We start from the raw sequence: 57671 nt of genomic DNA on the forward strand, positions 1-57671 counted from the left end.
CAGGCGGCCCCGCTCGGTTCCATCCCCATCGCCTGCTTGGGCCGGTACCAAGAGCCCTCCCCCGCGATGGAGACAGGTTCCATTGTGCGGGCGGTTTGAGGACTGGCGCGTTCGTGACGCTGCTTTTTCTTCAGGGCGTTGAAAGGGTTGGAGTTCGTAGCGCCGGCGACGGGGATTGGGCGGCGTCCATCCCCATAGCCGCCGTCATTCCCGCCCTGAAATGACGGGGGGGGGTACACCGCTACCGACGCGCCGGAAGCGGACCTGCCGATCGTTTAACCGGGGCGGATGTCGGACGCTGGCGCACAAGCCCCTGCTACCCGAGCGCCCGTTCGACATGGCCGCTAGGCGGTGATCACCCCGAACGCAACACTCCAAGCACCGCATCGCCGATACGCTTGGTGCGATAGTCGGCAATTCGGCGCCCCACCGCCGCCGTGGCGGTGCTTGTGGGGAAGCCGCCGATGCCGCTGGGATTGAGGGTGCGATCACTCGCCTCCCCGGCCTTGAGGAATGGCAAGGAAGGAGATTGCGGCAGGTTGGCGTATCCGTCACGGACCAGGTCGGGCCGATAGTGCAGCATAAGGCTGGTTTCCCAACCGTCGGCATGTGTCGTGAAGGCCGGTTCGGAGCCACCCAATAGGCCCTTCAGCATCGCGAAGTTGAGCCCATCGACGATCGGCAGGATGTTCGGGCCGAGCGTAAGATCCAGCCTCGTCAGTCGCTCGCTGTCAATGAGCGCATAGGCGTCAAGATCGCCGATCTCCCGGGTAGCCTGGACCGCCGCCTTGCCCATGGCGGTCAGATGCCTGCCGCCAAGGTGGCCGCTGTAGAGGAAGACACGCCTGAAGCCGTTCACGTTCAACGAGCGCAGCAGATCGACATAAAGGGCGATGAAGGTCGCTGAGCTGACGGTCAGGCTGCCTGGGTAGATGTAGGTGCCGTCGCGTTGCTCATCGGAGGCTTCGTTCGTGATGCCGATGTTGAGGGGAGGTCCGATGATGCTCCGAAAGCCGCCGCCTTGGAGGTAGGCCTGGACGTCGCCTAGCTGGTCCACGGCGCCAAGCGCGTCCGCCCCGAGCGGCAGATGGGGTCCGTGGGCCTCAATGGCGCCCACAGGCACCAGACAAACGTCGGTTTTCGCCATCGCCGCTTCGAATTCGGGGAACGTCATGTCCAACATCGTGCGGACGGGCGTCTTGCGGGCCGTGGGCGAACGCGCCGATGCGGCGCCGCCGAGCAAGGTTCCGATCGCCGGCGCGCCGGCCAGGAGCCCCATTGCTGTTCTGCGCCGCATCGCTGCACTCCGCGTGAATGAGGTTGGGAGACTAGCATGGCGGGCAGGAAGCAGGCTTGCGAATGCCCTGGGGCGAAATCCGTCCCGGGCGCAAGGCCAGAAAAAGCCTTCAGATCGCTACCGCCAGGCATTCTCGGTCCAGGTGAACTCCCGCCCGCGGCGGCGGACCACGCCTTGAAGCCTTGAAGCCTTGATGGCGAGCCTGGCGCCGGGGCTCGCCCGCTGCCTGACACCCGGGAAGCCCCCTCAGTCGCTCCGCGACAGCTCCCCCAAAGGGGGAGCATCTGGCGCGGACGAGATCCTCCCCCTTTGGGGGAGGTGGCCCAGAGGGCCGGAGGGGGCCTCGCCGCGGTGACGCTGGAAGCGGGTCAGGCCTTGGCGACCTCCACCGCATAGACGTGGTTGGCGCCGTGCATGTTGGACGTGAAGACGATCCACTTCTGGTCGGGCGTGAAGGTCAGGTTCGGCTCGAGGCGATAGTCGTGGGCCGACATGTCGACCAGCTTCTCGCTGGCCATCTTGTCCACGGTGATCAGGTCGTCGGTATAGTATTGCGTCGCCGCGTCGCGGATCTGCTCGGGACGGAAGGCGTAGAGCCATTTGCCGTCCTTGGCGTGGGCGACCATGTCCTCGTCGCCGCCGTCGCCGGCGAACAGCTTGCCGTCCGGCGCGACGTTGTAGTGCACCGACCACTCGTTCTGCTCGACCCGGTGATACCGCTTCCTGCCGGTGGCGATCTCGTGGCCGGCGATCCAGAACACCTGGCCGCGCGGGGTCTGCAGGTCGTACCAGATCCACTTGCCGTCGGCCGAGAAGAACTCGTGGCCGGCGATCTCGAAGTTCATGGTCCGGGTGTGGATCTTGGTCAGGCCCGTGCCGTCGGCGCGGATGGTCCAGATGCGGTCGACCCGGTGCCAGGGCCCCTCGTGGCAGAACATCACCAGGGCGGGATCGGTCGGCGAGAACTGGGCGTGGCCCAGCCAGCGGACGGACTTGTGGATCACCGTGCGGGCGCCGGTCTTCAGGTCGATGGTGAAGATCTCGGCCGGGACGTCGGTCTCGAAGCGTTCGGTCATCCGCACGCCCTTGGCCTTGGCGAAGGACAGCGGCTTGCCGTCCGGCCCCAGGGCCGCGTACTCGGCCTGGCCGAAGCGCTTGCGGTCGTCCTCGGTCTTGGGCTGCAGCGGCTTGGCGCCATAGGCCACCGAGCCCAGCAGCAGGGTCCCGTCGGCGTTGATCGAATTGATCGCCCCGGCCGGGATCTGGGCGATCTCGCGGATCTTCTTCGTATCGACGTCGATGGCGTAGATGGTCTTGGGCCGGTCCGTGGCCAGGCCCTCGCTTCCGTCCGCCATCCTGGGCGCGGTGACCGAATAGAGCACGTCGCGCGAGTGGCGGGTGGTGAACAGCAGGTCGGCGTCGGGCCCCTTGACCAGCAGCGTCAGCTTGAAGGTCTTCAGGTCGCACAGCCAGATGCCGCCGGCGCTCTTGAGCACCAGCTTGTCGCCCTGCGGCGTGTAGCCGTTCTGGTGGAAGTAGAGGTTCTGCGTGCCCGGCGCGTTGGACAGCCGCACGATGCGATGGCCGGTCCTGGGGTCGATCCAGTCGCGGGGCGGCTCGGCGCCGGAGGGCGCGGCCGGGGCGGCCTGGCTCAGCGCCTGCCCCGGCGCGGCCAGGGCGCCCGCCAGGGCCAGGGCGCCGCCGCCCAGGAACTGGCGGCGATGGGCCGAGATCGTCGCGTTCGACATGAAGCTGCTCCCGAATGACTTGGCCGAATGAAAAGGACCTGGAGCGGAGGACAATCCGCTCCAGGCCAAAGCGAGGAAGTGGGGGGGGAAGAACTTCCTCAGTAGGTCCAGCGGACGCCGAGCAGGATCTCGCGTCCGGTGTGGCGATAGTCGCTGACCCGATCGGCCACATCGACATAGGCGTCGGTGTATTCGTCGGACAGGTTGATGCCTTCCAGCGTGACCGTGAGGTTGTCGCGGACCTTATAGCTGGTCGAGAAATCGTAGAACGTGCTGCCGTGGGTGCCGTGCTCGCTGTTGCCGTTCGAGCCCGGATAGCCGGTCAGGAAGCCTGAACGCTTGGCGGCCGAGACGCGGGCGCTGAACTTGTCGCGCTCGTAGTACAGCGTGGCGTTCGAGGTGGTCTTCGATTGGCCGGTCAGCTTGTTGAAGTTGGGCGCGGCCTCGGTGCCATAGTTCACGTTGGAGTCGACATAGGTGAAGTTGCCGATGAAGCCGAAGCCCTTGAACATCTCCGGCAGGAAGGTGAAGGGCTGCTGATACTGCAGCTCGACACCCTTGAGGGTGCCGCCGGTGCCGTTGTAGGGGCTGGTGACGGTGAAGATGTCATTGACCGACACACCGGCGCTGGTGAGCAGGCTGGCCGGCAGGTTCAACGAACTGTAGACGGCCTCCGTGGTCTTGCTGGCGATGAAGCTGTCGATCTTCTTGTAGAAGAACGCCACCGAGATCAGCGACTCCGGTGCGAAGTACCATTCGGCGGCGAGATCGTAGTTGGTGGCGCGGAACGGCTCCAGGTCGGGATTGCCGAAATTGACCGTTTGGGTGGGGGCGCTGACCGAACCGCCCGGGGTCAGGCTGCCCAGGGTGGGACGGGCCATGACCTTGGCGACGCCCAGGCGCAGCATCACGCCGTCCACCGGCTCCAGCGACAGGTTCATCGACGGCAGCACGTCGGTGTAGTCGTTCTTGGCGGTGAGGTACTCGGTGTTGACGAAGCCCTTGGACACGACCTTGGTGTTGGCGACACGGGCCCCGAAGTCGGCGCGCAGGGGCATACCGCCCATGACGGTGGCGTTGACGATCGCTTGGCCAAAGCCGCTGATGTCGTCCTCGGCCACGTCGCGCGTGTCGCCCGGCTGGACGATTAGCGGATAGCTGAGCAGGTTGGTGTAGGCCACCGCCTTGTCGATGTCGGCCACCACGTAGGAGCGGTCGCCGCCGGGGAACGGGAAGTCGCGGCCGAACTTGACGACCTTGGAGAAGGCGCCGACGCCGACGATCTGGCGCCCGCCAGTCAGGATCTGGTTGCGGCTCTTGTCGCGATACTTGACCACATACTGCTGGGCGTTGAGGCCGGCGCGCAGGGTCAGGTATTCATCGACGTCGTACTCGACGTCGCCGGTCGCGGTGCGCACGATGTTCAATGCCGTGCTCTCGCGCGAACGCATCTCGGTCAGGGTGAACAGGGCAGGATTGGTGACGTCGAAGCCATAGTTGATGATCGGCGTGCGGTCGTTGGCCCGGGCGTCATAGGTGTAGCCGTCGACGTCGTTGCGATCGAGCTGGAACGAGATCTGCTCGGGCATCGAATAGGCCGAGTTGGCGACGCCGATCTTCCCCTTGACCCGCAGACGGTCGGTGAAGTCGTGCTTGCCCGCCAGGGTCACCTGAGTGAACTTGGTGTGGTCGCGCTGGGTGCCGTTCTCCGAGCGCACGTCGACATTGTCGAACACGCCGTAGGTGAAGGTGTTGCGGTCGTTGATCGCATAGTCGCGGACGATGGTGCTGCCGATGCCGGCCGCGTTGGGGCGGCTGAACGAGATGGCCTCGAGGTTGGGGCTCTCGGTGAACTGGTCGAGGTCCGAATACAGGACGTCCAGGTCAAAGCGGGTCTTGTCGGAGGGCTGCCATTGCGTCGAGAACGTGATGCCCAAACGCTCGGAGTCGATCTTCGAGGCGGTATAGCGCGGGATCCGCGGATAGAAAGCCTTCTGCACTTGCGCGAGTTGTTCCGGCGTGGTGCAGGCCGAGCAACTAGCGAAGTCGTCGGCGGCGGGCCTTCCATTCACCCCCACGTCCCCGCCGGCCCACCGGGTGGTGTTGAAACCCTCGGCCACCGGCTGGCGCTTGGAATAGGCCACCGAGGCCAGCACGCCGAAGGTCTGGTCTTCGTTGGCCCAGCTCAGCAGACCCGCCGCGCGCGGCAGGATGCGGTCGGTGATGCTGTTGAGACTGCCCTCGGCCGAGGCTGCGGCCTTGAAGCCCTTGTAGTCGAATGGCCGGCCCGTCTGCAGGTCGACCGTCGCGCCCAGCGAGCCTTCCGGCGTGTCGGCCGACTGGGTCTTGCGCACGGTGATGCTGTTGAACAGCTCCGAGGCGAAGACGTTGAAGTCGAAGCCGCGGCTGCGGTTGCCGCCGCCCGTGGCGATCGCGTCGACGCCGTTGATGCGCACGCGGGTGAAGTCGGCGTTCAGGCCGCGCACCGTGATCTGCCGACCCTCGCCGCCGACGCGGTCGATGGTCACGCCGGGCAGGCGCTGGATGGCTTCGGCCAGGTTCTGGTCGGGGAAGGCCGCGATGTCCTCGGCCAGGATGGCGTCCACCGCGCCGATGCTGTCACGCTTGACGTCCAGCGCCTTGCTGAGGCTGCTGCGGAAGCCGGTCACCACCAGTTCCTCGACCTGGGACGCCTCCTCGGCGGTCGGCGCGCCCTGGGGCGCGGTCTGGGCGACGGCGGCGCCGGCCAGGGACACGGCCAGGGCGAAAGCGGAGGCGCCGGAGGCCAGCAGACGCGTTTTCAGGGTGGTCGAGATCATGCGGTTTCTCCCCGTACAAACCGGCTTGACACCGGTGTCTTGATTGGAACCACAAGTCTCAAAATGTGGAACCACTTTCCATACCTTGCAACATCCGACGAAAGTCTGCAACTCTGGTATTACCAATTTGACGCAGGTTGTAGCGTCCGGACAACTAGGTGAGAGCAAGGCTGCAATCATGCGACAAATGAAAGCCATTGTATTTTCTGGACTTATTTTGAGTTTCGCGGCCTCGACGGCGTCCGCGGGCGCCGCATCCGACTTGACCGCTTTTCCGGGCGCGGAAGGCTTTGGCCGATTTTCAAAGGGCGGTCGCGGTGGTCGCGTAATCAAGGTGACCAATCTGAACGACGCCGGCCCCGGCTCGCTGCGGGCCGCGGTCGAGGCCGAGGGGCCGCGCATCGTGGTGTTCGACGTGGGCGGCGTGATCCGCCTGAAGAGCGACCTGAAGATCGCCAACGACCACATCACCATCGCCGGCCAGACCGCCCCCGGCTACGGGATCACCCTGCGCGACGGCCAGTTCCTGATCCACGCCAACCACGTGATCGTCCGCTACCTGCGCTCGCGGGTCGGCGACGAGGCCGGCAAGGAATATGATTCGATCTCGATCGGCGGCGGCTCGGACATCATCCTCGACCACATCTCGTCGGGCTGGTCGATCGACGAGAGCCTGTCGGTGACCCAGAAGGTCACCCCCGAGGTCAAGCCCCTGACCAACGTCACCGTGCAGTGGTCGCTGATCTCGGAAAGCCTGAACCACTCGATCCACGAGAAGGGCGAGCACGGCTACGGCAGCCTGATCCAGGGCTCCTACGGCGCCAAGTACAGCTTCCACCACAATCTGTGGGCCCACCACGAGGCCCGCATGCCGCGCATCGGCAACTACGCCGGCGCCAAGGACGACGCCGAGGGCGTCGTCCTCGATTTCCGCGACAACGTCTTCTACAACTGGGGCCAGGGGGCCACGACGGACTTCTACAACTGGGAGCCGGGCGTCAGCCGCGGCTACGCCATGGACCCGTTCTACGGCCGCCCCGACAACGCCTCGCGGTTCGCGGCCGGCGAGGACCTGAACACCAACGCCAACACCCGCTCCAACTTCGTCAACAATTACTACATCCAGGGGGCCAACACCGGCGGCCCGCTGGCCCTCTACATCCGCAACAAGAGCGGCAAGACCCATGTCTCGGGCAACTGGATGGACGGCAAGCCGGTCGCCGACCAGTCGAGCCTGGTCCTGGCCTCCACCGCCGCGCCGGGCGAGCACGTCGTCGCCGAGCCCTTCCCGTTCGGCCCGGTCGCGACCCAGCCCGCCGACGTGGCCTATCGCCTGGTGCTGGACAAGGCCGGCGCCTCCAAGGCCCGCGACCCGATCGACGCCCGGGTCGTCAAGAGCGTGCGCGACCGCACCGGCAAGATCATCAACAGCCAGAAGGAGGTCGGCGGCTGGTTCACCGCGTCCTCGACCGCCGCGCCCCGGGACAGCGACGGCGACGGCATGCCCGACGCCTGGGAGACCGCCCGCAAGCTGAACCCCAGGGATCCGTCCGACGCGTCCGGGGATCGCGACGGCGACGGCTACACCAACGTCGAGGAGTACGTGAACGGGCTGGTGAAATAGGACCTCAAGGCGCGGGGTGGGCCTTCGCCCATCCCGCATGGGCGTCGATCGCCTTTTGCGGATCCGTACTGAACCAAGCGTAGCCGTTGCGGCGTTCCAGCGACAGTTCGTTGGCGTCGTCGTGCAGGGTCTTGTCGCGCTCGCCGAAGACCGGCCTCTGGTCGGCGACGCCGTAGTAGCGCGACCAGATCGGCGGGGCGCCGGGCTGGTCGACCAGGCGGCGCCCCCGTGGGTCGCCCTTGCCGCCGACCCACGCCTTGTCGCGCAGCGCCACCCCCTTCAGCCAGGCCACGCCGGCATGGACGGCGGCGACCTCGGCCGGCGTCGGTTTGGGCAGGCTCATCAGATAAAGCAGCAGGTCCGCGCTCTCGCCGCTCGCCAGGGCCGGCGGTTCGTAATTGCGGCCCGCGACCGGATCGAGGGTGAAGGGGTCAGCCTGCTGTCCCCAGGCGGTCAGCTTGCCGTCGACGCGGATCTGGGCGGCCAGGATGCAGGCGCGGGCCCGCGCGGCCGCGCGGCCCGCTTCGGCGCGCACTGCGGTCGGCAGGAAGGCGAAGTCGCCGCCGGCTCCGGAGACCTCCGTCAGAAGGGCGGCGGCCCCGGAGACGGCGTTGTCGTTGAACGTCACCGCATCATGATAACCGCCCTGCAGGGGCCAGACCTGCGGCCAGCCGCCGTTGGGCATCTGGGCGTTCAGCAGATAGCGCACGCCCCTTTCGATGGCCCGTCGATAGGGCTTGCCCGCGGCGTTCGGCGCCTGGGCGACCACCTTGCCCAGGAAGCGCAGTTCGGTGATCGTCGCGCCATTGTCCAGCGTGCCGACATAGCCCCAGTCCGGATCGCTGGCCTCGTCGAAATCGTCCTCGCTGAGGCGCCGGGAATTGTTGTCGGAGGCGTAGGGCTGGCCCGGCAGGCGCAAGGCGCCGGCGCGGTTCTGGTTCTTGCTCCAGCCGCCGGCCGGGGTCTGGAAGCTGACGATGACGTCGGCCACGTGGCGCGCCGCGTCCGAGCCGTACCAGGCGGCGTCGCGGTCCAGCGGCATGCCGTCGCCCTGTCCGCCATGCCTCCCCGCGGGCTTGGGCGGCGCGGGCTGGCCGGGCTTCAGCTCCGCGGCCAGGGCGGCGCGGTCGTCGCTCTCCTGGACCTGCGATTTCCCATAGTAGGTCGCCCATGCGCGCCGCTCGCTGGTGGGCAGGGCGACGATCCGCGTGGCCGTGATCGAGTCGGCCGACCTGTTCAGGCCGATCACCCCCGCCGACGCCGGTGCGGCCACCGCGCCGGCGGCCGCCAGCAGGACCGCCAGGGGAAGGCGCAGGCTCATTCCGTGTTCCTCCAACTGGCGAACAAGGTCGGGCGACCGAGCGCCTGACGCACCCCATTTTTCACTGGATCAGGGCAGCGGCCTGAACCCCTCGGCCCGCACCCTCCACTTGCCATCCTTGGGAAAGCCCGGCGCCGATCCCGTCGAGCCGTCCCAGCCGCCCGCCATCATCGCCACGGCCGCCAGCAGCGCGCCGTTGGAGGGGAAATAGGTTTCCGCCGCCCGCGAATAGCCCGGTCCGTCCTGCCCAACCGGCGCCCCCGCCGGTGCGCCCGCCCCGGCCGAGGTCGGCACGAAGGCCTGGGCGTGGGCGTCCAGGTGGACCCGCGGGGTCATGCCGCTGACGCCGAACCTGTTGTTCTTCGCCTCGAAGAACAGCCAGTCGACCGCCTTGTCCGGCTCGCCCAGGCGCGCGGCGGTCATGGCCATCATCGGATAGTCCCAGCCCCAGGTCTGGCGCAGGTCCCAGTCGCGCTCGACGGCGCGCAGGGTGCGCCGCATGGTTTCCTTGTCGACGCCCTTCCCCGGCAGCAGGCCATAGGCCATCAGGAACGAGGGATGGTCGCGGTTCAGGCACTTGTCCTCGACCGCGTGGCGCGAGCAGTCGGCGCTGGCGGCCACGTCCCAGAAGTCGGGCCTCGACTCGACGGGCAGATAGAGGCCGTCCTTGACGGCCAGGGGCGCCAGGCCCTTGATCACCGCGTCCCATTCCGGCTTGCGCGTCAGGCCTTGGCGCAGCCGCCACTGCTGGGCCGTCTCCAGCCCCCAGCGGTAGTATTCCAGCTCGAAGGCGGGGTTGAAGGTGGTCAGGGGGTCGTAGTTCTCCTGCGCCGGGATGAGCGGCGGGCCCAGCACGAAGCGGCCCTTGTCGTCGCGGTGCGGGAAGCTGGCCAGCAGGTCGGCGGTCTGCTCGACCAGCTCGCCGTACCGGGCCAGGGTGGCCGGGGTCGGCTTGTCGCGCCAAACCAGCTCGGACATCCAGATCGGATGCGGCTGCTGCCACATGATGAACGGCGAGACCTTGCTGGGGCTGTCGACGCCGTCGGGTCCGACCATCTTGGGCCACCAGGCGCCCTTCAGGCCGTGGCTGGCCGCGCGGGCCCGGGCGTCCTTCAGGTGGCCCAGATACCAGGGCAGGCCGCGCTCCAGATATTCGGGCCTGTTCCACAGGGCGAAATGCGCGGCGTGCCAGGGGTGCATTTCGAGGTGGAACTTGCCGTTCCAGCTGTTGGAGAACAGCCCTTCCTCCTGGGGCGGAACCTCGCCGGCGGCGTTCAGGGCCATCAGGTATTGCGACAGCACCACCCGGCGCTCCAGCTCGGCCGCGCGGGGGTCGCTGCTGCCGCTGAAGTCGACGGCGGCGCCCTTCGTCCAATAGGTTTTCCAATGGTCGCGCACCGCCTGGTCGGCCGTCGCCAGCGTCGGCAGGGCCGGCAAGGCGGCGCGGGAGAAGGCGACCTCCAGGCCCAGGGTCCGCCCCCTGGCCTTGGGCGCCACCTTGAAGCCGTGCGGCCCGTCGGGCGCGAAGCTGACCGCCTGGTCGGCCTGCAGCGCCGCGAAATAGCGGGTCTGGTCGATCTGGCGGGCCAGGTTCAGGGTCTTGGCCCCCTCCCCGGTCACCCTGGTCAGGTGGCCGCCGGGGTTGGACCAGTCGGACGGATCGGGATTGAGCGCCTTGGACACGCCCGGGAACTTCACCGACAGGCCCAGGCGGCCCTGGGCCACCAGGGCCGAATCGACGTCGACGATGATCATGTCCAGCGTCGGATGCACGCGGGTGCGCACCGTCACCACCTCGCCGTCATAGACGAACCGGCTGGTCAGGACGCCGGTCCACAGGTCCAGGTCCTGCCGGGTCTGGGTGATCTCGGCGAACTTCGCCGGCTGGCCCGTCTTCGAGCGCAGGTCCAGGGCCACGCGGCCCAGGGAGAAGCGGTGGGGGTTCTCGCGCAGCCAGGCCAGGGCCGGCCGCGTCGCGGCCTCGTTCCAGTCCTTCATGTAGGCGTAGGGCTGCTGGGTCCCGCGCACGTCGATCGGCGTGGTCCCGTCGGCATAGGTGTAGCCGTTGGGATTGGGAAAGCTGTGCCAGGCCCATTGGGCCTCGGTCAGCAGCGGCGCGATCTTGGAATAGGCCTCGGGAAAGGTCTGCAGGCCGGTGATGTCGGCCGTGAAGCCGATCTGGCCGTTGCCGACCATCAGCGGCGCGGAGGGATCGACCCTGGTCAGCCGGATGTCGTGGCGGCTGACCAGGGCGTGGCGGTCGATCGGCTGGGCCAGGGCCGGGCCGCCCAGGGCGATGACGGCCAGGCCGGCCAGTAGCGCGCGTCGCATCGTTTTTCTCCCAAACTTCAAGCGGAGACCGTCGGCGCCGACGCGAATGCAGCCCGGCGCAGTGGCCGGGGCGCGTTCGGTTCGCGCTCGATTGACGCTCATGGTTCCATTCTGTAGGAATGTTTCTCATATTGTGAAAGTCCACCGCAAGCCTTCTTGCGCCTGGGCAAGATGTTCAGCGTCGGGGGAAGTCGTGTTCATGGCCGGATCGAACGTCGCGTGAGCGCCTACGCCAATCCCTATCCTGGCCGCTTCTCCGGCCGCGCGGCGGTGATCACCGGCGGGGCCTCGGGCCTGGGCAAGGCCGTGGCCGCGCGGATCGTCGCCGAGGGCGGCCAGGTCTGCCTGTGGGACCTGGACGCCGAGGGCCTGAAGGCCGCCGCCGCCGAGGTCGGGGCCGCCCACGTCGTGGCCCTGGACGTCTCCGACCAGGCCGCCGTGGCCGCCGCCGCCCAGGCCTCGAACGCCGCCCTGGGCGGGCGCATCGACATCCTGGTGGCCTCGGCCGGCATCACCGGCGCCACCGCCCCGGTCCACGCCTACCCGCTCGACAGCTGGCGGCGGGTGATCGACATCAACCTCAACGGCCTGTTCTACTGCTGCCGCGAGGTGGCCCCGTTCATGATCGCCGGCGGCTATGGCCGCATCGTCAACGTCGCCTCGGTGGCCGGCAAGGAAGGCAATCCCAACGCCAGCGCCTATTCGGCCAGCAAGGCCGGGGTCATCGGCCTGACCAAGTCCCTGGCCAAGGAACTGGCCACCCAGGGCGTGATCGCCAACAGCCTGACCCCCGCCACCTTCGAAAGCCCGATCCTGGAGCAGCTGCCCCAGAGCCAGGTCGACTACATGCGCTCCAAGATCCCCATGGGCCGCCTGGGCGAGGTCCACGAGAGCGCCGCCATGGTCTGCTTCATGGCCTCCGAGGAATGCAGCTTCACCACCGGCGCGACCTTCGACACCTCCGGCGGACGCACCACGTTCTGACCGGTCGCGACCTGGAAGACCAGGCGATCCAAATGGGAGACGACATCATGGGCGATCAGCCGATCCGCCGGCCGCGAACCGCGAAGGGACCCCGCGCATGACCCCCAATCCCCTGCTCGGCGTCCTTTTCCACTGGCTGGGCGGCCTGTCGTCGGCCAGCTTCTACGTGCCCTATCGCGGCGTGCGCCGCTGGTCGTGGGAGATCTTCTGGCTGACCGGCGGCCTGTTCTCCTGGTTGCTGGCGCCCTGGCTGTTCGCCGCCGTCCAGACGGAGGACCTGATGGGCGTGATGGCCCAGGTCCCGCCCAAGGTCGCCGGGCTGTGCGTGCTGTTCGGCGTGCTCTGGGGCTTTGGCGGCCTGACCTACGGCCTGACCATGCGCTATCTGGGCCTGTCCCTGGGCATGGCCGTGGTGCTGGGCCTGTGCACCGTGTTCGGCACCCTGATCCCGCCGCTGGTCCAGGGCGACTTCGCCGACAAGCTGTTGGCCACCGCCTCGGGCCGGATCATCCTGCTGGGCCTGGTCGTCACCCTGGCCGGCATCGTCGTCGTCGCCTGGGCCGGGGCCAAGAAGGACGGCGACCTGTCGCCCGAGCAGAAGAAGAAGGCCGTCGCCGAGTTCGACTTCAGGAAGGGCGTCGCCGTGGCGGTGTTCTCCGGGATCATGTCGGCCTGCTTCGCCTTCGGCCTGTCGGCCGGCGAGCCGGTCAAGGCCCTGTCGGCCGCGACCGGCACCGGCCCGCTGTGGACCGGCCTGCCGACCCTGTGCCTGGTGATGTTCGGCGGCCTGATCACCAACGGCCTGTGGTGCGCCTGGCTGATCTTCAAGAACCGCAGCGCCGGCCAGTGGCTGGGCGCGGTCGCCCCCAGCGAAGCGACCGACAAGCCGCAGACCGCAGCCCTGAAGCGCTCGCCCCTGCTGGCCAATTACCTGCTGTGCGCCGTGGCCGGCACCGCCTGGTACTTCCAGTTCTTCTTCTACACGATGGGCGAAAGCCAGATGGGCCGGTTCGGCTTCTCCAGCTGGACCCTGCACATGGCCTCGATCATCATCTTCGGCACCCTGTGGGGCTTCGCCTTCCGCGAATGGAAGGACGCCCGGCCGGGGGTCAAGGCCATGGTCTGGACCGGGGTGGGCCTGCTGGTGGGGGCGACGGTGATCATCGGCTACGGCAACCAACTGGCCGCCTGAGCCCGCTCGAGCCTGCCCGGCGAGACAAACGGCCGACCCGCTCCCGTGAGCCGGTCGGCCGTTTTTCGTTTCTAGTTGTCGTTGATGTGCCGGATCAGGTTGTCGCGCACCTGCGAAACGGTCTTCTGCACCCGCGCGAACTCTTCCGGCTCCAGGCCGGTGGCCTTGACCAGCGTCTTCTGGCCGCCCTTCTCGCGCAGCGCCCGGCCGGCCGGCGTCAGGCTGACGATCACCTGGCGTTCGTCAGCCGCGTCGCGCCGCCGTTGCAGATAGCCCTCGCTCTCCAGCTTCTTGAGGATCGGGGTCAGGGTGTTGGATTCGAGGAACAGCTTCTCGCCCAGGCTCTTGACGCTCTGGCCGTCGGCCTCCCACAGCGCCACGATGATGATCCACTGGGTGTAGGTCAGGCCCAGTTCGTCCAGGATCGGCTTGTAGGCCCGGCCATAGGCCAGGTTGGCCGAATAGACCGCGAAGCACAGGAAATCGGCCAGTTTCGGGGTCTTGGCGGGGGTGTCGGGCGGCGTCATGGCGGCCTTTCGAACAGGTGATGGAAGCGACTGGTCGATATATAACTCGGATCCGATGAAATCGGAAGGTTGACAGGTTCGGAAAGTTCGACGAATTACATCGATATCGATTAAATCGGATCCGATTATCATCGGTCAATCCCCCGGAGCCCCCCGCCATGCCCTCCCAACCGACCGACCTGGGTCGCCGCCGCCTCTTCCTGGCCACCGCCGTGCTCGGCTCGGCCGGCGCCCTGGCCGCCGTCGCCCCAACCGCTCGCGCCGCCGGCCTCGCCGCACCGGGCTGGACGCTCCGCCAGGTCGAGGCCGGCGACCTGGTCGTCGGCTATGCCGAGATGGGTCCCGCCGACGGCGCGCCAGCGATCCTGCTGCACGGCTGGCCCTATGACATCCACGCCTTCGCCGAGGTGGCCGCGATCCTGGCCGCCGCCGGCAAGCGGGTGATCGTCCCCCACCTGCGCGGCTATGGAACCACGCGCTTCCGCTCGGACGCGGCGGTTCGCAACGGCCAGCAGGCCGCTCTGGCCGCCGACGTCGTCGCGCTGATGGACGCCCTGGACATCCGACGGGCCGTGATCGGCGGCTTCGACTGGGGCGCGCGCACGGCCAATATCGTCGCCGCCCTGCATCCCGAGCGTTGCCAGGCCATGGTCTCGGTCAGCGGCTACCTGATCGGCAGCCAGCAGGCCAACCAGGCGCCGCTGGCGCCCGAGGCCGAGCTGTCGTGGTGGTACCAGTTCTACTTCGCCACCGAGCGCGGCGCCCGAGGCTACGCCCAGAACCGCGACGCCTTCGCCAGGCTGATCTGGAAGACCGCCTCCCCGGAATGGGCGTTCGACGACGCCACCTTCGCCCGCTCGGCCGCCTCGCTGGCCAACCCGGACCATGTGGCGATCACGATCCACAACTACCGCTGGCGGCTGGGCCTGGCGGACGGCGAGGCCCGCTTCGACGCCGACGAGGCGCGGCTGGCCCAGCGGCCGGACATCCTCGTACCGACCATCACCCTTGAAGGCGACGCCAACGGCGCGCCCCATCCGGCCCCCGCCACCTATGCCGGCAAGTTCAAGGGCGGCTACGAACATCGCCTGATCACCGGGGGCGTCGGCCACAACCTGCCGCAGGAAGCGCCCAAGGCCTTCGCCCAGGCCATGCTCGACGTCGCGCGCCGGACGTGACGCCGAGCGTGGCCTGGGAGCATGGCCGGGGAGCGCCTTGTCAGTCGACGATCGCGCTGGCTTCACGCACCGCGGGCGCTTCGACGCCGCGCGCCAGCAGGCTGGTGCGGCGGCTGTAGGCCAGATAGACGACCAGCCCGACCAGGTTCCAGGCCACGAACCGGATCAGGGTGGCCGACGGCAGGCTGATCATGAAATAGAGGCAGCCGATCACCGCCAGCGGGCCGACGATCCAGGCCGCCGGGCAGCGGAACAGCCGCGGCAGGTCCGGCCGGCGCACGCGCAGCACCATCAGGCACACCGCCACGCAGATGAAGGCCAGCAGGGTGCCGGCGTTGGACAGCTCGGCGATCTGGTCCAGCGGCAGGAAGCCGCCCACCAGAGCCACGACCGCGCCGGTGATCAGGGTCAGGGTGACCGGCGCGCCGCTCTTGGGATGCAGTCGGCCCATGCCGCGCGGCAGCAGGCCGTCGCGAGCCATGACGAAGAACACCCGGGTCTGGCCGAACATCATCACCAGGATGACGCTGGGCAGGGCGATGATGGCCGCGGCGGCGATGCCGAAGGCGGCGGCCGGATGGCCCAGGCCGCGCAGGATGAAGGCCAGCGGCTCGCTCGAACGGGCGAACTCGGCATAGGGCCAGGCCCCGACCGCGCAGGCGGCGACCAGCATGTAGATCGCCGTGCAGATCACCATCGAGCCGATGATGCCGATCGTCAGGTCGCGCTTGGGGTTCTTGACCTCCTCGGCCGAGGTCGAGACCGCGTCAAAGCCGAAGAAGGCGAAGAACACGATGGCCGCGGCGGCCATCACGCCGCGCGGATGGCCCGCCTCGGTATGGGCGGCGAAGCCGTAGGGCATGAACGGCGTGAAGTTGTGCCCCTTGATGACCGTGACGGTCAGGCCGATGAAGACGGCCAGGGCCACGATCTTGATGATCACCAGGCCGATGTTGAGCGTCGCGCTCTCGCGCGCCCCCTTGGCCAGCAGCGCCGTGACGGCCACGGTGATCAGCACGGCCGGCAGGTTGATGATCCCGCCGGCGTGCGGTCCGGCCAGGATCTGGGGCGGCAGGTGGATCCCAAGGCTCTGCAGCAGGCCGACCATGTAGCCCGACCAGCCGACGGCCACGGCGGCGCAGGTGACGGCGTATTCCAGCACCAGGCTCCAGCCGACGACCCAGGCCAGGCCCTCGCCCAGCACCGCATAGGCGTAGGTATAGGCGCTGCCGGCGGCCGGGATCAGGGTCGCCACCTCGGCATAGGCCAGGGCGGCGAACACGCACAGCACCCCGCAGGCGGCGAAGGCCAGGATCACCGCCGGTCCGGCGCGCTCGGCGCCGATGCCGGTCAGGGTGTAGATGCCGGTGCCGATGATGGCGCCGATGCCCAGGGCCAGCAGGTGCGGCCAGGACAGGGTCGGCTTCAGCCGGCGGTCGGCCTCCACCGAGACGATCGCGTCGAGCGCCTTGCGGCGGGTCCAGAAGTTCATGCGCTTACCCCAGGGTGGTCTTTGGACGGGCCGGACACGGCCGGGACGATGGGAAAACAGGCGGGCGGAGATCCACGAACCTCACGACGGACCGAACGGCGCGTCGATTGACGGTGAAGGCTCGGTGAACCAGGCCGCGCCGTCCTCGGTGACGTGGAAATGGTCCTCCAGCCGCACGCCGAAGCGGTCGGGGATGACGATCATCGGCTCGTTGGAAAAGCACATGCCCGGCGCCAGGGGCGTGCTGTCGCCGCGCACCAGGTAGGGGCCCTCGTGGATCGACAGGCCGATGCCGTGGCCGGTGCGATGCGGCAGGCCCGGCAGGGCGTAGTCGGGGCCCAGGCCGTGGCGTTGCAGCACCTGGCGCGCGGTCTCGTCGATGACTTCGCAGGGCACGCCCGGCCGCACGGCGGCGAAGGCGGCGGCCTGGGCCTCGTGCTCGATGTCCCAGACCCGCCGGTGCTCGTCGCCCGGTTCGCCGAACACATAGGTGCGGGTGATGTCGGCGTTGTAGCCCTCGACCTGGCAGCCGGTGTCGATCAGCACCAGCTCGCCCTCCTCCAGCGCCTGGTCGCCCGGCAGGCCGTGCGGATAGGCGGTGGCGCGGCCGAACTGCACGGCGCAGAAGGTCGAGCCGCCGTCGGCGCCGGCGGCGCGGTGGGCGGCGTCGATGAACCGCTTGACGGCGCTGGCGGCGATCCCCGGCGCCAGGACGGCGGCGGCGCGCCGGTGGACGTCCAGGGTGATGGCCTTGGCGTAGCGCATCAGGGCCAGTTCCGCCGCCGACTTGACGCCCCGGCAGCCGTCGATCACCGGCGTGGCGTCGACCGCCCGCAGCGACGGCGCGGCCTTGTCCAGGGCGCTGAACAGCGAGAACGGCGCGGCGGGGTCCAGGGCCAGGACATCGGCGCCGAGCTCGGCGAGCGCCCGGGCCACCAGGGCGGCGGGACTGTCGTGCTCCTGCCAGAGTCGGATATCGGCCTCGATCTTCAGGTCGGCCTGCAGCGATCCCAGCTCGAAGGCCGGGCAGATCATGATCGGCCGCCCCTTGCGCGGCAGCAGCAGGGCCACCAGCCGCTCGGTCGCGCCCCAGGGCACGCCGGTGAAGTAGCGCAGGCTGGCTCCCGCCCCGACCAGCAGGGCGTCGCCGCCCAGCGCCGCGGTCAGGACCCGCGCCCGCTCCAGCCGCGCCTCGTATTCGGAGACGGCGATGGCCGGCGGCCGTCCGGGCCGAGGCGACAACCCCGCCAGTTGCAGGTCCATGGTCGAGCCGCCGACGCCCAGGGTCATGCCGCGTTCCTCTTGCGTAGGTCGCGCCCTCGCGCGAACCGGTCCAGGTCAAAGGGGGCCAGGTCGACCGCCGGGGCCGCGCCGCCCATCAGGGCCGCGACCAGCTCCCCGGTCACCGCCGCCAGGGTCAGGCCCAGATGCTGGTGACCGAAGGCATAGTAAAGATTGTCGGCCCGCCCGCTGACGCCGATGGCCGGAAGATAGTCAGGCAGGGTCGGCCGGGCGCCCATCCATTCGGCGACCGGGCCCTCCATCCGCACGCCCAGCTCCGCAAGGTGGCGACGCAGGCGGGCCCACTTGCGGGGATCGGGCGGCGAGGATTCGCGGCCGAACTCGACGAAGCTGGCGGCCCGCAGCCGGTCGCCGAAGCGGGTGAGGATCAGCGAGCGGTCCTCGAACACCACCGGCGGCAGGTCGCCCCAATGGCCCGCCCCGCCTTCGAGGTGGTAGCCGCGCTCGGCGATCACCGGCGCCACATGGCCCAGGTCGCGCAGCAAGGCGCCCGATCCCACGCCGCCGGCGACCAGCACCCGCTCCGGGGCCAGCCATTGGCCGTCCTCGAGCAGGACCTCGACCTTGCCGTCGACGGCGCGCAGGCGCGCGGCGCGACCGGCCCGCCGCTGCCCCCCCAAGGCGGTGAAGGCGTCGTCCAGCGAGCTCAGGACCAGGGCGGGATCAAGCACCTGACCCGTATTCTCGAATTGCGCGCCACCGGCGATCGGGGCTGCGATCCATTGTCGCACCTGCCGCGCCAGCGGATTGGACAGAGCGCTCAGTCGCGCCTGGCCGATGTCGGCGGCCCGCCAGGCCTCAAGGCCCGCGCGGGCGGTCTCCTGGCTTTCCCAGATGACGAGGTGGCCGCGTTCGACCAGCAGGTCGGGACGGTCCAGGCTGGCGGCCAGGCGACGCCAGGCCGCCAGGGCCTCCTGAAGCAGGCTTTTCAGCGCCCGCTTGCCATGGGCCGCGCCCTCGGGCGTCGACGCCTTGATAAAGCGCGCCGCCCAGGGCCCCCAGGCGGCGATGTCGGACAGGCGGAAATCCAGCGCGCCGCCCAGCGGAAACAGGCGGCCAAAGGCCGAGGCCAGGGCGGCGGGCGAAGCCAGGGGCTCGACCTGCTCCACCGCGATGTGGCCAGCGTTGCCGTAGGAGGCGGGTCGTGACAGGCTTTGCGGATCGAGCACCACCACCGCCTCGCCGGCGCGACGCAGGGCCAGGGCGCAGGCCTTGCCGACCACGCCGCCGCCAATCACCAATGTTCCGGCCGCCTGTTCCACCTGGGCTTTACCTCTGCATCGCCATTTCGTATACCGTAGACGAAGCAGTTAGAGGTGCAAGCCGTATGAGCTCCATGAATTGGTCGGGCGTGTTCCCGGCCGCCACGACCCAGTTCAAGACCGACCTGTCAATCGACATCGACGCCAGCCAGCAGGTGCTCGACGCCCTGGTCCGCGACGGCGTCCACGGCCTCGTGGTGCTGGGCACCTGCGGCGAGAACAATTCGCTCGAGGCCGACGAGAAGCGCCAGCTGTTGCAGGCCGCCGTCGAGGTTGTGGCCGGCCGGGTCCCGATCATCGTCGGGGTCTCGGAATTGACCACGTCCCGCGCCGCCCTCTTCGCCAAGGACGCGCAAACCCTCGGCGCCGATGCGCTGATGGTCCTGCCCGCCATGGTCTATGTCCCCACCGAGGCCGAACTCGAAGCCCATTTCCGCACCGTCGCCCAGGCCTCCGCCCTGCCGATCATGCTCTACAACAATCCGCCGGCCTATCGCGCCGCGATCACCCTGGACGTGCTGGCGGGCCTCGCCAATGAGCCGACCATCGTGGCGGTCAAGGAAAGCGCGCCCGACACGCGGCGCTTCACCGACCTGGCGCGGGCCTTCGGGGATCGCTTCATCCTGATGGCCGGCCTCGACGACGTCGCCCTGGAAGGCCTGCTGATGGGGGCCCGCGGCTGGGTCTCGGGCCTGACCAGCGCCTTCCCGCAGGAATCGGTGGCCCTGGTCGCCGCCGTCGATCGCGGCGACCTGGAGGAAGCCCGCCGCATCTATCGCTGGTTCATGCCGCTGCTGCACCTGGACGCCGAGCACGACCTGGTGCAGTCGATCAAGCTGGCCGAGCAGATCATGGGTCGCGGATCGGAGCGGGTGCGCATGCCTCGCCTGCCCCTGGCCGGCGCCCGTCGCGCCCAGGTGATCGCCATGGTCGAGGAAGCCGCCGCCAGCCGGCCCCTCCTGACCCAGACGGCCGCCTGACCTTAGCAGTCGGAGCGCAAGAGGAAGTCCATGCGTCACACGTTCTTCTGCATCGATGGCCATACAGCGGGCAATCCGGTGCGCCTGGCAGCCGGTGGCGCGCCGCTGCTGCGGGGCGACACGATGAGCGCGCGGCGGCAGGACTTCCTCGCCCGCTTCGACTGGATCCGCACCGGCCTGATGTTCGAGCCGCGCGGCCACGACATGATGTCGGGCGGCTTCCTCTATCCGCCCACCCAGCCCGACTGCGACGCCGGCATCCTGTTCATCGAGACCAGCGGCTGCCTGCCGATGTGCGGCCACGGCACGATCGGCATCGTCACCTTCGCCCTGGAGAACGGCCTGATCACCCCGCGCGAGCCCGGCAAGCTGCGGCTGGAGGTGCCCGCCGGGGTCATCGACATCGCCTACGAGACGGCGGGCGACAAGGTCACGGCGGTGAAGATCCGCAACGTCCCAGCCTATCTGGCCGAGGAAGGGGTGGCGATCGACGTGCCGGGCTTCGGCCCGCTGACGATCGACGTGGCCTATGGCGGCAATTTCTACGCCATCATCGAGCCCCAGGGCGCCTACACCGGCATCGACGCCCTGGGCGCGGCCGAGATCCTGCGGCTCAGCCCGATCGTCCGGACCCTGGTCCGCGACAAGGTCGAGCCGGTCCATCCGCTGGACCCGACCATCCGCGGCGTCAGCCACGTGCTGTGGGCGGACGCGCCCCGCGCCCCCGACGCCGACGGCCGCAACGCGGTGTTCTACGGCGACCGCGCCATCGACCGCAGCCCCTGCGGCACCGGCACCTCGGCGCGCCTGGCCCACCTGGCGGCCAAAGGCCGGTTGAAGGTCGGCGACGCCTTCGTGCACGAGAGCATCATCGGCAGCCGCTTCATCGGCCGCGTCGAGGCCCAGGTCGAACTGGGCGGGCGGGACGCGATCATCCCCTCGATCCAGGGCTCGGCGATCGCCACCGGCCACAACATCCTCTGGATCGACCGCGCCGATCCGTTCTGGGCCGGCTTCCAGGTGATCTAGACTCCCGCCGCCCCGCCGCATCTAGTATACGATAAGGCTCACACCGCACGGGGGCGGTCGCCAAGAGGTTCAGCCTGCGCCAATGAACATCGTCGTCCGCACGCTGTCCGACCAGACCTACGAGATCGTTCGACGCCGCATCCTGGTCGGCGCGATGCAGCCCGGAACCGCCGTGCGCCAGGACGTCATCGCCGCCGAGCTGGGCGTCAGCAAGATTCCGCTGCGCGAGGCCCTGGGCCGCCTGGAGCAGGACGGCCTGCTCAGCTCCTATCCCAATCGCGGCTACGTGGTTCGCGACCTGTCGACCGACGAAGCCAGCGAGGTCTTCGCCCTGCGCCTGAAGCTGGAGCCCGGCGCGGTCGCCGAGGCTTGCCTGCGCGCCACTCCCGCCGACCACGCCGCCGCCGAGAAGGCGCTCTCGGCGCTCGAGGCCGAGCTGGCCAAGCCCGACGGCGACCATGTCAGCTTCAACCGCGCCTTCCACCTGGCCCTGGTGCGCCCTGGCGGTCACATCACCTTCCAGCTGATGGAACGGCTGCAGATCCTGGCCGAGCGCTATGTGCGGGTGCACCTGGAGCCCCTGGGACGCGACGAGCGGGCCAGCCAGGAGCACCGCGAGATCCTGGCCGCCTGGATCCGGGGCGACGCGGCGGCGGTCGAATCCCTGACCGTCAACCACATCCTCGGCACGCTGTCGGACCTGAAGCAGCAGCTGTCGACCTGACACCCCCAAACTGAATCGAGACGATGAACCCGAGGATCTTCGGGAGCGTCGACCCATGCCTCTTTGCGGCGACGCACGGCTGCGGACAAATTGTCTGAGTTATCAGGCGGATAACATCGATCTTCTTGCACGAAAGACGACTAGGAAGGGGCGACCCTTGGACGTGCTGGCTGAATTAGTGGAGCTGCTACCGGCTCCTGGAACCCCGTGCTTTGGTCGCTCCATAGCGCTCGAAGGCCCTTTCGCGCACGTTGATCGACACTACAAATATAGTAAAAACAATAACTTACTTTACAGGCGGCAGACCGCCCGGATTCACGGCACGGCCCGTGGCTAATGTGGCATTTGTCGGATCGTCGAATGTATATTGTATAATTTTTTTGACGCCGCCCTGGAGATGTGTCCAATTTGCACCCTGGTAATTGTCAGGGGAGAGGACAGTCCATGAGCAACAGGCACGCCATGTTGGCGGCGACGGCCCTAATCGCGATCACTCTGTGTTCGCCGGCCGTCGCGCAGGACATCACGTCGACCGACGCACAGGCGAACGCGACCGCCACCGACGAGGCCAAGACCGACGACGCGACGGAGGTCGACACCGTCATCGTCAAGGGCATCCGGGGCAGCCTGGACGCGGCGACCAAGAGAAAGAAGAACTCGGCCCAGATCGTCGAATCCATCGAGTCCGAAGACGTCGGCAAGCTGCCCGACAACAACGTCCCCGAAGCCCTGTCGCGCGTCACCGGCGTGCAGATCGAGCGCATCCACGGCGAAGGCACGAACATCACCATCCGCGGCATCCAGGGCGTCGCGACGACCATCAACGGCAACAGCAACAGTGTCGGCGAAGGCCGGTCGGCCAATCTGGCCGACATCCCCGCCGAACTGCTGAAATCGGTCCAGGTCTACAAGACCCGCACCGCCGACCAGGTCGAAGGCGGCATCGCCGGCACCGTCAATGTCGAACTGCGCCGTCCGCTGGACCTGAAGAACGGCCTGACGGTCGCCGGCAGCCTCAAGAACGTCTACGGCAGCACGGGCGACACCAAGAGCCCCTACGCCAGCCTGCTGGTCGGCGACCGGTTCGACACCGGCATCGGCGAGATGGGCTTCCTGGTCAACGGCTCCTACACCAAGAACAACTACGAGGAAGACTTTGTCGAGAGCGAGTCGCCCAACACCTTCTTCGGCACGACTCAGGCGTCCCTGCCCGCTAATCAGCAGAACATCATCGCGCCCTATGCGGTGAACTACGGCGTCGAGACGGGCAAGATCACCCGCCCGTCGATCAACTTGGTGGGCCAATGGCGCGCCAATGAACACCTGGACTTCGTCATCGAGGGTTCGTACTTCGGCAGCAAGGAAAAGCGCGCACGCGACCGCCTGCACGTCACCACCCGACAGGACGGCCACACGGTGTCGAACGTGGTCCTGGCCGACGACGACCGCACCGTGCAGTCGCTGACCCTCAACCGCGCGGCCGGCGTCGACGCCAGCGCCCAGTCCTACTATGAGGAAGCGACATCGAACAACTACACGACCAATGCCGAGATGCATTGGCACAATGACAGGCTCCAGATCAACGCCTCGACGCAATACAACTGGAGCGACACCAAATATTACGGCGTTCTGACCCTGTCTCACTTCCTGGACGCCGGCGGTAATCCGATAAACACCGTCAATGTCGATTTGAACTCCGACAAGGTGCCGGGCCGCGGCCCCTACATCACCTTCCCCACCACTGACCTGTCGAAGATCAACAACTACCAGCTCTTCCAGACGCACGACGAGCAGACCTACGCCAAGAGCCATGAATTCGTCATCGCCACGGACGCGACCTACCGCCTGAGCGAGGACAAGTTCTTCCGCAGCGCGATGGTGGGTCTGCGCTACAATAATCGCCATACCACCCGCGACTACGGCTATCGCGACACCTTCCCAACCAGCGGCCTGGCCAATTTCGCACAAGGCATCGGTGTCGAGAGGTCGAAGCTCGAGGTCGGAGACTTCTCACCCTCCTGGTACCATCTGTCCGGCAAGGACATCATGGCCAACCTGCCCGCGTTCCGCGCCGCCGCAGGCTGGGACACGGAAAAGCCGCCCAGCAACCTGGGTCAGAGCTATGTCGATGACGAGAAGTCCCTGGCCGGTTTCGTCAACCTGAACTACGGGGTCAAGAGCCGCTTCCCAATCGACGGCGTGGCGGGCGTGCGGGTCGTGAAGACCAAGGGCACAATCGACAGCTCCAAATACACCGTCGTGGATGGTCAGCCGGATATTATCACCGACGCCACGGGCAGCGGCGACTATGTCGACGTACTGCCCAGCATCAACGCCGTGATCCACTTTACGCCGAAGGTGCAGCTGCGCCTCGCATACACCTACAATGTGCAGCGGCCCAATTTCCTGGACCTATCGTCCTGGCAAACGGTCATCACGTCAGCTGGCCTGATCTTCTCCGGAAACCCGGACCTGAAGCCCAATCGCTCCACCAACTACGACGCCTCGTTGGAATACTATTTCGGCCGTGGCGGCATCGTTTCGCTTGGCGCGTTCCTTAAAAAACCCGACGGCTACATCTACTACGCCATGCATACCGAAGATCACCCCGAGCTCGGCGCCGGAATTGGTAGCGGCAAATGGCAAGTCTACAAGAACAGAAATGCCGGCCCCGGCACGTTCCAAGGCTACGAATTCAACACCTCCGGCTTCTTCGATTTCCTGCCGGGCAAGCTGCGTAACTTCGGCGCCAGCGCCAACTTCACCTACATGGCCAAGGCCACGATCGAATACACCGACTTCACGCCGGAACAGCGGCTGATCCCCGGCGTCTTCGACGCCGACAGCACCTCCAAATATACCTACAATCTGGCGCTCTACTACGACACGCCGCAGTTCAGCGCCCGGGTCGCGTACAACTATCGTGACCGCTACAAGATCACGGTCTACCAGGACAATCCCGAATACTCGCCGTACAACGACGCGACCAAGCGTCTCGACGCGGCGGTGAACTGGACGCCGCTCAAGCAACTGACGCTCAGCGTCGAAGGCACCAACCTGACCAAGGAAAACAACAACGTCTATTGGGGCCAGAACCGCATGCTGCCCCTGGGCGCGCGGGTCCAGGCCCGCACCATCCAGGTCAGCGCCCGTTTCCGGTACTGATTTTCCGGCAAGGTGGTCGGCGAAGATCCGGCCGGCCACCAACACCGCATCGCCGCCCTGGGACGGCGCCCCTCCCCCCCTCGGGCTGGCTTGTCGCCAGCCCTTTTTTTAAACCGGCTCAAGGCAGCGGCGCGGCTGTCTGGTTCACCCGCCTGATCGTGGAGCCAGGAAAAGTTCGAAGTCTTCGCCTCACGACAACCGCCGCCGTGGGCAGTCCTCGTCCTTCGGCAGGATGAGGACGAATTCGACAACGCCCCGCCCCCTCATCCTGAGCTTGTCGAAGGTCGGGTTGGGCGGCCTTCAGCCCTCGCGGCCCGTCACCCGCAGCATCACGACCCCATGGGCCGGAACCTGGAAGTCCTGCGGCCCGGCCGGCAGGTCGGCGCCGCGCCAGAGGTCCCGCACGGTGGTCAGGCCGCTCTTCCCCGCATCGCCGGGCGCCAGCTTCATCGTCGCCGTCGCCTCACCCCGGTTGAACAGGGCCACCGCCACCGCGCCGTCGGCCAGGGGCTTGGTCCACACCTCGGTCGTCCCCTCGCGCCGGACGGCCTTGCCCTGGACGCCCAGGGCGTCCTGGTCCACGGCGATCACCTCGCGGTTCTCCAGCATCTTCAGCACCTCGGGGCTGCTCTGGCGCAGGTCGTGGCCCATCATCAGCGGCGCGGCGGACATCGCCCACAGGGTCATGTGGGTGGCGTACTCGTCGTGGCTCATGCCGCCGTTGCCGATCTCCAGCATGTCCGGATCGTTCCAGCCGCCCGGGCCGGCGTGCTCGGGGCGGCCGTTCTTATCGAAGCCGATCCGGGCCATGGTCGCATAGTCGTCGGTGATGTCGCCGGTCGTGCGCCACAGATGGCCGCCCACCTTGCGTCCCCACGCGCCGACCTCGAAGCGGCCGTATTCGCACAGCGAATAGACGATCGGCCTACCCGTGGCCCGCAGCGCCGCGCCCATCTCGTAATAGGTGCGCTGCACCTTGTCGGCGTCGTCATAGAACCATTCGCCCGAGCACAGGTCGTACTTCAGATAGTCGACGCCCCAGTCGGCGAAGGTCTTGGCGTCCTGCTGGACGTGGCCGTAGCTGCCTTCATAGCCCGCGCAGGTCTTGGGGCCCGGCGCGCTGTAGAGGCCGAACTTCAGTCCGCGGGCGTGGATGTAGTCGGCCAGGCCCTTCATGTCCGGGAACTTCTCGTTCGGCCGGATCGCCCCGTCCGGTCCGCGCGTCCCCTGCCAGCCGTCGTCGATGTTGACATAGACATAGCCGGCGTCGCGCAGGCCGGTGGCGACCAGGGCGTCGGCCATGGCGCGGACCGTCTTGTCGTCGATCTTCTCGGCGAACTTGTTCCAGCTGCTCCAGCCCATCGGCGGGGTCGTGGCCAGGCCGTCGGGCGCCAGGGTCCCCAGCGGCGGCAGGGTGGTGGTCTTGAACGCTCTGGTCCGGGCGTCCGCGGCCGTCCCGTGGCGGCCGGACTGCTCGACATGGGCGTACCAGATGTCGCCCGCCAGCTTGAGGTCCTTGCCCGCCAGCACCGCCGTCCATGGGCGGGTGGCGTGGTCCTTGTCGTTGAGGTTGCGCAGCTCGAAGGTCGCCTTGCCGCCCTGGACCACCAGGTTCTGCATCTCCATCGGGCCGTACCAGGCCGTGGTGACGACGCCGCGAGGCTTGCCGCCGTCGCTGGACAGCTGGACCATGGTCACGCCCGGATAGGACGGCGCGTCGTCGAACAGCCAGAAGCCGTCCAGCGGCGTGGCCGCCTGGACCGTCCCGGCGGCCAGGACCGTGATCCCCAGCGAAAGCGTCATCAGGCCGCGAAACATGGCGTTCTCCGTTTAGACGCGGCGAGAGGGCCGCCGCGGGCCCGAGGCGGGCGTTGTTGGTCTACGGCTTGGCGTCGCAAGCCGGGGCCGCGCCGCCGCCGGAGCGCGGCGCCTGGGCCGTCGGGGCCAGGACCTCCCACTCCTGCACGGCCAGGCCGGCATGGGTTCCCTGGGCGCTGGAGGCGTCCATCACCGCGCGGATGCATCGGGCGGTCACCGGCGCGAACACGGCCGACTGGAAGCCGTCGACGCCCGTTCCGAAGCCCTTGGGATCGCGGACCGGCTTCCAGCCGCGATCCCAGTACTCCATCCGCCAGGCCTTCGGCGGGGCGACGCCCACGCCGGACCCGGCCGGCTGGTCGGCCCAGAACCGCATGCGCGCGCCGTTGATCGTAACCGGCTGGTCGAAGCGGTACTCGATCCACTGGCTGGCGGGGTTGTGCGGCGTCCAACTGCCCCACAGGTCGGGCGGCAGGGGCGCGTTGCGGACGACGCCGTCGTTCAGCGCCTTGATCCAGTACTGCACCGGCAAGGGGGCGTTGGACGCGGTGGCGGTCGCCCTCCCCGCGATGTTGCGGGTCGGCGCCGGCGGCGGCGCGGGGCGCTTGGTCGGCGTGACGGGCAGGATGGCCGGCGGGCTGACGCTGTCGTCCCAGGCCATCCTGTCGATCGCCACGCTGCGGCGGAAATGCCCGCCGCCGGCCGCGTCGGCCGTGTGGTAGGCCAGCCACCACTGGCCCTTGAACTCCACCGCGCCCGCGTGGGACGTGGTCGAGGACACCGGCCGCAGGATCACCCCGCGATAGGTCCAGGGTCCCAGCGGCGACGGGGCGGTCCCGTAGGCGATGCAGGCGTGGTAGACGGCCGGCGTGCAGTCCGACCGCGGCCCGGCCCGGTTGCCGGCGTAGAGCATGTAGTAGACGCCCTTGCGCTTCATCAGCCAAGGCGCCTCGAAGAAGCCGTCCAGGCTGTCGACCTTCACCTCCGGCCCCTTGGGCGTGACCATGTCGGCGGCCAACTCCATGCCGCGCAGCTGGCCGAACGTGCCCCAGTAGAGATAGACGCGGCCGTCGTCGTCGACGATCGCCGTGGGATCGATGTTCTGGATGTCGTTGGCCACAGGCGTCGTCTGAGAGACGATCGGACCGGCGGGGTGGGCGTCCGTCCAGGGACCGGCGGGACTGTCGGCCACGGCCACGCCGATGGCGAACCGGTCCTTGGCCTGGCTCACCGCCTGCAGGACCGGGGCGTAGAGATAGAACCTGCCGTCGCGGCCGGGGACGATCTGGCCGGCATAGGCCCGCCCGGGCTCGGCCCAGCGGAACACCGCCTCGGGCCGCGCGATGGCCGGGTAGTGCGACCAGTCGCCCGACGCCGGGTCTCGGGTCGAGAGCGCCTGCCACTCGTTCATGATGAAGTCGTTGACGTCGGCCGGCGCCTCGTCGCGGCCGGCCAGGATCCATAACGTGTCGCCGACCACCACGGGGGCGGGATCGGTCGAATAGTACCGCCCGTCCGCCAGGATCGGGTTGCCGAGAGCGTGGACGGCGACCGGCTGGGCGGCGGCCGGCGCCGCCAGGGCGATCGCCAGGCCGGCGCCCCAGACGGCGGGGCTCACATCACTCCTCATCGGGATAGGGCCCCTTGCCGCCGTCGGCGATCAGCTGGTCGACGCGGGCGTCGATCACCGGCAGCGGCACAGACCCCAGCTCCAGCACCGCGTCGTGGAAGGCGCGGATGTTGAACTTCGGCCCCAGCGCCTGCTCGGCCCGCTTGCGCGCGTCGACGAAGGCCAGCATGCCCATGTAGTAGGACAGCGCCTGGCCCGGCCAGGCGATGTAGCGATCGACCTCGGTCCGGATCTCGTGGTCGGCCATGGCGGTGTTGTCGTGCAGGTACTGCTGAGCCCGCTCGCGGCTCCAGCCCTGGGTGTGGATGCCGGTGTCGACCACCAGCCGCGCCGCGCGCCACATCTGGTAGCTGAGCATGCCGAACCGGTCGTAGGGCGTCTCGTACAGGCCCATGTCCTCGCCCAGCGCCTCGGAATAGAGCGCCCAGCCCTCGCCATAGGCCGACAGGTAGGTGTCGCGACGATAGGCCGGCAGGTCCTTGTTCTCGGCGGCCAGCGGCATCTGGAAGGCGTGGCCCGGCGCGCTCTCGTGCAGGGTCAGGGCCATCAGCGAGTACAGCGGCCGGGACGGCAGGTTGTAGGTGTTGACCAGGTAGATGCCCGGTCCGCCGCGGCCGCCGGTGTAGAAGGGCGCGATCTCGTCGGGCACCGGGCGGATGGCGAAGCGGCTGCGCGGCAGGTGGCCGAACCATTGCGACGCCTTGCCGTCGAAGCTCTTGGCGTTCCAGGCCGCGCGGTCCAGCAGGTCCTGGGGCGTCTTGGCGTAGAAGCGCGGATCGGTCCGCAGATAGGTCAGGAAGGCCGGAAGGTCGCCCTCGAACTTCACCTCCTTCATCACGTCCAGCATCCGCGCGCGGATCTTGGCGACCTCGGCCAGGCCGATCTGGTGGATCTGGTCCGGCGTCAGGTCGGTGGTGGTGAACTCGCGGACCTTGGACTGGTAGTAGGCCTTGCCGTCCGGCAGGTCATAGGCGGCGAGTGTCTTCCGCGCGCCGGGGATGTAGTCGTCGCGCAGGAAGCTCCGCAGGCGGGCGTGGGCGGGGACGACGGCCTGGGTGATGGCGTCGGCCGCCTCGCGGCGAAGCGCCGCCTGCACGGCCGGCGGGATGTTGGCCGGCAGGGTCTTGAACGGCGCATAGAAGGGCGAGGCCTCGGGCGTGGCGGCGTCGGCCACCAGGGCCACGCCGGCGTCGCGTCCCAGCAGGGTCACCTGGGCGGGGGTGAACCCGCGCGCCAGCCCCGCCCGCATGTTGACGATCTGCTGGTCGTAGTAGCGCGGGATGTCCCGCATCATCGCGATGTAGCCGCGATAGTCCGCCTCGGTCCTGAAGCTGCCGCGCGCCGATTCCGCGACGTCGCCCCAGAAGCTGCTGTCGGCGTTCAGCGGCTTTTCGTATTCGCGATACTGCTGCTCGGCCAGCAGGGCGTCGATCTGGCCCTTGTAGACGGCGTAGTTGACCTGGTTCTTCTTCGATAGCCTGGCGACCGGCAGCTCGGCCAGTTGCTTGGCCACCGTGGTCCAGCGCGCCAGCCGGGCGGCCTGGATCGCCGGGCCGACGTCGGGAAGCTTGAAGGCGTCGGTCTTGGGACCGTCCTCGCTGGGTCCGGTCTGCGCCAGGCGCCAGGCATATTCCTCGCCGGAGATCGCCTCGAAGCGCTTGTCAGCCGAGGCGGCCAGCGCCGGAGACGCGACCAGCATCGGCGCCGTCATCGCCAGACACATGACCGCCGTGTCGAAAAGCCCGGTTCGCCGCATGTCTAACCCTTCCGCTCAAGCAACATCATGATGTCTCGGTGGAGCGCGCCGGGGATCACCACCCCCTCCCGCAGGCTGCGGGCCCGCGCGGCGTAGCGGCGCTGGGACGGCAGGCGCGCGCCCTGGTCCTGGATCGCCTCGAACATCGTCTCGGCCCGCGCCAGATGTTCGTTCAGCGCGCCGCCCAGGAAGCCCGCCGGATCGAGAGCGATGATCAGTTCGCCGCCGATGGGCGAGCCGCCGCGCCCCGCGTCGGCCGCCAGCGACTCCTGGCTGGTCATGTCGCCGATCAGCGGCCCGGCCAGCAGTTCCACCATCGCCGCCAGGGCCGAGCCCTTGTGGCCACCGAAGGTGCGCATCGCGCCGCCCAGCACCTCTTCGGCCACCGTCGTGGCGGCCCCGTCGGCGTCGTAGCCCCAGTGATCGGGCACGGGGCGGTCGGCGCGGCGATGAAGCTCGATCTCGCCCCGCGCCACCACGCTGGTGGCGAAGTCGAAGACGAACGGGTCGCGACCCGGCCGCGGCCAGCCGAAGGCGATGGGATTGGTGCCGAACACCGGCCGCGTGCCGCCCTCCGGCGCGACCCAGGCGTGGCTAGGCGTGAAGGCCAGCGCGGCCAGGCCCTCGCGGGCCAACGCCTCGACCTCGGGCCACAGGGCCGCGAAGTGCACGACATTGTTCAACGCCAGGGCGGCGATCCCGAAGCGTCGAGCCTTGTCGGCCAGCACGGGCCGTCCGCGCTCGAAGGCCAGTTGCGCGAATCCTCCGCCGCCGTCGACCCGCGCCAGGGCCGGCGCGGGTTCGTCCAGCACCGGCTCGGCGTCCACCGACACCACACCCTTGGCGACGCTGTTGGTCGCCACCAGCAGCCGATAGAGGCCATGCGAGGCGCAACCGTCGCGCTCGCCGGCCACCATCGTCTCGGCGACGGCCGTTACGTGCGCCGGCGACAGGCCCGCGGCGCCCAGCACCTGGTGGGCCAGCGCCCGGACCTCGTCGAGCGAAAGCCGGACGGTGTCCGCCCCGTCGCCCTCCGCCGCCGGGCTCACGCCGTGGACGCGGGCTTGGCGGCGAACAGCTGCACGCCGAACACCGGCCCCGCCGTGCTGCGCTCCCGGGGCGCGAACCGGACCCTGATCTTGGTCTTCCCCTTGGTCAGCGCCTCGGGCAGCGGATATTCGACGTCGAAGAACTTGCCGGGATGGTCGGCCTCCAGGTGCTGGGAAGCGAGCTTGACGTTGTCGACCAGGATGTCGAAGTCGCGCTTGCGCTCGTCGCCCCAATAGGTCGCCTGCAGGATCAGCGGGCCAGGCCGCAGCTTCATGTCGAACTCGAAGAAGCCGCCCGAACGGGCGTCGCGGCCGTTGCGGTTGCGATAGGCCACCGGATAGGACAGCTCGGAGGTCAGGTTGTGGTCGCGCTCGGGCTGCATCTCGCCCAGGTGCATGATGTCGACCGAGCGGGCGCTGATGTCCTTGGCCCGGGCCTGCTCGGCCAGGAAGGCGGCTTCCTCGGTCTTCCAGGCGTCCTCGGTGAAGCGCTTGAAATAGACCGCGCTGCGGCGCTCGTACTGGCTGTAGAACGGCACGAAGTTCAGATCGCCGGGCCGGCCGACGCCGCGGGCGACATAGAGGGCCTTTTCCGGCGCGACGGGCTGGAAGCCCGTCAGCACCGCCTCGCCGACCAGGGCCGGATCCACGCCCTTCCAGGGCTCGCTGTTGGGACCCAGGTCGGCCGCCAGCACCATCGGTCCGCGGACCACCGCCACCGTGGAGTCGTCGCCAGGCGTCGCCTCCAGGCGCAGGTCCAGCGGCAGGGTGATGGCCACCACGTCGCCGGCCCGCCAGCGGCGGTCCACCAGGACGTAGCCGCCGGCCGTCTCGGCCGTGACGGCCTGGCCGTTGACGCTGACCTTGGCCTGGCCCTTCGCCCAGCCCGGCACGCGCAGGGCGATCGTGAAGCGTCCCGGCTTGGCCAGCCTGGCCAGGGTCAGGCGCGATTCCGGCTCGTAGGGATAGCGGGTCTCCAGCTTGAGACTGGCGCCGCGCGCCTTCCACTGGGCTTCGGCCGGGATGTAGAGGTTGACCAGCAAGGTCCCCTCGCCTTCCCAGAAGATCGATTCCCCGTGCTTGGCGTGGCTTTCCATGCCGGTGCCGACGCAGCACCAGAAGGCGTCGTCCTGGTTGGTCGAGTAGCCCCGGTCCGCGCCCGTCAGCAGCGGCGTCATGTAGGTGAAGCCGCCGGTCTTGGGGTTCTGGGCCGCCATCACATGGTTCAGGTGGGCGCGCTCGTAATAGTCGAACAGCCCGCCTTCCGGCCGCCAGCTGTAGAGCTGCCGGGTCAGCTTGAGCATGTTGTAGGTGTTGCAGTGCTCGCAGGTCTGCTCGCTGATGTGGGCGGCGATCGTGTCGGGCGCGGCGAAGTACTCGCGGTCGGCGTTGCCGCCGATCACGTAGCTATGGTGCTGGGTGACGGTGGTCCAGAAGAACCTGGCCGCCGCGGCGTCCTGCGGCTTGCCGGTCAGCTCGTAGAGCCGCCCCAGCCCGATCAGCTTGGGCACCTGGGTGTTGGCGTGGAAATTGGCCAGCTTGTCCTGCTGGGCGACCAGGGGATCCAGCACCTTGCGGTCGTAGATCCGCTCGGCCACGACCAGCCAACGGCGATCGCCGGTGCGGGCGTAGAGCTCGGCGTAGCTCTCGTTGAGCCCGCCATATTCGCAGCCCAGCAGGGTCTGCATCTGCTCGTCGTTCAGCGCGGCGAACACGCGCTCGAAATAGCCGCCCAGGCCCACCGCGACATCGAGCGCCTGCTGGTTTCCCCAGGCGCGATGGACGTCCAGCAGGCCGGCGAAGGTCTTGTGCACGGTGTAGAGCGGCGACCAGGAGCCGTTCAGGTCGAAGCCGCCCGAGCGGATGTCGCCCTTCATCACCTCGCCGAAGATCTCCTCGCCGTCGACGACCGTACCGTCCTTGCGCTTGCGCTGCAGGGCGCCGACATAGCCCGTGCCGCGCTTGGCCTGGGCCCTGGCCAGCTCGCCGACGATATAGTCGGCGCGCCGGCGGCATTCGGCGTCGCCGGTCTGCTCGTACATGACGACCAGAGCCGACACATAGTGGCCCAGGGTATGGCCGGCGATGGTGTCGGACTCCCACCCGCCATAGATCTCGCCCTTGGCCGCCAGGCCCGCGAAGGTCATGAAATTGTGCAGGAAGCGGTCGGGGCTCAGCCGCAGCAGGTAGGCGCGATTGACCTCCACCGCGGTCGCGTATTCCGACGGCAGCAGGCGAACCGACGACAGCGGCAACGGCGCGGCCTTGGCGGGAAGGGACGCGCCCCGGGCCTTGGCCAGGGCGCTGATCGGCTGGGCCATTCCGGCGAACGCCGCGGCCGTCAGCATCAGATCACGGCGTGTCGCCATTTGCACTTCCCCCACATTTGATACCGTATACGATCTTAGGGTGACGTTCTTCGCTCGTCAATCTGGCGTATGGCGCCCCGGTCCGAACCACCAAGGCCACGCTCTTGCCAGCAACCTTATTCGTCTGACTATATATCGTATAATCTTCTTGACGCTGCGACGGCGAACCGGTTTGTGCGAAGTCGGGAAATGGGGAGGCGCGGCATGGCGGCGAACGGACTATCCATGACCAGGCAAGGCGCGGCCCGCCTCGGCCTGGCGGTTCTGGCCCTAGGCCTGATCGCCCCCTCGGTCGCCAATGGCCAGCCCCTGCCGCCCAGCTCGACGACGTCGACCAACCCCGTCCCCCCGCCGCCGATCGCCGAGCGCTATCGGCGCGCGGACCTGTTCCTGCGCGGCGGCCTGGGCCAGTTCATCGTCGACGACAACCTGCAGCCCCAGTTCGTCGCCGACGGCCGCGGCCTGCTCTACCGTCGCGGTAAGCCCGGCCAGCGCGCCATCACCTATCTGAACCTGGCCGACCGCCGTCAGAAGGTGATCGCCCTCGAGGCCGACCTGGTTCGCCGGGTCTCGGCGGCCCTGCCGGCGCCACCCGCCACCCCGCCTCGGATCGAGATCATCGACTTCGATCCCCGCACCGACGCCCTGATCTTCACCGCCGCCGACAAGCAGTGGAAATCCGCCCGTGGCGACCTCGTGGAAGACCCGGTCAAGGCCTTCGATCCGACCCTGTCGCCCGACGGACGGTTCAAGCTGGTCGCCCGCGACTTCAACCTGTTCGCGGTCGACACCAAGAGCGGACGGGAAGTGGCCCTGACCACCGACGGCTCCCGCGAGCAGCCCTATGGCCGCGACATCCCGCAACTGTCGCAGATCCTCAAGGCCGGCGCCGAGGAGCCCGACATGCCCGTGTCGGCCCAATGGTCGCCCGACAGCCGGCGCATCCTGACCTGGCGGCTCGACACCCGCGGCGTCAAGCGGCTGTCGATCACCCAGCAGAATCCGGGCGGCCTCTATCCTCGGAGCTTCTCCTACATCTACCCCCTGGCCGGCGCCGAAAAACTGCCCCAGGCCCAGCGGCTGGTGATCGACGTCGAGCAGGCCTTCCGCGACGGCGCCGGCAAGATCGTGCCGCTAGCCATCCCGTCCGAGGCCCTGCTCTACCCCGCCGCGCCCGACATGGGCTGGGATGGCGACCGTGTCCGCGCCCAGTGGACCGAGCGCGGCTACGGCCAGCTCGTCATCTATTCGGCCGATCCGGCCAGCGGCGCGGCCGAGGTCGTGGCCCGCGAGAAGGTCGCGCCGCTGGTCACCGTCACCTCGTCGAGCCTGCGGCCGGCGCCGGCCCTGGGCGGCGAGCTGGCGATCTCCGAGCGCAGCGGCTGGGCCCAGCTCTACCTGGTCAAGCCCGACGCCCCCGACGGCGGCAAGGCCCTGACCACCGGGGCCTGGGAAGTCCTGTCGGTCGACCATGTCGACGCCCGCGACGGCCTGCTGGTCGCCGGGGTCGGCCGCGAGCAGGACCGCAACCCCTATTACAAGGCGCTCTATCGCGTCGGCCTGGACGGAGCGCCTCCCAAGCTGCTGACCCCCGAGCCGCTCGACCACGAGACCACGGTCTCACCCGACGGCCGCTGGATCGTCGACGAGATGTCGAGCCCGGCGGAGCCGACCCGCACCGTGCTGCGCGATGCGCGCGACGGCCGCCTGGTGCTGGAGCTGGGCCGGGCCGATCCCAGCGCGCTCTGGGCCGCCGGCTTCCGGCCGCCCGAACCGTTCACCGGCGTCGCGGCGGACGGCATCACCCCGCTGTACGGCATGATCTTCCGGCCGATCGGCTACGACCCGAGCCGGCGCTATCCGGTGATCGACAACGTCTATACCGGCCCGACCACCACCCAGACCCCGACCTCCTGGCGCGACTCGGTCTCGGCGGCCGGCAACAGCGTCGCCCAGATCGGCGCGGTGGTGGTGATGATCGACGGCCGCGGGACCTCGCGTCGCGGCCAGGCCTTCCGCCTGCCGGCCTACCAGAACCTGGGCGAGGTCGGGTTGGACGACCACATCGCCATGATCCGGCAGATGGCCCGGAAGGATCCCGCGCTCGACATCACCCGGGTGGGCGTGTTCGGCGGCTCGGCCGGCGGCTACGACGCCGCGCGGTTCGTGTTGCGCCGGCCGGAATTCTTCAAGGTCGCCGTCGCGTCGTCCGGCAACCACGACCTGCGGCTCGACAAGGCCTGGTGGCCGGAAGTGTCGATGGGCCTGGCGGACGAGGCGACCTGGGAGCGCAACTCCAACATGTCGGTGGCCGGCAACCTGCAGGGCAAGCTGCTGCTGGTCCACGGCGACATCGACGACAATGTCCCGGTCACCGAGAGCGTCCGCCTGGCCAACGCCATCATCCAGGCCGGCAAGGACGTCGACCTGGTGATCCTGCCCAACACCAGCCACGCGGTCTATCAGCCGTTCTTCTGGCGCAAGCTGCGCGACTACTTCACCCGCAATCTGCTCGACGAAGCGCCGCCGGCCGCCCAGCCGCCCGTGCGCCTCGCCGCCACCACCGCGAAATGACGAGGCCCCGATGACGAACCTTCGCCCGCTGGCCCTGACGGCCCTGCTGCTGGCCACCACGCCGCTGGGCCTGAGCGCGACCAGCCTGGCCCGCGCCGAGGAGTCCGCGCCCGCTCCGGCCCCGGCCAAGAAGGTCTTCGCGCCGATCGCCCGGACCACCTATCGCACCGCCCAGTTCCGGCTCGACCTGCGCGCCGACACCCAGACCCTGGCCCGCCTGTCGCCGATCGCCGAGCCCGGCTTCGACTTCACCCCCGGCGGGCGGGAGGCCGAACGCCAGGGCGACGGCTACGTCCATGTCGGCGACATCCACCTGCGCCTGCGGACCGAGGGCGGCGCGTGGCGCGACTTCAGCTCAGCCCACCAGCGCAAGCCCATCCGCCGCCTGCCGGCCGGCGGCGCGACCCTGGCGGCGGCCGACATCACCGCCTCCCTGGGCCCGGATTCGCCGCTCCGCGTCCAACGCCGCTGGGTCGCCGAAGGCGGGGCGCTGGCCCTGCGCTTCGTCCTGACCAACACCTCCAAGCAGGCCGTCGAGATCGGCGGGCTGGGCCTGCCGATGGTGTTCGACAACATCATCACCGACCGCTCACTGGAGGAGGCCCACGCCCAGGCCAGCTTCGTGGATCCCTATATCGGCCGCGACGCCGGCTACCTGCAGGTGACCCGCCTGAACGGCAAGGGCCCCGCCCTGCTGGTCCTGCCCGAGAAGGCGACGCCGCTGGAGGCCTATCGGCCGATCCAGCAGGCCGGGCGCGGCGCCAAGCCCGGCGACATCTTCACCGACCGCAGCGAGCGCGGCCAGACCTCGGAGGGCTTCTACGACTGGACGGTGGCCAGCAAGGGCTTCGCCGAACAGGACTGGAAGACCGCCGGCGAGCAGTGGAACACGCCCACCAGCTTTTCCCTCGCCCCGGGGGCCAGCCGCACGATCGGCGTGCGCCTGGTCACCTCGCCCTCGCTTCGCGCCATCGAGGACACCCTGGTCGCCAACGGCCGCCCGGTCGCCGTCGGCATCCCCGGCTATGTCGTGCCCACCGACCAGGACGCCACGCTGTTCCTGAAATCGCCCAAGCCGGTGGCGAAAATCGACAGCTATCCGGCCGGCGCCCTGACCGCCACGGCCGTCAAAGCCCCCCTTGGCACGTCCGGTTCGGGATGGTCGCGCTACGCCGTCCGGGCGAGCGGCTGGGGTCGGGCGACCCTGTCGATCACCTATGCCGACGACAGCGTCCAGACCGTCTCCTATTTCATCACCAAGCCGCTCGACCAGACGATGGCCGACCTGGGTCGGTTCTCCACGACCAAGCAGTGGTTCGAGGACCCGTCCGATCCGTTCAAGCGCTCGCCGGGCATCCTCACCTATGACCGCCAGGCCGACAAGATCGTGACCCAGGATCCGCGGGTCTGGATCTCGGGCATGAGCGACGAAGGCGGCGCGGGCAGCTGGGTCGCGGCGATGATGAAGCAGCTGGACAATCCCGACGCCGGCGAGGTGGCCAAGCTGGAGCGGGTGGTCAACGAGACCATCGTCGGCGGGCTGCAGGTCGCCGAGGGCGAGCACGCCGGGGCGGTCAAGAAGAGCCTGTTCTACTACGCCCCCGACGAACTCCCGAATTACTACGACCCCAAGATCAACTGGAAGTCCTGGACCTCGTGGTCGAAGAAGGACGCCGGCGACCTTGGCCGCTCCTACAACTATCCGCACGTCGCCGCCGGCCACTGGGTGCTCTATCGCCTGGCCCGCAACCACGACGGCCTGGTCAAGACCCACGACTGGCGCTGGTATCTCGACCACGCCCAGACGACCGCCGTGGCGATGATGCGCGACGCGCCCTACTACGCCCAGTTCGGCCAGATGGAGGGCGATGTCTTCGTCGACATCCTCAAGGATCTTCGCCGCGAGGGCATGACCGACAAGGCCAACGCGCTGGAGGCCCTGATGAAGGGCCGCGCCGACCACTGGAAGACCCTGCCCTATCCGTTCGGCAGCGAGATGGCCTGGGACTCCACGGGCCAGGCCGAGGTTTATGCCTGGATGCGCTTCTTCGGCCACCAGAAGCAGGCCGACGAGACCCGCGAGGTGATCCTCGCCTACGATCCGACCATCCCCAGCTGGGGCTATAACGGCAACGCACGGCGCTACTGGGACTTCCTCTACGGCGGCAAGGTGCCGCGCATCGAGCGGCAGATCCATCACTACGGCTCGACCCTGAACGCGGTGCCGCTGCTGGACGCCTACCGCGCCGACCCCGGCGACCTGCACCTGCTGCGGGTGGCCTATGGCGGCCTGATGGGCGGGATCACCAATATCGACCAGGACGGCTTCTCGTCGGCGGCCTTCCATTCGGCGCCGGACATGATGTCCTGGGACCCCTACAGCGGCGACTACGGCATGGGCTTCTTCGGCCACGCCTATGCGGCGGCGACCTATCTGGTCAAGGATCCGACGTTCGGCTGGCTGGGCTTCGGCGGCAATGTCAGCCAGGCCGACGGCGTGGTGCGCATCACGCCCAGGGACGGGGCCCGCACCCGGCTGTTCGTGGCCCCGATCGGCGCCTGGCTGACCCTGGAGGCCGGCAAGATCGACGCCGCCGCCTACACCCCGGCCACGGGCAAGCTGACCCTGACCCTGGCGGCGCGGGACGCGGCCACCCCGGCGGCCCGGCTGCTGGTCGAGGCCACCACCAAGGGCGCCCGCCCCTATCGGCCGGCCGGCGCGGTCCTGGAGCGGGGCGCCTACACCTTGCCCCTGAAGGACGCCCCGACCACGATCGACCTGACCCCGAACTGAGCCGGAAAGCCGCAGCGACATGACCAGGATCGAACAGCCCGAGGCGCGCCCATGAACATCGTCATCGTCATGGGCGTCCTGGTCACGCTGCTGACCGGCGTCCCCGTCCTGATCCAGCTGCTGCGCGATCACCCCCGGGGGCTGCTGATCCTGTTCTTCGCCGAGATGTGGGAGCGCTTCTCCTATTACGGCATGCGCAGCATCCTGATCTTCTACCTGACCCAGCACTTCCTGTTCGACCCGAAGACGGCCAGCGCCCACTACGGGTCGTACACCTCGCTGGTCTACCTGCTGCCGCTGATCGGCGGCTTCCTCGCCGACCGCTATCTGGGGGCCCGCAAGGCGGTGATCTTCGGCGCCGTCCTGCTGATCGCCGGCCACCTGACCATGGCGATCGAGGGCGCGCCGGCCACCCAGACCCTGGCCTATGGCGGCCACACCTACGACTTCGTGTCCGAAGGCCGCGGCGAGGGCCGGGTCTCCAGGCTGGTCGTCGAGGGCAAGCCCTACGCCGTGGCCGCCTCCAGGACCGGCGACTTCGCCGTGCAGGGCCTGCCGGCCGACGCCCCGATCCCGGCCGTGCTGCCCAAGGGCCAGTACCAGCTGGGGGTCACCGGCCGGGACCCGGTCTATCTGAACGTCTTCTGGTTCGCCCTGGCCCTGATCATCGTCGGGGTCGGCTTCCTCAAGCCCAACATCTCGACCATCGTCGGCCAGCTGTATCCGCCGGGCGACCGCCATCGCGACCCGGGCTTCACGCTCTATTACTACGGCATCAATCTCGGCTCGTTCTGGGCCTCGATCCTCTGCGGCTTCCTGGGGGTGACCGTCGGCTGGTGGGCCGGCTTCGGCCTGGCGGGCCTGGGCATGGTCGCCGGCTTCGTGGTCTTCGTGCTGGGCCGGCCGCTGCTGCGCGGCAAGGGCGAACCGCCGGTGGCGAAGACGCTGAGCCAGCCGTTGCTGGGCCCGGTGAACCGCGAAGGGCTGATCTACGTCCTGTCGCTGGCCGGGGTCGGGGCGGTGTGCCTGCTGGTGCGCTACACGGTGATGGTCAACTGGGCCCTGATCGCCGGCATGCTGGCCTCGCTGGGCTACATCCTGTGGTTCATGATCGCCCGCTGCGACAAGGTCGAGCGCGAACGCCTGGGCCTGGCGGTGTTCCTGATCTTCGGCGCGGTCGTGTTCTGGACCCTGTTCGACCAGGCCGGCTCGTCGCTGAACCTGTTCGCCGCCACCAATGTCGACCTGGACTTGGTCGCCGAGCCGGTGCGGCTGCTGAACGGCGCGGTCACCCTGGCCGCGCCCGAACAGCTGGCGGCCGCCGGGATCGACAAGGCCTCGACCTTCTGGATCAACACCAGTTTCAACGCCGCCCAGACCCAGGCCCTGGGCTCGGGCTGGCTGCTGATCTTCGCCCCGGTCTTCGCCTTCCTGTGGACCTGGCTGGGCCAGCGCGGCAAGGACCCCAACCCCGTCGTCAAGTTCGGCCTGGCCCTGTTGCAGGTCGGCGCCGGCTTCCTGCTGCTGCAGCTGGGCGCGCACCTGGTCGACGGCGCCTTCCGCATGCCGCTGGCCTTCCTGCTGCTGATGTACCTGCTGCACACCACCGGCGAGCTGTGCCTGTCGCCGGTCGGCCTGTCGCAGATGACCAAGCTGTCGCCGGCGACCATGGTGTCGTTCGTCATGGCCGTCTGGTTCATGGCCGTGTCGATCGCCGGCAAGGTCGGCGGCTTCGTCGCCGGCCTGACCGCCACCGAGACGGTCGGCGGCCAGGTGCTGGACCCCGCCGCCGCCCTGGCCCAATCGCTGACGGTGTTCAACTGGATCGGCGGGATCGCCATGGTGATCGGCCTGGGCTTCCTGGCCCTGGCTCCGGTTCTCAAGACATGGTCGCACGGCTCGGACGAAACCGACCACCACGCCCCGGTGGACACCGCGACGAAGGCGGGCTGAGCGGCCGACGCCGCTGGCCCCCTCCGGCCCTTCGGGCCACCTCCCCCAGAGGGGGAGGATCTGATGACCCGCCCCGCGTAGCTGCTCCCCCTCTGGGGGAGCTGTCGGCGAAGCCGACTGAGGGGGTCTCGCGGCACGATCTCTCGTCCTCACGCGGGAACCCGCTGAGCTGGTGGGGAGGGTGCGAAGCGCCCGGGCCTCGCCCGGATGATTTGCAGTTTTGAGTACCGTTTCGACGAAGTCCGAACGCTTCGCGTGGAGCCGTTATCCGGAAGCCTTCGGGTCGCGGATTCTTAACCCGCCCCGATGGAGGCCCCCGACGGGCAGGACGTTGGCGCGTCCTGGACCGCCCGGGCGATTTCAGCCCGGGCCTGCTGGCCTGATCCGCCTGTCCCGGGCGCCGAAGCTTCGTCGCGACTGAGGCGCACCTGCCGCGGACCGACCCGGGATGCTTCCGAGGAAGCGCGGCGGACAAGCCTTCCCGCTCGTCCACCCCCGAAGGCCGCATCGGTCGCCGTACGTGCGCCCTCCCCTGCCTTCAGGTGAGATCAGGATAAGGGTGGTTCGAAGGGGTGAGGACCAAATCGGGTCGAGAAAAATTAGAGCGTTGATTTCGCGAAACTTTGTCTGCTGAACACCGAGCGTAAGACTCCAAAACCTCCGCTCATCCCGGCGAATGCCGGGACCCAGATGGCATAGCGGAGGGGTGAGTTCCCCAAGCTCGGCGCTCCTCCAATCAACGCCCACGCCATGGGATCTGGGTCCCGGCATTCGCCGGGATGAGCGGATTGAAAGTGGGCGGCTCCCATTCCGCTGCTTAGCCCCCGGTGATCTCCAGGCCCCATAAAAAAACAGCCACCGCGGGGGCGCGATGGCTGTTGGAGTTGGGGGAGGTTCACCCCCGAGGACCCGCGACGCCGCCGCCGGTCCTCGGGAAAACTGTAGGCCTTAGAAGTCCATGGTCAGGCCGACGAACAGCGTCCGGCCCATCGGGTCGTAGACGCCCGGATAGGTGTTGCCGTTGCCGAACGAGCTGAGCAGGCCCGCGGCGATCACCGGCGGATCCTTGTCGAAGGCGTTGTTCATGCCAGCCCGCAGGGACAGCTGCTCGCGCACCTTCCAGTTGGCCGCCAGGTCGAAGTAGCTGTAGGCCTTGATCTTGCGGTTGATCTCGACGTAGTCGCCCTGCAGGAACGGGTTGCTGTCGTTGCTCGACAGGTCGGTCCCGCCGAAATAGCGCCAGTTGACCGAGACCGTGGCCGGGATCCACGGCAGGGTCCAGGTCGTGCGCAGCTGGTGGCGCCAGGCCGGGTTGGGCTGGCCGCAGGTCGGACCGTAGAGACCCTTGCAGTTATAGGCGCCCAGGCCGGGCAGCTGCTCGATCTTGCGGCTGTTGAGGTAGGTGCCCACGAAGCTGAAGTCGAGGCTGCCCCAGTCGCCGCCCTTGGTCAGGGACGACAGGTCGAGGCGATAGTTGCCGGTCACGTCCAGGCCCGAGGTCTGCAGGAAGCCGGTGTTCTGGTTGGTGGCGACGATGTAGCCGCGATCGCCGAACAGCACGCCCGAGGTCGGGTCGCGGTGGAACAGGCTGCAGAAGTACGGATTGCTGGTCTGGACGCACTGGTTGATCACGGTCGGAGCATCGACCGAGCCGATGTACTGGTCGACATAGATGTCGAAATAGTCGAGCGACATCGAGAAGCCCGGCAGGAAGCGCGGGGTCAGCACGACGCCGGCGGTGCGGGTGTCGGCGACTTCCGGCTTCAGGTCCGGATTGCCGCCGCCCTGGGTGACGCAGGTCTCGGCCGGACATTCGGGGATCTTGCCGTACTGGGCGGCGGTGACCCCGGTCAGGGCGCAGGCCGCGGCGGAGGCCGTCGGCGTCGCCCCGGCGCAGGGGTCCACCGCCGAGACGTTGCCCAGGCCCTGGGGCGCGAACAGCTCGCTGATATTGGCCGCCCGCACCGCGCGGTTGTAGCTGGCGCGGAACCGCACGTCCGAGGTCGGCGCATATTGCAGCTCGACCTTGTAGGTCGAGACCCGCTTGTCGAGATAGTCGTACTTGGAGGTCCGATAGCCGGCGTTGACCGACAGGCTCTTGATGAACGGCGCGTCCTGGACCAGCGGCAGGTCCATTTCGCCATAGGCCTCGGTGACGCTGAAGGCGCCGGCGTTCTCCTTGGTCCCGGCCGCCTGGGCCAGGGCGTCGGCCTCGAACTTCAGTTCCTCGCGGCGATGCTCGACGCCCAGGGCCACGGCCGCCCCGTCCTCGGCCCACGGGCTCTTGATCCCGTACTGGCCCAGGTCGCCGTTCACGTTCGCGTTCAGCACCTTCTCGCGCTGGACGCCGTGGGTGTAGGTCGGGGCGTAGAGGTACTTGTAGGCCGCCGCGCTGAGGCCCTGGTACTTGAACACGTCGATCGGCACGCAGTTGGGATCGGTGCCGTCGACCACCGACTTGCAGGTCGGCGTCCCATTGACGCTGACCACCTGCAGGGCCTTGGCGGCCTTGGCGTTGTCGACGTTGTTCTTGTAGCTCTCGTCGAGCACCACCTGCGAGTAGAGGAAGCCGGCGTCATAGGTCCAGCCCGGCGCGATCTCGCCGCGCGAGCCGAGGTTGATGCGGTAGTCGGTGTGGCGCAGGTCGTCGCGGCGCGGCGAGCTGCCGGGCCCGGTCAGCCGGTAGCCGATGAAGGTGTCCTGGTTGACGTCCGTGCCCGCGGCCGAGCCGCAGAGCGTCGCGGCCTGGGACGCCGACATCAGCGGGTTGTTGCAGTTGATCTTGAACGTCGTCCCCTGGAACAGGGCGGACGGCGCCGCCTGCGAGAAGGTGTGGTCGTCCATGAACATGAAGCTGCCGTAGACCTCGGCGGCCTTGCTGATCTCGTAGTGCGCGAAGGCGCCGGCCGTGTAGCGGCTGTCCGAGCGCTGGATGTAGTTGGTGGGCGCGTAGTTGTAGAGGAACGAGCTGTCGTACGGGACCCAGGTCTTGTTGCCGTCCTTGGTGTTGTTCAGGGTCTGTCCGGCGTTGGGGCCGCTGAGCAGGGTGAACAGGCCGTACTCGTTGTTGCTGGAGCCGCCGCAGACCAGGGCGTTGTTGCGTTCGCCGGCCAGGTTCAGGCCGCAGGCCGAATAGTCGCGGGTGTCCTGGGTGACCGGCTTGAGTTCGCGATAGCCGACATAGAAGGTGACATTGCCCTTGCCGTCCGGCGAGTTCATGCCGAAGGCCAGGTTGATGTCGGTCCGCGCCCCGTCGGTGACGTGCTTGTCGGGCAGCTTGTAGCCGGCGCTGGTGATCAGCGACCGGGGATAGCTGTTGTCGTTGGTGTGCTGGGCGATGCCGTACTGGGCGTCCAGCCGCAGGCCGTTGAGGTTCTTCTTGAGGATGAAGTTGACCACGCCCGACACGGCGTCGGAGCCGTAGACCGCCGAGGCGCCGCCCGTCACCACGTCCACCCGGTCGACCAGGGCGCTGGGGATGAAGTTCACGTCGGCGGTCTCGGCCGGCAGCATCCGCTGGCCGTCGACCAGAACCAGCACGCGGCTGGAGCCCATGTTGCGCAGATTGACCCGGGCCGTGCCGTCCGAACCGTTCGAGCCGTTCTCGTTGGAGTCGGCGGTGAACTGCGGCAGGCGGTTCAGCACGCTCTCGATCGAGGTGGCGCCCTGGTACTTGATCTCGTCGTCGCCGACGACGGTCATCGGGCTGGCCGAGGCCAGGTTGGGCCGCTTGATCCGCGACCCCGTCACCACCACCGCGTCCAGGGTCGCCGGCTCTTCGGCCGTGGCGACCTGCTGGGCGAAGGCGGCTGGAGCCCCGGCGGCGACCGACAGGACCGCGACGGCCGCCGCTCCCGCCATCAGTTCAAGGCGCGCCAGTCTGCTGCGCATGGAATTCCCCTCCAGAACGACCGCGCCTCCCACAGGCGCGCTTCGGCAGCAGGAAGGCACGATAATATTATTTATGTCAAATATCTTATACGATATACATATAACGCAGTGCTGACGCCCGCCTGGAGGGCGGATTGCGCGCATCGGCGCCTGGTTGACATTCGAAGCGGGGGCAACCGTCATCGCCCTGATGTTCGGATCACCGCGCCGGCCGCCGCCGAAACTCGTCCCCTTCGCCGAAGCCAGGCCCAGGACCTTCGGTCCGTTGCTGTGTGACGGCTTGACGGCGCACGATCTTCCATCGTTCGCCGACCTGCTGGCCCTGCACGCCCGCCTGCAGGCCGAGCATCCCGGAAAGCGGGTGCTCGCCTCGCTCGACGACCTGGGCCAGGCCTCGTACACCTCCGGCCACGCGACCGACTTTCATGGACTGGACGACATCGCGGGCCACGACCTGTCCGGGCTCGGGCCCGAAGCGTTCGAGAACGGCGAACACCGAGGCTATCTCGGCACGCCGGCCGAATTCCCCATCCGCCTGGCCAACCTCCTCGAGCGGGCGCGCGACGTCGAGCTCGAGCAGGTGTCCGGCCTGCTGGACTGGGAAACGCCCGGCGACTCCAACGACCTGGTCACGATCAACCGGGACCCGGAAGCGGCGCTGCGGATCGGAGAGGAACAGCACGTCCTGTTCCAGTTCGTGCCGGTCGATGCCGGCGCCCAGACCATCGCGGCCTTTCCCAACGGCTATTTCAGCGCCGACCTCGATCCCATGCAGACCTACGTCCTGGCCCGGCGCCTGGAGGACGAATACGACTTTTCGCTGTTCGGAATCGGCGCCCGCATGCTCGGCTTTCGGCGCAAGGCGGCGCTGCCCGCGGACAGGGCGCGGACGCTCGCGAAGGGCCTCGCGGCCTTCTATGCCGGCGCGCCCCCGGCGGCCGCGGACGCGTTGGCCCTACTGCTGACCGGGCGGGACTGGCTTCTGCTCCGCTACACCGAAAGCTGAACGGCGACGGTCGACGGCCTGGATCAGGCCGCCGACCGCTCCGATCACTGGACCTCGGTGGCCCGGGCCGGACGCGCCTTGTCCGGCTGGGTCCCCTCGCCGCTGAACGGCTCCAGGCGGAAGGCGACGCGGGTCGGCTCCAGCCTGGTGCGGTACTTCATGTGCGGCAGGCCGACATGGTTCCAGGCCGTGTCGCCGCCAACGCCCCACTGGGCCGAGTCGACCAGCAGGGTGACTTCGCCGTGCGGCACGATGTCGGTCGACTTCCACGCGCCCGGCGCCCGGCGATAGAGGTCGGTGTAGGGGAAGGCCAGGGCCGTCATCATCAGCGGCTTTTCGCCGGTGACCTTCAGGCCCGCGCCGCCGCCGCTCAGCTCCATCCAGCGGACGTCGATCTTGTTGCCGGTGTCCTGGGGCCGCATGTAGTCGTGGTTCTGGTCGGCGATCGTCCCGCGCCACAGGCCGATCGGGGCGGAGGTGTAGCGGTCGACATAGGTCTCGTGCGGGCCGCGGCCGTACCATTCGACGGTCTTCAGGCTGGTCGGAGCGGTGAACCACAGGCCCACGCGCACCGGCGGCGGCAGGTCGTCCTTCAGCGGGGTCAGCTCCCCGGCGACGGCGACCGAACCGTCTCCGGCCATGGTGTAGGTGGTCACGAACCGCGCCGCCCCGGCCCCCAGGGCGTAGTCGACGGCGATCTCGACCCCGCCGTCGGTCTTGCGGGCGGTAAGCCCACGCACCTGACGCGCTTGGGTCATCGCCTGCCAGGGCCGCTGCTGCGAGACGATGCCGTTCAGGGTGTCATTGTCGATCTCGGCGCGGAAGAAGTTGGGCTGGCCGCCCTTGGCCAGGACCACACCGTCCTTGGCGTAGGCTTCGACCAGGCCGGTGGCCTTGTCGAGGGTCAGGGTCGCGCCGGCGGCCGAGGCGGTGATCGCGGCGCTGGTCTCGGCCAGGGACACGGTCCCGGCGCGGGCGACCGCCGGGGCGGGCGTCGCGGCGACGGCGAACTGCTCCCAGCCGACCGTGTAACCGGCCGGGGTCAGGGGCACGGCGCCGGCCTTGGCCTTGGCGCGCACGGTGACGAAGTACTCCGCGCCGGGCTTGGTCGGCAGCTTCGGCAGCGGCAGGACGACGTCCTCCACCCCACGCGCGGCGGTCGTCAAGGCCGGCAGTTGGCCCGAGGCGATGGCCACGCCGTTCTCCTCCAGCACCCAGTCGAAGTCGAAGCCCGACAGGTCGCGGAAGTCGTGGCGGTTGGTCACCGTCAGCTTGCCGGTCGCGGGATCGAACCCGCCGAACTGGATCGGCGAGAGCACCTTCTGCACCTCGTAGAGGTGCGGGTTGGGCGTGCGGTCCGGCTGGATCAGGCCGTCGCCGAACTCGACGTCGCCGCCGGGATTGGGGCCATATTCGCCACCGTCGCCCCAGTAGCGTCGGCCGTCCTTGGTGTAGCGGTACATCGACTGGTCCACCCAGTCCCAGATGAAGCCGCCCTGCAGCTTGTCGTACTGGTAGATGGTGTCCCAGTAGTCCTTGAAGTTGCCGCCGGAATTGCCCTGCATGTGGGCGTATTCGCACTGGATCATCGGCTGGGTGCGGGTCGGGTCCTTGGCCCAGTCGACCATCTTCTCGATGTCGTCGTACATCGGGGCGTAGATGTCGACGAAGGCGTTGGGCTCATGCTCCCAGTCCAGCGTGCCCCAGCCCAGGTATGAGATCAGGCGCGAGGGATCGCGCTTGCGGGCGGCGGCGGCGGCCTTCTCGAAGTTGGGGCCGATGCCGGCCTCGTTGCCCAGCGACCAGAAGATCACCGAGGGGTGGTTCTTGTCGCGCTCGACCATGTTCATGACCCGGCTGACGTGAGCCTGCTCCCAGGCCGGGTCGAAACCGATCTGCAGCTTGGGCCGCAGCTCCGGATGCTTGTTGGCGTAGTCCATATAGGCGTGGCTCTCGATGTCGGCCTCGTCCATGACATAGAGGCCGTACTCGTCGGCCAGGGCGTACCAGAGCTCGGCGTTGGGATAGTGCGAGGTGCGCACGGCGTTGATGTTGTTGCGCTTCATCAGCTCGATGTCGCGGCGCATGCTGGCTTCCGAGATCACATGGAAGGTCTCCGGATCGTGCTCGTGGCGATTGACGCCGCGGATGACGATGGGCTTGCCGTTGACCGCCACCCGGCCGTTCTTGATCTCCACCGTGCGAAAGCCGATGCGCTGGGGCGTGGCCTGGATCACCTGGCCCTTTGTGTCGAGCACCTCGACCAGCAGGGTGTAGAGATTGGGGGTCTCGGCGGTCCAGGGGCGCACGCCCGGCACGCTGGCCGACAGGGTCTGGGTGCGGGCCGCCCCGGCCGCGACCTTGGCCTCGCGGGTCAGGACGGTCTTGTCGCCGTCCAGCAGGGTCAGGCGCACGGTCACCGGCCTGTCGCGGGCGGCCAGGGCCAGGTCGGTCGACAGCACCCCGTCCTTGTAGGCCTTGTCCAGGCCGGCGTGGACGAACAGGTCGGTGGCCGAGGCCTTGGGGACGGCCTTCAGATAGACCGAGCGCTCGATGCCCGAGACCCGCCAGAAGTCCTGGTCCTCCAGATAGGAGCCGTCCGACCAGCGATGGATCTGGATGGCGACGATGTTGGCTTGGCCGGGCTTCAGCAGCTTGGTGACGTCGAACTCCGAAGGCAGCTTGGAGTCCTCGGAATATCCGGCCTCCACGCCGTTGACCCACACCTGGTAGGCCGAGCCGGCCGCGCCGATGTGCAGGATCACGTCCTGGCCCGACCAGCCGGCCGGGACCTCGAAGGTCCGCCGATACGAGCCGACCGGATTGGTGGCGTGGGGGATCAGCGGGCGGTTGGCCGGGAAGGGATAGGTGATGTTGTTGTAGCGGGCCTGGTCATAGCCCTCGGTCTGCCACATCGCCGGGACCTTGATGGTCTTCCAGGCCGAGACGTCATAGCCGGGCTGCTCGAAGCCCTTGGGGACATCGTCCGACGAGGGCGAGAAGCTGAACGCCCACGCCCCGTCCAGCGACTGGTAGCGGGCCGAGCGGGTCATGTCGCCGGCCAGGGCGGCTTCTCGGCTCTCGAACGCGAAGTGGGTGGCGCTGGCCGCCAGCTTGCCCCGCGCGAACACCGCCGGGTTCTCCCAGTCCGGCCGCGAGGCGTCCACCTGCACCGGCTGGACCTGCGGGCCCTCGGCGTGGGCCGCCGTCAACAGTCCGAACGAGGCGAAACCCGCCAATAGAACCCGTCGCATACGAACCTCTTCTCATGGGGCGGCTCGCCCCGGCTGTTGGTCAAAACTCTGGATCAAACCACGACCGGCGTCGCGGCCTGGCAATGGGCGCGGATGAACTCGGCCTGGGAGGGCATGTGCTGCACGGCCTGGGCCGTCGCGGCGGCGATCCGCGCCAGCCGCGCCCCGGCCTGGTCGAGCGGCAGGCCCTCGGCCAGCGGCTCGCAGCCCTCGACCGCGGGCCCTTGCCCGTCCATCACCGCCAGCCAGCTGGTCTTGGTGAAAAGCTCGTCGCTCTCGCGGAACACCCGGCCCGTCGCGCGGTAGATGCGCAGCCGCTCAACCAGGGTGTCGGGGACGGACATGGTGCGCAGATGGTCCCAGTACGGCGTGTCGTTCCGTTCGGTGGCGTGGAAATGCAGGATCAGGAAGTCGCGCACGCTGTCGAACTCGGTCGCCATCAGCCGGTTGTAGCGGCGGGCGTCGGCGGGCTCGAACGCCCGGGTCGGCAGCATTTCCAGCAGCCGGGCGATCCCGACCTGGATCAGGTGGATGCTGGTCGATTCCAGCGGCTCCAGGAAGCCGCCGGCCAGGCCCAGGGCCACGACGTTCCTGACCCAGCCGGCCGGGCGCCGTCCGGCCTGGAAGCGCAGCACCCGCGGCTCGGCCAGGGCCTCGCCGTCCAGATTGGCCAGCAGGGTGGCGGTCGCCTCGTCCTCGGAGACATGGCGGCTGGAAAAGACGTAGCCGTTGCCGGTGCGGTGCTGCAGCGGGATGCGCCACTGCCAGCCGGCCTCGCGGGCGGTCGAGCGGGTATAGGGCGCGGGCGGACCGGTATTGGCCGACGGGACGGCGACGGCGCGGTCGTTGGGCAGCCACCGCGACCAGTCCTCGAACGGGCTGTCCAGCGCCTGGCCGATCAGCAGGGCGCGAAAGCCCGTGCAGTCCAGGAAGAGGTCGGCGGCGATCCGCTCGCCGTCGTCCATGGTCACCGCTTCGACGAAACCGTCGCCGCCGCGCAGGTTGACGGCGGCCACCTTGCCCTCGCGGCGGACGACCCCAGCCGCCTCGGCGTGGGCGCGCAGCAGCTTGGCATAGAGCGCCGCGTCGAAATGGAAGGCGTAGGCCAGCTGGGACAGGGGGCCGGCGCCCGGCTGGGGACGGGCGAAACGCCCGGCGGCCGCGGCCTGGGCGCAGATCGAATAGGCTTCCAGCGGCTCGGCCTGGCCCGCCTGGCGCAGCCTCCGCCAGGCGCCTTCGAACGGCGTGGGGCCGAAGTCCGGGCCATAGACGCCGAACGGGTGGAAATAGCGGTGTCCGCGCCGGCGCCAGTCGATGAACTCGATGCCCAGCTTGAACGTGCCCTTGGTCTCGCGGACGAAGACGTCCTCGTCCAGGCCGATCATGGCGTTGAAGGCGCGGATGGGCGGGATGGTCGCCTCGCCGACCCCGACGATGCCGATCTCCTCGGATTCGATCAGGGTGATCGCCGGCCCCTGGGGGCCGAGCACACGGGCCAGGGCCGCGGCGGCCATCCAGCCGGCCGCGCCGCCCCCGACGATGGCGATGCGCCTCAGGGGTCCGTTCCCGCGCGAAGTCTCGGTCAGCATCGGAGCGATCGAACCATGTCTTGCGTGCGGACCGAAGGTGTTTTTGTCGGAGAAAAAGCGCCGACGTGGCGCGCCGAGGCGCCACGTCGGCCAGCTGGGGAGGTCAGTAGGTGACGCGCAGGGCGACGCCGAAGCGCCGGTCGTTGAGCTGGTACTGCAGCGGCGCGGCGGGCGTGCCGATGTAGAGCACGTTCATGCGGTTGTTCAGGTTCACCGCATCGACCGAGATGGCCATGTGCTCGTTGATGTCGACGCTCAGAGACGCGTCCAGCGAGGCGTAGGGCTTGGCGTATTGCGGAATGCCGTTCGCCCCGCTGCCGGTCGTCTGGTCCAGATAGGCCGAACGCCAGTTGTAGGCGACGCGGGCGCTGACCGGGCCTTTCTCGTAGAGGCCGATCAGGTTGTAGCTGTTCTTCGACAGCTTCTCGAGCGGCAGTTGGGCCGGAGCGGCCGATCCCGCCGTGGCGAAGGGGTTGCTGACGCTGCTGTCGACATAGGTGTAGTTGGCCTGGACGCCCAGGCCACTGAGCAGGCCCGGCAGGAAGTCGAAGAACTGCTGGTAGCCGAGCTCGACGCCCTTGACGGTGCCCTTGCCCGAATTGACCACCGTGCTGACGTCGTAGACCACGCCGTTGTAGGAGCCCTCGACGGTGCCGCCGGCCAGGAAGCCGTCGACCTTCTTGTAGAAGACGCCGGCGGTCAGCGAGCCGGAGTCGTTGAAGTACCACTCGGCCGTCACGTCGTAGTTGTCGGACTCGATCGGACGCAGCATCGGATTGCCCGAGCTGGCGCTGGGGTGGCCGGTGACCGGATTGACCTGATTGGGGTTGTTGAGCGTCAGGTTGGTCGACAGCTGATCGAAGTTGGGTCGGGCCAGCCCCTTGGAATAGGCCAGACGAGCCTGGATCGTGTCGGTGAGCTTGGCGCGCAGGTTGAAGCTGGGCAGGACGCGCGTGTAGCTGTTGTCGACGTCGATCGGCGTGGTGGTGCCGTCGTTGTTGAACTGGGTGCCCTTCGAGGTCGCCTCGGTCTTGATCACTCGCACGCCCAGGCCGCCGTCGATCTGGATGCCCGCCACCTCGCCGGCGTAGTCGGCGATCGCCCAGCCGGTATAGGTCTTCTCGGTCTGGCTGTTGAGGTCGCCGGGCGTGAAGTCGTCCTTGGTCTGGGCGCCGAACAGGGCGTAGAGCGCCTTGGTCTGGGCCCAGACGCCGTCGCCCTTCGGGAAGGCCGGATAGAGCAGGCCGCCCCTGACGGTGTTGCCGTCGAACCAGCGCATCGACGGACCGGGCATCGACAGTTCGGGGTGGGCCGAAAGCGGGACCAGCGGCGTGCCGGCCGGGGCCGAACAGTTGGCGTCCGGGCCCAGGGCGGTGATGCAGACGCCGTGCCAGGTGCCCCGCAGGTCGATGCTGTTGTCCGAATAGCGTGCGCCGCCGCGCAGCTTGTCGAAGAACCCGCCTTCCAGGTCGTACTCCACGTCCGCCGCGAACGACAGGGTGTCGGCGTCGTTGCGCTGCAGGGAGTCGGCCATGTAGGGCGTGGTGTAGTTGGCCGGGTTGTTCAGGACCGAGGCGTCGCGCACCTCCCACCGCGGGTACTTGCCGGTCAGGTCGAAGTCGACGATCGACTTGTGGGGCGAGGTGAGGCCCGTCTGGCCCGACTGGGTGTAGAGCGACAGCACGTGGCCGTTGCGGTCGGCGTTGTAGTAGGACTTCAGGTACTGGGCGTCGAAATTGGCCTTGAAGCGCTCGGTCGGCGTCCAGGCCGCGTTCAGCGTGAAGTTCTGGCTCTGGCTCCACAGTTGCTGGTCGTAGCGCCCGGTCTCGAAGGTCTGGTTCTGCAGCGAGCCCTTGGTGGCGTAGCCTTCGCCGTTGAACGTGAAGGCCGCGCCCGGCAGCGGATCGGTGCCGAAGCTGGTGACGTTTCCGTTCGCATCCCTGACGTTGGAGCGGTTGTTGAAGTCGTAATAGTAGGCGCCGGTCCGGTTGAACCAGTACTTGGTCCGCTGGTACTGGGCGGTCAGCAGCAGGTCGTCGCTGGGCCGCCACTGCACCGCCGCGGCGATGCCCAGGCGCTTGCGGTCGCCGGTGTCGTCGTAGATCTCGAAGCCATAGGGCACCTGGGCGTTGGCCGGGGCGCCGGCGATCGAGCCGGGCGCGACCGTGTCGAAAGGCCCGGCCAGCAGGCCGTCCTGCCGATAGCGGCTCTTGCTCAGCACCGCGTTGAGCAGCACCCCGACCTCGCCGATCGAGGTGTCGAACCGGTCGCTGTAGAGGCCCGAGATCGAGCCGCCGTTCTTGCGGACCCGGTCGTAGTAGTTGCCGCGGAACGTGGCGCTGAGGACGCGGTCGGGGGAGTCGAAGGGCTTGCGGGTGCGCAGGTTCACGGCCCCGCCGACGCCGCCCTCGATGATGTTGGCGGGCGCGTTCTTGTAGACGTCGGCGCCGGCCAGCAGTTCGGGCGGCACGCCCTCGAGATCGAAGGCCCGGCCGCCGGACGCCGAATAGACCGCGCGGCCGTCGAGGAAGTTCTGCACCTGGGTCAGGCCGCGGATGGCGATCGCCGGCTGGGTGCGGTGGTCGAAGTCGGTGGCGCCTTCGCCGTAGCGGCGCTGGATCTGCACGCCGGTCACCCGCTGCAGGGCCTCGGTGGTGTTGGCGTCGGGCAGCTTGCCGATGTCCTGGGCCTGGATCGAATCGACGACCTGGTCGGCGTTGCGCTTGATGGCCTGGGCCGAACGCAGGCTGGCCCTCACCCCGGTGACCACGATCTCGGAAACAGCCGTGTCGGCCGGCGCCTGGGCCGCGGAACCGCCGGCCGTCTGGGCCGCCGCCGATCCGGCGCCCGCGCAGACCCCGAGGGCCGCCACGGACGCGCTCACCATCAGCCGGAACTGAATACCCCTCATCTCGTTATCCTCCTGCTTGCGACTCGTCGCGCTCTCGTACGGCGCGATTTCATGTCAGACATATGCTGGCTCCATTTGTACTACAAGTATGATTTTAGTGGTCAAGCCAGCAAAAAGAGACATTGCCCCGCCAGAAGCCCGCGACATGCGGGATCGCCGCCTGGCGTCACCCCGCTCCAAGGACCTCGACGGCGATCTCTCGCCGGACCGAGGCCGCCCGCCCGCTTCCACGGAAGGATGGGTCGCGGCGAAATACTCAAGCTTGACAATGGCGTGGAGCGCCGGCCAGACAAATCGCCCCGCCGCCCACGGCCGGTTCGCCACGGGCTGAGCCGTCCCTGGCCGCCGCCTTCCAATGGCGTTCGCGCGCCGAAAATGTCCAGGCCACTTCGAACCGTCCGTCCCGGCGGATGGGCCTTCGCGGAGCCTTTTCAGCCGGTCGGCTGTTGCATGGGCGCAATTATCATACAAAACTCAGCGTAGTATGAAACGAGCCGGGGGCTGCATGTTGTTGTCGCGACGGGGAGCCCTGGGCCTGCTGACGGGCCTGGCGATGGGCCCCACCGCCTTCGCCGCGTCCCCGACGCCGGCGGTCAAGATCGTCCTGCGCCCCGCCGTCGATCGCGCCGGCCCGGCGTTCGAGGGCTGGGGCACGGCCCTGGCCTGGTTCGCCAATGTCACCGGCGGCTGGCCCGAGGCGGAATGCCGGCGGCTGGCCGACCTGTTCTATGGTCCGGACGGCCTGGGCTGGACCATAGGGCGCTACAATATCGGCGGCGGCGCCAGGCCGGGCGACCCGCCCCATCTGCGGACCGGCGCCGCGGTCCCGGGATTCTGGCGCCAGCCGGCCGGCGCCGTCGGCCAGGACTGGTGGCGCCCCGAGGACGAGTCGATGTGGGACTGGTCGGCCGACGCCAACCAGCGCTGGTGGCTGGACGCCATCAAGGCCCGGGTGGACCGGCCGATCCTGGAGGCCTTCTCCAATTCGCCGCCCTGGTTCATGACCGCCAGCGGCAAGGTGTCGGGCGCGGCGAAGGGTACGGACGACAATCTGCGGCCCGGCCTGGAGCCCCTGTTCGCCGCCTATCTGGCCCGCGTCGTCGACGAACTGCAGCGGCGCCACGGGATCGCCTTCCGGACCCTGTCGCCGGTCAACGAGCCCAACACCGACTACTGGTTCGCCGCCAACACCCAGGAGGGCGCCCACTGGTCCCCGGCCCGCCAGGCCGCCATGATCGTCGCCTCGGCCGCCGCCCTGCGGGCCCGGGGCCTGAAGACGGTGATCAGCGCGCCCGACGAGACCAACTCGCACCTGTTCCTGGCCGACTGGGAGGCCTATCCGGACGCGGCCCGCGCGGCCATCGGCCAGCTGAACGTCCACAGCTACGGCGTCGTCAATCAGACCGGCGTGCGCGACGTGGCCCGCGCCTCGGGAATACGGCTGTGGATGTCCGAGAACGACACGCCGCTCGACAAGGACCCCGAGAGCCTGGACGGCATGGACTCGCCGCTGGCCTTCGCCGAGCATGTGGTCATGGACCTCAAGCGGCTGGAGCCGGCGGCCTGGGTGTTCTGGCAGGCGGTCGAGGACCTGAGCGCGCGCGAGGGCAAGCCGGGCTCGAACTGGGGCCTGGTCAAGGCCGACCTGCGCGCCCCGGCCGCCGGGCCGCACGCGATCCATGTCACGGCCAAGTACCATGCGATGGCGCACTTCAGCCGCTACATCCGGCCCGGCCATCGGCTGACGCCGGTCGATGACATCGACACGGTCGGGGCCCTGTCGCCGGACGGCGGCGAACTGGTGCTGGTCCATGTCAACGGCGGGCTGTCGCCGCGCGAACTGACCATTCCGCTGACTGGCTGGTCGGCCCGGATGGTGGTCACCGACGCGACGCGCCGGCTGCAGGCGATCCCCGGAACCACCGCCCCGCCCCGCTCGATCGTCACCCTGGTGCTGCGGCGGAGCTAGTCGTGGCGTAGCGCCCTGCCCGGCTCGGCCGACGCCGCCGACCAGGCCAGGCCGCCGACCGCCGCCAGGCCGATGGCGATGGCCGCCGCGGCGCCGGCGACGAAGACCAGCGGGCTCACGGCGACCGGATCGTCGAACTGGGACAGCCAGCGCCGCAGCAGCCAGTAGGCCAGCGGCCAGGCGACCAGGCAGGCGACCGCCACGGGCCGCAGGAACTGGCCGATCAGCAATCGCGCCACCTGGCCGCGGGTCGCGCCCAGCACCTTGCGCACCCCGATTTCCCGCGTCCGCCGCGAGGCGTTGAACGCCGCCAGGCCGTAGAGGCCGATGCAGCCGATCCCCGCCCCCACCAGGGCGCCCAGGCTGAACAGGTTCGTGCGGTCACGCTGGGGCTTGTAGTAGCGGTCCAGATTGACCAGGGCGGTCTTGCCCTCGAACGGCACGTCCGGCGCGGCCCGGCGCCAGGCGGCCTCCAGCCGCGCGCGAACCTCGGCCTCGCTCAAGCCCGAATAGCGCACCAGCGTGACGGGCCAGCCGGTCGGCCAGTAGGCGGGGTAGCCGTTGAACGTATAGAGCTTGGCCGGCGTCCTTTCGGTGGGGCTGTAGAAGCGCACGTCCTCCACGACGCCGACGATGCGGGTCTTCCGCTTGTTGAAGTCGAGCAGCTTGTCCAGGGCCTCCTCGGGCGAGGCGTAGCCCAGCTGACGCACCGCCCCGCGGCTGATCACGGCGTTGGTCACCGTTTCGGGGCCCGCATCGGGCACGTACTGTTCGTCGCCGCCATGGGCGAGGTCGAGGAGCCGACCCGCGACCAGACGGGTCCCCAGTGTCTGGAAGTAGTCCGGACCGACCCCGCACCAACTGAGCGTCGGAGAGAGTTCGGGACCCGCGGGGCGGTCCAGGCGCATCGCCGTCGTGTTGATGTTCATGGCGTCGTCGGCCGGCGCCGTCGTGCTGGCGGTCACGCCGGTCACGCCGGGAATCCGCTGGGCGGCGCTCCAGAAGGCCTGGCGCTGTTGCGGCGTCACCCCGACGCCGCGCGTGGCGGTGACCAGATAAAGGCCGTCGCGGCGAAAGCCGAAATCCAGGCTCTGCATGTGATGGACCTGGCCGAGGAAGCCGAGCATCAGCACGAACGCGGCGACCACGGCGGCGAACTGGACCATGATCAGCCCCTCCCTCAAGCGGGCCCCGAACCGGCCGCCCGACGGCGCGCGGCTCGACGCCAGGACCTGGGCGGGCTGGTAGGCCGCGAGCATGAAGGCCGGATAGATCGCGGCCGCCAGGCCGACCGTCAGCACCAGGGCGAAGACCCCCGCCACCCAGGCGCCGTCCGCGCGATAGTCCAGACCCAGCGACAGGCCTCCGGCGGCGTTGATCAGCGGCAGGGCCAGCTCGACCGTCGCCAGGCCGATCAGGAAGGCCAGGGCGATGGTCAGGGCCGCCTCGCCCAGGAACTGCAGGCGCAGGACGGCGACCCCGGCCCCGAGCGCCTTGCGCACCGCCACCTCGCGGGCCCGCAGCCCCGCGCGGGCGGTCGCCAGGTTCACGTAGTTGATCAGGGCCAGGCCCAGGGCGACCCAGCCGACCAGCCTCAGGGTCTCGATCGCGGCGCGCTGCTTGGGGTCGACCAGGTGAACGTCGCCCAGCGGCACGAAGCTCAGCCTCAGCACCTCGTGCGGCGTGACGGCGTCGCCGAAGGCCTTGCCCACGCGGCGATCGACGAAGCCGGGCAACTGCGCCTCCAGGGCGGAAACCGAGGTCGGGTCGTCGAACTTGAAATAGGTGTGCAGAAGAATGCCGCCCCAGCCGTGCCAGGTGCTCTCCGGCGCGATGTCTCGCGTGGTGAGGCGGCGGACGAGGTCCAGCTTCAGGTTGCTGTTCTTGGGCAGGTCCCTGATCACCGCCGTGACGGTGTAGGCGTTTCGGCCGGCCAGATCGCTGATCTCGAGACGGCGGCCAACCACGTCGACGGTCCCGAAATACTTGCGGGCCATGGTCTCCGACAGGACCAGGCTCGCCGGATCCCGCAAGGCCACGCCGCGATCGCCGACGACCAGCGGGACCTGGAAGAAGGCCAGGAAGTCGGCGTCGACCAGCTCGATCTGTTCGCTCGATACCGCGGCGCCCCGA

General features: G+C 68.7%; 32 protein-coding genes (1 of these 32 running past the window's edge). 13 read left to right on the top strand and 19 right to left on the bottom strand.

Going from position 1 to position 57671, the window contains the following annotated elements; genetic code table 11:
• Nucleotides 1-355: 355 nt before the first annotated feature.
• The 3 genes from AC07NX_RS19010 to AC07NX_RS19020 form a co-directional block, all read right to left on the bottom strand.
• Nucleotides 356-1297 (bottom strand): creatininase family protein, encoded by a 942-nt coding sequence (locus AC07NX_RS19010; protein WP_494643915.1) that lies wholly within the window; start codon nucleotides 1295-1297, stop codon nucleotides 356-358.
• A 368-nt stretch (nucleotides 1298-1665) separates the two neighbouring features.
• Nucleotides 1666-3045, bottom strand: coding sequence for an oligogalacturonate lyase family protein (locus AC07NX_RS19015; protein ID WP_494643917.1), 1380 nt, complete (start codon nucleotides 3043-3045; stop codon nucleotides 1666-1668).
• Between the two features lie 98 nt (nucleotides 3046-3143).
• Nucleotides 3144-5864 (bottom strand): TonB-dependent receptor, encoded by a 2721-nt coding sequence (locus tag AC07NX_RS19020; RefSeq protein WP_494643918.1) that lies wholly within the window; start codon nucleotides 5862-5864, stop codon nucleotides 3144-3146.
• A gap of 334 nt (nucleotides 5865-6198) precedes the next feature.
• Between AC07NX_RS19020 and AC07NX_RS19025 the strand changes: the two genes are divergently transcribed.
• The gene (locus AC07NX_RS19025) at nucleotides 6199-7488 is read left to right on the top strand and encodes a pectate lyase family protein (protein ID WP_494643920.1); all 1290 of its coding nucleotides are present in this window, start codon (nucleotides 6199-6201) and stop codon (nucleotides 7486-7488) included.
• A 4-nt stretch (nucleotides 7489-7492) separates the two neighbouring features.
• Here the strand turns inward: AC07NX_RS19025 and pelA are convergent, their stop codons facing one another.
• Nucleotides 7493-8809, bottom strand: a complete 1317-nt coding sequence (pelA, locus tag AC07NX_RS19030) for a pectate lyase (protein ID WP_494643922.1) — start codon at nucleotides 8807-8809, stop codon at nucleotides 7493-7495.
• Nucleotides 8810-8878: 69 nt separating this feature from the next.
• Nucleotides 8879-11140, bottom strand: coding sequence for a hypothetical protein (locus AC07NX_RS19035; protein WP_494643923.1), 2262 nt, complete (start codon nucleotides 11138-11140; stop codon nucleotides 8879-8881).
• Between the two features lie 219 nt (nucleotides 11141-11359).
• Here AC07NX_RS19035 and AC07NX_RS19040 point away from each other — a divergent pair, with 219 nt between their 5' ends.
• Both AC07NX_RS19040 and rhaT read left to right on the top strand, forming a co-directional pair.
• Nucleotides 11360-12124, top strand: coding sequence for an SDR family NAD(P)-dependent oxidoreductase (locus AC07NX_RS19040; RefSeq protein ID WP_494643925.1), 765 nt, complete (start codon nucleotides 11360-11362; stop codon nucleotides 12122-12124).
• A 97-nt stretch (nucleotides 12125-12221) separates the two neighbouring features.
• Nucleotides 12222-13316: an L-rhamnose/proton symporter RhaT gene (gene rhaT, locus AC07NX_RS19045; protein ID WP_494643927.1), complete on the top strand. Its 1095-nt coding sequence runs from the start codon at nucleotides 12222-12224 to the stop codon at nucleotides 13314-13316.
• Nucleotides 13317-13387: 71 nt separating this feature from the next.
• On the opposite strand, the gene AC07NX_RS19050 is transcribed toward rhaT, so the two are convergent.
• Complete coding sequence (locus AC07NX_RS19050; protein ID WP_494643929.1) at nucleotides 13388-13843, bottom strand: MarR family winged helix-turn-helix transcriptional regulator; 456 nt, start codon at nucleotides 13841-13843, stop codon at nucleotides 13388-13390.
• Nucleotides 13844-14001: 158 nt separating this feature from the next.
• Here AC07NX_RS19050 and AC07NX_RS19055 point away from each other — a divergent pair, with 158 nt between their 5' ends.
• Nucleotides 14002-15021, top strand: a complete 1020-nt coding sequence (locus AC07NX_RS19055; protein WP_494643931.1) for an alpha/beta fold hydrolase — start codon at nucleotides 14002-14004, stop codon at nucleotides 15019-15021.
• A 40-nt stretch (nucleotides 15022-15061) separates the two neighbouring features.
• Here AC07NX_RS19055 and AC07NX_RS19060 read toward each other — a convergent pair whose 3' ends face one another.
• From AC07NX_RS19060 to AC07NX_RS19070, 3 genes are all read right to left on the bottom strand, one after another.
• A complete protein-coding gene (locus tag AC07NX_RS19060) occupies nucleotides 15062-16513 on the bottom strand; it encodes an amino acid permease (protein ID WP_494643932.1) in 1452 nt (483 codons plus the stop codon).
• Nucleotides 16514-16594: 81 nt separating this feature from the next.
• Complete coding sequence (locus tag AC07NX_RS19065) at nucleotides 16595-17803, bottom strand: M24 family metallopeptidase (protein ID WP_494643933.1); 1209 nt, start codon at nucleotides 17801-17803, stop codon at nucleotides 16595-16597.
• Complete coding sequence (locus AC07NX_RS19070) at nucleotides 17800-19077, bottom strand: NAD(P)/FAD-dependent oxidoreductase (RefSeq protein ID WP_494643935.1); 1278 nt, start codon at nucleotides 19075-19077, stop codon at nucleotides 17800-17802. The genes AC07NX_RS19065 and AC07NX_RS19070 overlap by 4 nt, the downstream gene beginning before the upstream one ends.
• Before the next feature lie 65 nt (nucleotides 19078-19142).
• Here AC07NX_RS19070 and AC07NX_RS19075 point away from each other — a divergent pair, with 65 nt between their 5' ends.
• From AC07NX_RS19075 to AC07NX_RS19090, 4 genes are all read left to right on the top strand, one after another.
• On the top strand, nucleotides 19143-20057 hold the full coding sequence (locus tag AC07NX_RS19075; RefSeq protein ID WP_494643936.1) for a dihydrodipicolinate synthase family protein: 915 nt from the start codon (nucleotides 19143-19145) through the stop codon (nucleotides 20055-20057).
• Between the two features lie 30 nt (nucleotides 20058-20087).
• A complete protein-coding gene (locus AC07NX_RS19080; RefSeq protein WP_494643937.1) occupies nucleotides 20088-21086 on the top strand; it encodes a 4-hydroxyproline epimerase in 999 nt (332 codons plus the stop codon).
• 82 nt (nucleotides 21087-21168) lie between these two features.
• Nucleotides 21169-21810 carry a GntR family transcriptional regulator gene (locus AC07NX_RS19085; protein WP_494643938.1) on the top strand — a complete coding sequence of 214 codons (642 nt, stop codon included), beginning with the start codon at nucleotides 21169-21171 and terminating at the stop codon, nucleotides 21808-21810.
• Between the two features lie 444 nt (nucleotides 21811-22254).
• Nucleotides 22255-24975, top strand: coding sequence for a TonB-dependent receptor (locus tag AC07NX_RS19090; RefSeq protein WP_494643939.1), 2721 nt, complete (start codon nucleotides 22255-22257; stop codon nucleotides 24973-24975).
• A gap of 300 nt (nucleotides 24976-25275) precedes the next feature.
• Here AC07NX_RS19090 and AC07NX_RS19095 read toward each other — a convergent pair whose 3' ends face one another.
• The 5 genes from AC07NX_RS19095 to AC07NX_RS19115 all read right to left on the bottom strand — a co-directional run bounded on the left by AC07NX_RS19095 (nucleotide 25276) and on the right by AC07NX_RS19115 (nucleotide 33597).
• A complete protein-coding gene (locus AC07NX_RS19095; RefSeq protein ID WP_494643941.1) occupies nucleotides 25276-26793 on the bottom strand; it encodes a glycoside hydrolase family 27 protein in 1518 nt (505 codons plus the stop codon).
• Between the two features lie 61 nt (nucleotides 26794-26854).
• Complete coding sequence (locus tag AC07NX_RS19100; protein ID WP_494643942.1) at nucleotides 26855-28411, bottom strand: family 43 glycosylhydrolase; 1557 nt, start codon at nucleotides 28409-28411, stop codon at nucleotides 26855-26857.
• A 1-nt stretch (nucleotide 28412) separates the two neighbouring features.
• Nucleotides 28413-30179: a DUF885 domain-containing protein gene (locus AC07NX_RS19105; RefSeq protein WP_494643944.1), complete on the bottom strand. Its 1767-nt coding sequence runs from the start codon at nucleotides 30177-30179 to the stop codon at nucleotides 28413-28415.
• 2 nt (nucleotides 30180-30181) lie between these two features.
• Complete coding sequence (locus AC07NX_RS19110) at nucleotides 30182-31228, bottom strand: Ldh family oxidoreductase (protein ID WP_494643945.1); 1047 nt, start codon at nucleotides 31226-31228, stop codon at nucleotides 30182-30184.
• Nucleotides 31225-33597 (bottom strand): beta-L-arabinofuranosidase domain-containing protein, encoded by a 2373-nt coding sequence (locus tag AC07NX_RS19115; protein ID WP_494643947.1) that lies wholly within the window; start codon nucleotides 33595-33597, stop codon nucleotides 31225-31227. The genes AC07NX_RS19110 and AC07NX_RS19115 overlap by 4 nt, the downstream gene beginning before the upstream one ends.
• 225 nt (nucleotides 33598-33822) lie before the next feature.
• Between AC07NX_RS19115 and AC07NX_RS19120 the strand changes: the two genes are divergently transcribed.
• The 3 genes from AC07NX_RS19120 to AC07NX_RS19130 are packed head-to-tail and all read left to right on the top strand — an operon-like array spanning nucleotide 33823 to nucleotide 40918.
• Nucleotides 33823-36171, top strand: coding sequence for a S9 family peptidase (locus tag AC07NX_RS19120; RefSeq protein ID WP_494643948.1), 2349 nt, complete (start codon nucleotides 33823-33825; stop codon nucleotides 36169-36171).
• 10 nt (nucleotides 36172-36181) lie between these two features.
• Complete coding sequence (locus AC07NX_RS19125) at nucleotides 36182-38965, top strand: DUF5695 domain-containing protein (protein WP_494643950.1); 2784 nt, start codon at nucleotides 36182-36184, stop codon at nucleotides 38963-38965.
• A gap of 51 nt (nucleotides 38966-39016) precedes the next feature.
• Nucleotides 39017-40918, top strand: coding sequence for a peptide MFS transporter (locus AC07NX_RS19130; protein WP_494643952.1), 1902 nt, complete (start codon nucleotides 39017-39019; stop codon nucleotides 40916-40918).
• A 948-nt stretch (nucleotides 40919-41866) separates the two neighbouring features.
• On the opposite strand, the gene AC07NX_RS19135 is transcribed toward AC07NX_RS19130, so the two are convergent.
• Nucleotides 41867-44809 carry a TonB-dependent receptor domain-containing protein gene (locus tag AC07NX_RS19135; protein WP_494643954.1) on the bottom strand — a complete coding sequence of 981 codons (2943 nt, stop codon included), beginning with the start codon at nucleotides 44807-44809 and terminating at the stop codon, nucleotides 41867-41869.
• A 154-nt stretch (nucleotides 44810-44963) separates the two neighbouring features.
• Here AC07NX_RS19135 and AC07NX_RS19140 point away from each other — a divergent pair, with 154 nt between their 5' ends.
• A complete protein-coding gene (locus tag AC07NX_RS19140; RefSeq protein ID WP_494643956.1) occupies nucleotides 44964-45815 on the top strand; it encodes a hypothetical protein in 852 nt (283 codons plus the stop codon).
• Between the two features lie 44 nt (nucleotides 45816-45859).
• On the opposite strand, the gene AC07NX_RS19145 is transcribed toward AC07NX_RS19140, so the two are convergent.
• The 3 genes from AC07NX_RS19145 to AC07NX_RS19155 all read right to left on the bottom strand — a co-directional run bounded on the left by AC07NX_RS19145 (nucleotide 45860) and on the right by AC07NX_RS19155 (nucleotide 53569).
• Nucleotides 45860-49069 (bottom strand): glycoside hydrolase family 2 TIM barrel-domain containing protein, encoded by a 3210-nt coding sequence (locus AC07NX_RS19145; protein WP_494643958.1) that lies wholly within the window; start codon nucleotides 49067-49069, stop codon nucleotides 45860-45862.
• Between the two features lie 53 nt (nucleotides 49070-49122).
• Entirely contained in the window at nucleotides 49123-50658 is a 1536-nt protein-coding gene (locus tag AC07NX_RS19150; RefSeq protein ID WP_494643959.1) for a tryptophan halogenase family protein, read from the bottom strand.
• A gap of 103 nt (nucleotides 50659-50761) precedes the next feature.
• Nucleotides 50762-53569 carry a TonB-dependent receptor gene (locus AC07NX_RS19155; protein WP_494643960.1) on the bottom strand — a complete coding sequence of 936 codons (2808 nt, stop codon included), beginning with the start codon at nucleotides 53567-53569 and terminating at the stop codon, nucleotides 50762-50764.
• Nucleotides 53570-54074: 505 nt separating this feature from the next.
• Here AC07NX_RS19155 and AC07NX_RS19160 point away from each other — a divergent pair.
• On the top strand, nucleotides 54075-55538 hold the full coding sequence (locus AC07NX_RS19160; protein WP_494643962.1) for a glycoside hydrolase: 1464 nt from the start codon (nucleotides 54075-54077) through the stop codon (nucleotides 55536-55538).
• Here AC07NX_RS19160 and AC07NX_RS19165 read toward each other — a convergent pair.
• A protein-coding gene (locus tag AC07NX_RS19165) for an FtsX-like permease family protein (RefSeq protein WP_494643964.1) crosses the window boundary here: on the bottom strand, nucleotides 55535-57671 show its 3' portion. It continues 314 nt past the right edge of the window; the window shows 2137 of its 2451 coding nt (coding positions 315-2451); the start codon falls outside the window, past its right edge; its stop codon occupies nucleotides 55535-55537. The genes AC07NX_RS19160 and AC07NX_RS19165 overlap by 4 nt on opposite strands.

The organism is Caulobacter sp. GW821-FHT09A05, assembly GCF_059418465.1.

Coding starts and splice junctions, on each gene's coding strand:
- AC07NX_RS19055 (WP_494643931.1), top strand. CDS start 14,002: ATGCCCTCCCAACCGACCGACCTGGGTCGCCGCCGCCTCTTCCTGGCC.
- AC07NX_RS19085 (WP_494643938.1), top strand. CDS start 21,169: ATGAACATCGTCGTCCGCACGCTGTCCGACCAGACCTACGAGATCGTT.
- AC07NX_RS19150 (WP_494643959.1), bottom strand. CDS start 50,658: ATGCTGACCGAGACTTCGCGCGGGAACGGACCCCTGAGGCGCATCGCC.
- rhaT (WP_494643927.1), top strand. CDS start 12,222: ATGACCCCCAATCCCCTGCTCGGCGTCCTTTTCCACTGGCTGGGCGGC.
- AC07NX_RS19115 (WP_494643947.1), bottom strand. CDS start 33,597: ATGGCGACACGCCGTGATCTGATGCTGACGGCCGCGGCGTTCGCCGGA.
- AC07NX_RS19075 (WP_494643936.1), top strand. CDS start 19,143: ATGAGCTCCATGAATTGGTCGGGCGTGTTCCCGGCCGCCACGACCCAG.
- AC07NX_RS19155 (WP_494643960.1), bottom strand. CDS start 53,569: ATGAGGGGTATTCAGTTCCGGCTGATGGTGAGCGCGTCCGTGGCGGCC.
- pelA (WP_494643922.1), bottom strand. CDS start 8,809: ATGAGCCTGCGCCTTCCCCTGGCGGTCCTGCTGGCGGCCGCCGGCGCG.
- AC07NX_RS19160 (WP_494643962.1), top strand. CDS start 54,075: ATGTTGTTGTCGCGACGGGGAGCCCTGGGCCTGCTGACGGGCCTGGCG.
- AC07NX_RS19135 (WP_494643954.1), bottom strand. CDS start 44,809: ATGCGCAGCAGACTGGCGCGCCTTGAACTGATGGCGGGAGCGGCGGCC.
- AC07NX_RS19035 (WP_494643923.1), bottom strand. CDS start 11,140: ATGCGACGCGCGCTACTGGCCGGCCTGGCCGTCATCGCCCTGGGCGGC.
- AC07NX_RS19020 (WP_494643918.1), bottom strand. CDS start 5,864: ATGATCTCGACCACCCTGAAAACGCGTCTGCTGGCCTCCGGCGCCTCC.
- AC07NX_RS19145 (WP_494643958.1), bottom strand. CDS start 49,069: ATGCGACGGGTTCTATTGGCGGGTTTCGCCTCGTTCGGACTGTTGACG.
- AC07NX_RS19125 (WP_494643950.1), top strand. CDS start 36,182: ATGACGAACCTTCGCCCGCTGGCCCTGACGGCCCTGCTGCTGGCCACC.
- AC07NX_RS19120 (WP_494643948.1), top strand. CDS start 33,823: ATGACCAGGCAAGGCGCGGCCCGCCTCGGCCTGGCGGTTCTGGCCCTA.
- AC07NX_RS19065 (WP_494643933.1), bottom strand. CDS start 17,803: ATGACCCTGGGCGTCGGCGGCTCGACCATGGACCTGCAACTGGCGGGG.
- AC07NX_RS19050 (WP_494643929.1), bottom strand. CDS start 13,843: ATGACGCCGCCCGACACCCCCGCCAAGACCCCGAAACTGGCCGATTTC.
- AC07NX_RS19010 (WP_494643915.1), bottom strand. CDS start 1,297: ATGCGGCGCAGAACAGCAATGGGGCTCCTGGCCGGCGCGCCGGCGATC.
- AC07NX_RS19015 (WP_494643917.1), bottom strand. CDS start 3,045: ATGTCGAACGCGACGATCTCGGCCCATCGCCGCCAGTTCCTGGGCGGC.
- AC07NX_RS19130 (WP_494643952.1), top strand. CDS start 39,017: ATGAACATCGTCATCGTCATGGGCGTCCTGGTCACGCTGCTGACCGGC.
- AC07NX_RS19080 (WP_494643937.1), top strand. CDS start 20,088: ATGCGTCACACGTTCTTCTGCATCGATGGCCATACAGCGGGCAATCCG.
- AC07NX_RS19095 (WP_494643941.1), bottom strand. CDS start 26,793: ATGTTTCGCGGCCTGATGACGCTTTCGCTGGGGATCACGGTCCTGGCC.
- AC07NX_RS19060 (WP_494643932.1), bottom strand. CDS start 16,513: ATGAACTTCTGGACCCGCCGCAAGGCGCTCGACGCGATCGTCTCGGTG.
- AC07NX_RS19105 (WP_494643944.1), bottom strand. CDS start 30,179: ATGCGGCGAACCGGGCTTTTCGACACGGCGGTCATGTGTCTGGCGATG.
- AC07NX_RS19090 (WP_494643939.1), top strand. CDS start 22,255: ATGAGCAACAGGCACGCCATGTTGGCGGCGACGGCCCTAATCGCGATC.